Origin of the sequence: Pseudoalteromonas obscura (genome assembly GCF_030135505.1) — a bacterium.
GTDB lineage: Bacteria > Pseudomonadota > Gammaproteobacteria > Enterobacterales > Alteromonadaceae > Pseudoalteromonas > Pseudoalteromonas obscura.
Genome location: NZ_JASJUT010000017.1, coordinates 1 through 57,671, shown reverse-complemented (window position 1 = coordinate 57,671; position 57,671 = coordinate 1). Strand labels below are relative to the sequence as shown.

Here is a 57,671-nt window from a genome sequence, read left to right as displayed (position 1 = left end):
CTTGGTTTTATCAACACCTTAAAAGCGTTAGGGTATGAGGAGATATTTCATACATTCCGCATGTACAGAGGCACAGAGCCACAAGGTGAAAAGCACAAAATTCAAGCCATTGCATCATTGGAACTCGGCTGATCATAGCGCCTTATGCGCCATTGATTAGACATAATCACGCCCGAATAAAGAGAAAAATAATGACACAACAGCCGACATTATTTGAATGGATGGGGGGACGGGAAGCCGTGGCCACCCTATTAGAAAAATTTTATGAAAAAGTGAAGCAAGATGACTTGTTGCAGCCGCTTTTCCAACATATGGCAGATGACCATCACACTCATGTTGCAATGTGGTTTGAAGAGGTACTCGGCGGCACTTCGATTTATACCGAAGAGCGCGGTGGCTTTAAAACTATGATCCGAAGGCATCGAGGGAGAAAGATCCAGCCGGAGCAGCGAGAACGCTGGGTTGCACTGATGTTGCAAACAGCCGATGAAATTGAGCTGCCAGACGATCCCGAGTTTCGTTCCGCTTTTGTAGCATACATCGAATGGGGCTCTCGACGAGCACTGGCTAATTCGCAACCGGATGCGCCCCCCTCAAAACGAGAAACCGTGCCGCGGTGGGGATGGGGAGAAGCGCCTCCGGGGACCGAGTAAGTATTAACCTAAATTACACTAATTATTGGTAGAAAAAGATGGACGAACATAAAAAGAAAGCGCGTATCCTGATAGGCGTCTCTGGATCCGTGGATATCGTTTTACTTCCTAAGTATTTGCAAACAATTAAAGCCAACATAGACTGTACTTTAACGGTATTGATGACTAAATCAGCCGAGGTTTTTATTCCGGCGACCACCATCGCACTGTTCGCAGATCGGGTGATCAGTGGTGAAAAGCCTGAAGATTGGCCAACGGATAAACCTTCTAGGATCATTGCTGATCATGACATTGTGGCCGTGATGCCTGCGACTGCTAATACCTTAGCAGCTGTGGCAACGGGCAGTGCTCCTAATCGACTCGCCACCATTATTATGGCTGCAACTTATCCCGTGCTGTTTTTTCCAGTGATGGGGGCCAGTATGTGGGAAAAACCCGCTGTACGCAGAAATGTGCAGCAATTGCGAGAAGATGGTTATCAAGTGGTCGAGCCGGTTTGGCACGAAAACTTTGATGTATCGCTGGCACGTATGGTGGGACACCCTTCTTTTCCAAGCCCAGAGGATGTGATCGCCATTTTACGCGACAACATTGGAAGTTAACAAAGCGCGCCAAGGTATTAAAGCGAAAACAGGTCAACTGGGTGTTGCGTGTTTCTCCAGTTGGCTTTCACAACAACAATAATTAGAAGGTGTGAAGGTATGTACCAAGCGAGAAGAGATAAACGACAAAGCATATATGCGCATTGGCAGTGGTATTGCCTGCTGATGATGAGCCTGCTGTTCCCAACAACAGCGTTGAGTACACCCAACACCAATAAACCAGACTTTATCGGGTTTGAAAGTGGTCCGGTTCGACCTTTAGCGATATCCCCTGATGGCAAACGTTTGTTTGTGACTAACATTCCAGATAACCGTTTGGAAATTTTTGATATTACCTATACCACGCCCCGACTACTTGGCTCAGTCATGGTGGGGATGGAGCCCGTTGCCGTGGCGGTTTTAAGCAATGACATTGTGTTTGTTGCTAACCACCTTTCGGACAGTGTCAGTGTCGTGAACGTGCGAAACCCTGCAAGCGCGTTTGTTAGTAAGACACTTCTGGTCGGTGATGAACCTCGTGACATTGTCGTCACAGACCCTGACGGCAGTGGTCCCGCCAGTCCGAGGTTATTTGTTGCGACGGCACATCGAGGCCAACACCGAACCCACTCGAGCATTGCCAGTGTACCAGGTGCCGGCGATCCACAGTTGACAACACCGGGCGTCGGGCGCGCTGATGTTTGGGTGTTTGACAGTCATCAATTGGGTGCCGAACTGGGTGGTAAGCCACTAAAAATAATGTCTTTTTTCTCGGACTCTCCCCGTGCATTGGCGGTCAGTAATGATGGAAAACGCGTCTATATGGCTGCGCATTTTTCACACAATAGAACTGCCCTCGTGAATAATTTCACTATTTGTAATGGCTTTGAACATGCAGCACCCTGTGAAACACTGGATGGTCAAGCGTCACCAAATGGTCCCGTCAACGCTGCTGGCAAAGGCGTTTTACCCGGAGGGTTGCCTGCGCCTGCTGAAAACTTTGAAGGGTTCAAAGCACCAGAAACCAGTTTGATAGTACAGTTTGACCCTAATGCAGGACCGGCTGATAATGACCTCAATACTGGCCAGTTTGTCGATGCGCAGGGAAGAAACTGGAGCAATGGTGTACGTATGCATCTGCCGGACAAAGATGTTTTTGTCATAGATGCGCTGGATTTACAGGAGGTAGCATTCCATCAATCTGTGGGCACGACGTTATTCAATATGGCTGTGAACCCGCGTACGGATGTGCTTTACGTGAGCAATACCGAGGCGCAAAATATGAAACGCTATACTGGCGAGGGCTATAATGGCAAATCGCTGCGAGGACATATTGCAGAGTCGAGAATTACTGTGATCACATCGGCGGATGAACATGATCAAGGTGGCAATAATGTTATCCCTCGTCACCTCAATAAGCACATTGACTATAATCAGCCTGTCGCCCCCGCTGAGGTGAAGGCTAGTAGTCTGTCCACTCCTTTGGAAATGGTCGTTAGCCAAGATGGACAGATGTTATATGTGGCTGCATTTGGCTCTCAGGCGATTGGCACATTTAATACCACAGCGCTCGAAAATGATACTTTTGTTCCTAGCGAGGCGTCGCACATTCAGCTCTCGGCAGGTGGTCCAGGTGGGCTGGTGCTGGCTGATAACGATAAAACTCTATATGTCTATACGCGCTTTGATAATGGTGTTTCAGTGGTGGATACTAGAACCAAGCAAGAAGTTGATCACGTCACACTGTTTAATCCTGAGCCTGAGTCCATCGTAAAGGGGCGCCCCTATTTATATGATGCCAAACTGACCTCAAGTAATGGAGAGGCATCGTGTGCGAGTTGCCATATTTTTGGTGATCACGACTTTATAGCATGGGATTTAGGGGATCCAAATGAGCGCGTTAAAAACAGCTCATTGCCGATTAATTTACGTGAATTTTTTGAGTTTGCGTCCTCTTTTGATCCCGTGGGTGCGGAACGCTTAGCTGCACTCAACGGTGACGCGGAGGTCAACCAATTCCACCCACTTAAAGGACCTCTATTGACACAGACGTTAAGAGGGATCAGTACACATGGCGCCATGCATTGGCGAGGTGATAAACTCAATGGTGTATTCACCGCAGATCCCGACAATCCTACTTTGGATGATGCGTTTGACGAAGCGCTTTCATTTATAAATTTTGCCCCGAGTTATGCATCAGTCAATGGCATGGCCGAGCCGCTGTCAAAATCGCAAATGCTGGAGTTTTGGGCATTTACAAAGGCACTTTTTATGCCACCAAACCCGGTTAGAAACCTAGACAATAGCCTAACGCCATCACAACAAAATGGCAGAGACTTCTTTTTTGGCCTCAAAGAAGATGTCACCATGCCTGATGGTACAGAGATAACAGTCACACGACGCGCGGTATTTTTGTCCGAGTTAGATAATATTTTACTGAATCAATCTACTGGGATGGACTTTGTCGGTGGGTTTAGTTGTGAAGGATGTCACGCATTGGAACCAGAAAAAGGTTTTTTTGGCACCAATGGCAGGCAGAACATAGAGGATCCGCAAATATTGAAGATCCCCCACTTGCGCAACTTGGCAAATCGGGTAGGTGCATTTGGCATTGTGCCCAATGAAGATGTGAATATGCACACGGTACCCGACCCCAGTGTATTTGACTTCAAAGGCGATCAGATCAAAGGGTTTGGCTTTTTGAAAGACGGTGGTGTTGATACTATCGGGAACTTTTTTGGCTCCAGTCGTTTCTTTGATTCAGGCAAAGGCACTGGATTTCAAACGACACAACAGCGACTAGACACGGAACAATATATGTTCGTTTTTCCTGGGGACTTGGCACCGATTGTGGGGCAGCAGATCACACTCAACCACTATACAGATACAGGCTTTGAGCGGGTTAAGCTACTACTCAAACGAGCCAGAGAAAAGTTTGTCTCTAAAACACTCGGTGGTGAAACGGTCGAAGCTGATGTGGTGGCAAAGTGCTTAGTGCACGGCAAGCCGCGAGGTTTTTTGTATAATCAGTACGGCTTATTTACCTCTGACAGAGGGTTCCCACTACTGACACTTGGCCTAGTATTTAGATTGTGCCATGGGCCTGTGACTTTCACAGCAGTGCCGCCGGGATCGGGTTATCGGATCGGAATTGATAGAGATACCGATGGTCTACCAGATGGCTTCGATTGGTTTCGTTGGGGGCATTAAACAGATAGGGTCATAACGCATAGTCGTTATGGCCCTATCAACGGCTCAATTCTATGTGTGTATCGTTTTGCTCCGTGCGCAATGGTACGACATGTCTACACTGTATAGCGGGAGAAGAAAAGTCACCAGTTGTGCACTGGATGGCCAAAGCACCTTGATACTCTGTGTCCATTTGAAACTGCAAAAATTGATAATTTTCGCTTACCAAGGAGCTTGGTTTGGTATGACATACATGAATACGCTGTTTTAAGAATTGAAAATAAAACTGATTTAGGGGGAGCGACATCCCCTGCCCGCACGCTTTAATATATGCCTCTTTTAACGTCCATAGCTGATAAAAGTGATGGCGCTGCGTTACGGGGTCCATGGCTTGCAAGGTTTTAATTTCGTGTTGTGTAAAGTAACGCGTCGCGATATCAGTGATTTTCTCTCGCCTTTGTATCCACTCAATGTCTACCCCTACTTCACCTACATAATTTACAGCCAACACCACAGCCCCTTTGGTATGGGATAGGTTAAAGTAAAGCGGTGCATTGAGACGGTTCACAATGGCTGGTTTGCCAAAGCGACTCTTTTTGAACTGCCATTGATGTGGCGCAATATCTGGGCAGTATCGGGATAAAGTGCATCTAACGAGTGCGCGGGTAACTAAATATTGATGCCGATGGCCATCGTAGATGAACCGCAAGTAGTGTGCTCGCTCTTCATCACTGAGCATTAATTTATATTGGTCTAATAACTCAGGACACGTGATCTGCTCATCTTTTGCAATCCAAAGCGGTAGTACCGGATGATGTGGAGTCATACCGAGCCCATTAGCAGGAAACGGTTTCTATTTCACACGGGAGCTTGATATGTACTTCGTTGTTTTCGACCAAGATATCATAACTTGTGAGTGGACGCTTGGTGAGCGATCCCAAAGATGCGCCATCTGATAAGTTAAATTTCGCCCCATGCAACGGACAGATCAGTTTTCCAGCTTTGACTTTGGCATTTGTCATTGGCCGGCTTTGGTGGGGGCAGCTATTTTTAAACGCGTAATATTGACCTTCGAATTTGCACAATAGGACATTGTACCCATTGATTTTAAGTGCCATGCTCTTTCCTTCTTTGAGCTGGTCTTCTGTTGTGGCTATATGATAGCGTCCTTGAGCTAATGTCATGGTTTCATCCTTCCAATACTTAATGTCTGGTTCTTGTCAGAACAATCACTCATTGCAAAATACATGGCGCATGTATATTAGATGTCGTGAGAGCGGCCTGTTTAAAGCCTGACATCATACTTAGGGGGACTGCGAGCGATAGACTCCAGCATAGCGTAATCCCTTACCTAATGCTACATTCAAGTTGTTAAAATCATGAGAGATATTACTCATCAAAAGCGGTTTCTAGGCGCGATACAGATGTAAGCGAGCAATGACAGGGCCCGCTCTGGCATCTCTGATGCGCTTGCCTGTATAGGGTTTGAGTGGTGATAATTTAGGCCGATCATTTAAGACAATCACAGGTGAGTGGGCAATCATGGTGGTTTTGTTGAATTCCCCATTTTGACCTCGGTTGTATTTAAGATTGACAATTGGGGTGATGCGAAGTGGCCTTATTGTGCGAAAATATTCGCTGTCATTGGCGTTTGCCAATGCTTTCTTTTCTTGCTCTATCATTTTTACCCAATTACTTGCATTCACATCGGACAGTTTTGATTGCAAGGTCCTATCCAGTTTTTCATGCCAATACTGCCTTGGTTGTATCGCACTTCGGCTGGTTGAATGTGACCAGCTATAAGATAAGCTAAAAGTGTCTTGTGGTGCGAGCAATAAGTTTCTAGAAACGGCTTTGCGGATCAATAATGGTACTGCCTGTGATACAAGTTCAAATCTCTGATCGGGGTTTTTGCCGGCATGATGCTGAATGAACGTGTCGAATTCACTTTTTAGTTGATTTACGTGTGCAACTCGCTCCCTCAACTCCTGATCGTGAGGAGTACTAAAGCATAGACAGCCTGGTAAGCGACGTGCCATAACCCCAGGGTGATTACCTTTGAGTGTAAAGTCCAATGCATGATGGAGAAAACGTTGACGGGCTTGCTCATTAAACAGGGGGTTGGGCAAAATTGTGGGAGCATGCTCTGCAATGTTTTCTTGTGTTAATCTTGGCAGCTCATAAACAGCTGAGCATGGTTGTAGCTGGGCATCTTTTAAGAGTGTTAGCGCCTCTCCAATGTGCACTTGTAAATAGTGCAGATCAGCGCGAATTTTTCGTATAACGGCTACTTTTTGCATGCTTTCACTTATTTTTGTACTACATCATACCCTTTATTTATTCAATAGTATAACGCAGCAATGCAGCTAAATTTTAAACTGCTTAACTAAACATCAAAATGAACTAAATAAATTGGCATCGACGGCCTGATCGATATCATCCTGAGTATGCTTAATGTAAATTTCTGTGGTTTTGAGCGATGAATGGCCCAGCAAAACAGAAATTACTTTTAGATCAGCGCCATTGTTATACAACCAGGTAGCATATGACCTTCTCAATGAATGGGGTGGGATACGCTGTGCTGCCGAGATCAATCCATACTTCTTACATAAGTTATAGATTGCATGGCCTGATAGGCCCGGTGTATCGGACATTTTATAGTAAGGTTGGCCACTTTTGGTCAACCTGACAAACACAGGGCCGTTGCGATATGGATGAATATTTAGCCAGGCTTTTAGCGCAAGATAAGTAATATTATGTAGTTTTATTTCACGCTCTTTGTTACCTTTACCCACCACAATAAGATGCTGCGTCTCATGATTGATTTGTGCCAACTGTAACCCTGACAACTCAAAACGTCGCAAACCACATCCTATCAACAAATGAAAAATGGCCTTGTCCCGTAAACAAGTCGCAGTGGGCTGCTTTACCTCATCAACCTGCTGCAATAACTGTCGAAAGTTTTGTTCGCTGATCAACTGATGTTTTTTAATCCTTGATCCCATGGACCTCTTCACACTTTTGACCCGCTCATAGTGCAATGTGGTGATCTGACCAAGTAAAAAAGCTTCTTTCAAAACACTTTTAATTACCGACAAATAAAGTGATTTTGTATCTGGGGAAAGGCCTACTTTATCCAAAATAATCAGTAAGTTATTTATTGTATTTTTATCTATTTTTGACCATTTTATATGGTAAATATCATCGCACCCGAGGTGCATAGCGACAGCCATGAGCACTCGTCTAGCGGTCTCTTTGGACTTGTCAGAATTAAGCGACATAATATACGCATAGATCGGACACTCATTATCGCGGACAATCAAATTCTGCCCACCAGTATGTAAACTGCTCTCTTTACTTACCTCACTAGGTGCTATACCCAGTATATGTGACAAACGATAACTCATAATTTATGGCGCTTAAGGCTATTTAATACGACAACATTACTATAGCCGATCTGCATATCATTTACTAACGTAAATGTATATTTACGGCAGTAAATTAATTATGTTAAATCAAGTTGTTTTGTCATTTTCCCTATATAGGATAGATAAAAGTAAAATCTGAACACCGCTTTATTAATGCGTTACGCTTCCAATTTTTAAAAGTTGGCTATTTGTTCAACTGTGAACTTTGTAAACTTGGCGAATTCAAGTTGAATATAACGCCTCAGATCCGCTTTAAAGGAAAATGAGGAAAATCTTTCGTTTATTCATGACGTGTTTAACCTGCATGATCAAGTCTTCAAAAACCACATCATGTATTTTTTAAGCTATTTACTGGTCACCCTCAAGTACTTCAATTCATCATCCAGAACATGTTGTTTACCCTAATGGGATCTCGAGTAAAATACAAATCATGGAAAACGGCTCACTTGGCAAAAAATAAGTTTCATCCGAGTTCCTCACTTACTAAAGCATGGGTGTCAACCTACGGGATCAAGCGTTGAATGCTTTGATAAGCTCCGGCCAGTTTTGGGAAGTTGGAGAGTCCAATATCAATGTGTCTGCGAATATTGATAGTGAGATGAAAAGGTTATCAAGTGCCCTCACCATTGCGTTAGATCAGATTGAAGTTATGAAGGCCATCTCAAGATGAATTTGGCCAATATCGCCAGTAGGCTTAAATTAAGCCTTCAGCACTATAGACTCAATGCACTCGATCTCAGAGCCATTTGTAACAACAAGATGTCTTAGCAGCTAGAGTCTCGATATCAAAAAGCGAACCTTCTACTAAACTTTTTCATCGTTTTTCCCTATAGTCATACCTTGTTACTTCATCATAGATGCATGATAGCTACTTTTTATTGGTTCCCAGCGCTCTTTGCATAGTCTGCTTTGATGAAGAAACATCCCTCGCTTTTTATCTAAAATCATAAATAAATTAAGTAATCTCTTTTGCCCTAATCGTTAACCACATGTATGATGTGTTCTTAAAGTGTAATTTGCGACTAGGGCCCTTTATCTAATTACCTATCATTAGGCTACCGTTAGCTTGCATGTTCGTGACCGCTTTCTAGAGTAACTTTTGAATATACCTGGTTGCTCCCAGTCGCGGAGCAAATTTTTCCCTTCTGGTTGGCAAAGCCATTTATAGATGAGACTGATAATCACGCATTGTTAATGTACTAAATGCAGTTCGATGGGTATGTTTAAAAGCGTATTAAAACTTTCATCCTGTCAGAGTCACAAAAGTGGATACGCAATGAGCAGGCATCAAATACAGCATGCAATAGTGCTGAAATGATAAAAAGTCGTCACGGTTGTCATTGCCTGAATTTTCCTTGCAGCTTATAAGATGACCTTTGAGCCATGACTTTACCCTTTGTTATCAATTACATTGATAGAGAACCCACTGTGATATATAAAACAAGCCGGCTGTAAAACCCATTTATTGTCAAACAATCAAACCTATAAGGTTTGTTTTGATCCACTGAGTCAAAATAGTCACATGAAATAGATGATGAGGTGTTCTTTGGTACGATACCAAGTACCGAATGGTGCCTTAATCCGATTCGATACCCGCTAACTTTTCAGCTTTTGCCAAACGAGCTTTATATTGTTTATTTAAGCTCAAAATTTCTTCACAAAAACGTGCTGTTGGATATATTTCATACTTGTAGTCGACGATATTACCATCATCATCTTTTTCATTTTCAATTGTATAGCGGTTGATAATATCTGAATCAATCAAATCTTTCATGGTGCTGGTCATATCACGCCTTATTGCAGTCAGGCGACTTTTATCGACATCCTCTTGGGACGTGATCGAGCCAAACTTTAAAGACATATTTACCAGCATAAAGTGATATGTTTTTCCCACTGCAGCATATTTAAATACTTGGTAAAGGCGCAATGTTAACCAGCGGCTTAGCGATCGCTTAAAGCTTTGTACACGGTCAAAATAGTAGCTTCGATATGTCAGGCCTTCAATTTGTTGCGACATCACCTCATTTAAAAAGGCCACACATTTAACGGTGGACTTTCCGTTAGCGCCCGAAAAATGAATACTACTGATATAGTTCATTCTCGACTCGCTATAGGATTCCGACTCCCCGTTCACTTCTCGACACTGCATACTCAATTCAGCGCCCTTTAGAATTAGAAGGGATTCTTTAATCTCATTCACTGATAAGGTTTGTGATACCGACTTAAGTTCAGATTGAAGCTCGCGTAAGGTAAAAACAATTGCATAGCGCTCCCCTACCCGGCCTGAAATTTTCACAATACGCCCTTGAGATCCCAGTCTGACTAATGCGCGCTCTACCTTTTCTTCTCTGTCAGAAGGCCAGGCAAAAAAATCTGTATCCTTGCCTTTAATCAAAGCAGGGGATATATCGAGTACACCTTCATACAGAACGTTGTCCACTTTTTCAGAGACACGACGAGATATGATAACCTTATCACTGGCTGCATTGACGGGGATCTGCTCACGTTTATGCCTGATAAATCGAGACCAAAGATCATAGCCAACAAATGTATTGCTTAAGGAGCTTTTTAAGCCTGCACTGGATGTTTTACAATCAACAAATAAAGAAAGCTGCTCCACTTGGTGTGCACTTTCGATAGTTTCAATATCTCGTCTAATGGAAGCAGGTAGATTGCTCAAAGATACTTTCTTTACTGGTGTTTTCATTACCGACAGCTCCGTACTATTCCGTATAACGCTACAGCATACCACTAAAAATTTAAATGCGGATCTAAAACAAAACATATAGGAAATCTGATCTGATAAAATAAAACATATAGGAACTCTGATCTGAACAAACAAACCATAAAGGAAATCTGATCTGAATCTAGGACTAACTAAAAAGCCGGGCGACATACTCAGCCTTCTTTCCGTTCCCTCCCTTTCCTATCACTACTTTTTTCTAGGACAGCAACAAAAAGTAATTTGCCAGCCGCCAAAATAAACACATCGATGCATAATCTCTTGTTCCATTCAACCATAGAGGAAATATGATCTAAAAAGGAAAAGACGCCTACTCAATTAGGGTGAAGGAATAAAGTCATCAACTCATTTTTTTCATTGTTTCAATCTATCCGGTATGCACTAAACATAGAGGAAATGAGATCTGTGAGATTGAAAAAGTTATAACTTATTGAATATAAAGTTTTCTTCTTAATTTTGAAGCGACCAGAAACATGAAGGAATCTTGATCTGTATTGCACAACACCTTTCTTATATACGACTAAATAGCATAATGAAAGGGAGTTCATCGCTATCAAAAATGGGGGTAACATAGAGGAAATATGATCCCATTCTGCACAAGCACTCCATAATCAATTGAATTTATTGAAATAGTTAAACTCACGCAGCACTTCTCTCCCGCCCCTGAAACATAGAGGAATTACGTTCTGAATTTTTCCGATAAAAAGATTAACCAATTGATTTTAAATAGATATATTTAATTTAACGCTCTAACTTATAACCATATAAACATAGAGTAAATGTGATCTGAGAAGAGTAGTCTGCGTGATTAAGCAATTGAATAAAAAAGTATATTATCAATATCAGGCCTTTCAAAAGATCCACTTCATTCTTTCTCAAATGTAGGACATGTTTGTTGAACATAGAGGAATTGTGTTCTGTTACACAATAATTAACCAATTTTGAAAGAAAAATGATAATATTATCGTCTAAACATAGAGTAAATCTGATCTCGTTTATACTGGCGACGAATTTATTCGCTGATATAAATCAGTGGGAAAAGCATAGAGGAATCTTGATCTGTATTAGTACAGCGAGATAAAAAACGCAGCGTATACATGTGGATAAGGTGATCTACACTGGTAGTAGATCCGATCTGATCAACGAGGAGATCAGATCTTCGATATGAATTTACGGAAAATATCTACCTACATACAGATGCAATGTGGATAACCAAGCCTTCGAACTGCGAGTAATTCTGATCTCTAGGTCAAAAATGTGAATATATTTGTGATTAAGCTGTGTGTAAATTCTCGGATAGCTTTTTAACATAGAGTAATCATGATCCAAAACATAGAGTAAATTCGATCTATACATATAGGAAAGTAGATCTGGGAAAATTGATAAAGTTTAATGTAGTCAAATACTTATTAACTTAAATAAGCCACTAGCCTTTATACCTATATATTAACCAATATTAACCTTATAAATTACCCTTAGCTGTTATAACCATAAGTTTAATATTCTTTTCTATCAAATACAGAAGATCACATCGATAGAATAGGAAAAGGCGCTCTATTATTGTTCAATACATCATTTTTTTGTTTGTAAGCTCTTTTTTAAGGTGTATAGTATAATTTAAAATATCAAGGGAATTATTATGGATTCTGAACAAACCACCAATGCTTTTCTCGCACTTAAAGACAGTGCTGATGGACTTATCAAAAGACGAAACCAACGTTTGTTGATCAACAATAAAAAGGAACAGCGAAACTTCACTCGTGCTGAAGCATCGGCTTATTTGGCAATCAATAGTAAAACCTTGGATAAATATGTTTCCAAAACAAATATTGATCCACGTAGACATGACGATGCCGTATGGTCGGTAAACTTAGAAGAGATTTACTTGATCAGAGATCAACTACCAGAGGAGTTGCGCAAAGAAGCAAAGTTTGTTCGTTCTGAGCATCAAAAAGTGCAAGTTGTCGTGATCCAGAACCAAAAAGGGGGGGTTGGAAAAACAGTGTCTGCAGCAACAATTGCTTCAGGTATTGCAACCGAGTTTCCTCAAGAATATCGAGTAGGTCTGATCGACATGGATGGGCAATCCACATTATCTATGTATTATGCCACTGAAGCCATTCAACAGGGGTGCCTATCTGTTGGTGATTTGATGATGGAAAATTTTGAATTAGACCAAGGGGAAACATTACAAAGCGCGATCTCTGATGCGTTTTTACCAACCACTATTCCCAATTTAAGAATTCTGCCAGCTTCTCAATATGACAGAGCCTTAGAAGGCTGGTTTCACGAACAGGTGTTTAATAAAGCACTCTCTTCGCCATACACCTTATTAGATAACATCATACAAGCAGTTGAGAGCGAATTTGACATCATTATTGTCGATACCCCACCCTCTTTAGGCTATTCGACATATAATGCCTACTACGCGGCCTCAAGCGTGATATTTCCACTGTCGGTGACACAAAACGATATTGATGCAACATGTTCCTATTTTAGTTACATACCAAAAATTTGGTCACTACTTCTCAACGAAGGCCACAGTGGGTATGATTTCATGAAAATTTTGTTGACGAACCATCGAGACAGCGCAACCACGACTGAATTGATGAATCAGTTGACGCAATATTTTGAGCAGCGAATCTATTCGAAAGAATTTAAACACAGTGAAGCCATTCGACAATCATCCTCTTTACTCAGTACCGTGTTTGATATGTCTAAAAGTGAATATCCAAAAGCAAAGTCTTCATTCCAAAATGCACAGCAAAATGCGTTTGAGGTGACAAGCCAGATCATGCGAGATATTCATTTTGTTTGGTCACAACAACAAAGAGAGAATCAGTAGATGGCTAAAAGACGTGGTGAGATCAACCCTCTGGGCAATACATTCGGTTCGCACGAAGCTGAAAAACGAGATGCAAAATCTCGCATTCCTAATTTGTTTAAGCAGCTATCCTCGCAGATCGAAATATCCGGTGAAGATGTGACCGGGTATCTTAAGCAACACTTCGGGGTTGAATCGATCGGTAAAACAAGCCACTGGCAGCTAGCGTCAGGACAACAAGCAAGCTTCACGGAAATGGTGCTTGATCATACACAGTTAAAAAATGACACAGAAGTTAACTTCGATATTAATGGTCGTGAGCAAGCGTTGTTAAATGAAGAGTCTGTTGCAGATCTTGATTCACTTACCTATCAACAATTCCATCCCGCTGTTGCCAGATACAAAAACGGAAAGATTGAAATACTAGATGGTTCAAGAAGAAGAGCTTGGTTTTTATTTCACAAACATGATGGCTATCGCGTGCTGGTCACACGGGACGAATTAGCGTTAGACGATGCAAAAAATTTAGCAAAACAGTTACAGTCTGCAAAAGAGCATAATTTATTTGAGATTGGACAGCAGTGTTTGACGATGCAAAAGCACAACCCCACACTGAAGCAAGCGGATTTGGCTAAACTACACAACTGCAGTCAAGCAAAGATCTGTCGAGCATTGAAAGCGGCCAGTGTGGATATTCGACTGATCCAGCTCTACCCTATTGCAGGAGAGCTCTCCATCGCCGATTATGATCTGCTCTTTAAAGTGATGAGCAGATATCAGGATACCTTGAATGATGAGATAATTCGTATCCAGGAATTGTTGGCCGTACAACTTGATGGTGTCGAGGTGCATGAGCATAAAGAAATTATCAGCCAAACTCTTAAAGCAAGTTTGAGCTCTGAACGTCCCAATAAACCACCTGTGGTGACTTCTACACTGAGACATTTTGAGTCAAAAGACATGTTTGCGAGAAAAAAAGAGTCAAACCGAGCTGTGTCCTTTGAGTTTGGCAGGATCAAAAAAGACGTATTGAAAGAGATTGAATCTTCTGTGCAAGCGATTTTAGCGCAGCATTATCGAGATTAATATTCGTCTTGTATAACAAGGTAAGGAGTTTTTAACTCCTTGCTTTTAAAGTTAAAACCAGATTATTCAAGTTGAATTCGCCAACTTATTAGCAAATTATTCAAACTGAATTCGCCAAGAATTAAACGCAAGCTCTCTTTCACTGTGACCGCATTTGGGTTCTTTTGAAATGCGCTAAACCTCTAGTGTATACCCCACATGAACCAGTTTAAATATCGTCGCTTTGAACACCGTATTATTATCTCAGCGGCCCGTGGGTATTAAAATATTTACAGCACAGTTTGAGCAACAAATTGCTCTTCAAGCTCTCGGGTATACCTTCGTCTTTCTGCGTTTAGAGATCTGCTTTGGTTTTTTATCATCATATCTATGTTTACGTGAGGAGCTACAAGCGCTTCCCTCCTCCCCCTTAAGGATGGACGGCACTCAATAAGTAGGCCTATTCAACTCTTGTTGCTCTACAGCATTTTTTGAGCAAAGATGTGTAATGGTATTTCACCTGACCGAAACTGGCGCCTTGAAGCCAATAATCGCATTCTCTCCTTTACTGTTTTGTGTTCTCACGCGAGGGGTCATAATTCCCCCTTTTTTAAGTCATCACTAACTGAAATAAGGAAATACCATTGAGTGAATTAGCTCCTATTTTTAAGTTGATTGGGATTAATGTGAATACAGTGACCACGAGTTGGAAGCAATGTTTGAGAGCGGGAGCCTGCGCTGAACACACAACTATTTATCATTGGGTTCATCGGTATGCGCCAACAATAGGAAAGCGCCTATGGTGCTTTTGGAAATCCTAGTTTGGCGAGCGTTTTAAGGATAATGAGATCCATATTAAGGGTAAAGGTATCTTGGTTTTCTTGAACTGACCACAGACAAACGTCGTCAAATCAACGACGACGGCGTATGCTACCATCAAAGGGGGTAAAGTGACGCATATGGTTAAAAAGGCAGGTTTAAGATATGGCAATATGGCTCAGGGATCACAGATGAGAGCGATAAGGTGACTAATACCTTGTAGCTACACGTACAATAGGCTTGTCTACACAGTGTCGTTTGGCGATGTATCAAACCACAATGCGTGGTGATATCTGATATATCCGTATATATTGCAGCGATTTGTCTGGGCAGCAGCCAGAAACCAGAAACGTACGAAGAGCGTGTGATCCCAGCTGCCTTGGTCAAGTGAGGTCGAAAAAGTTACGACACTTCTAGTGCTGAGGTGTGTGATTCAACAAATGAGATCAGATCGTTGACTGTGGTGAAGTCATTAATGGTTTTATCGGCTGTGCCAAACTCAATACCTAAGTGCTCTGTGACTCGGGTCAGTAAAATGAGCTTGTTTAATGAATCGATATTAAGTTTATCTTTTAGCTCAAAGTCATTTTGGATCTCGTCTCCACGTAGTGATGAACGATTCATTTCTTCAATAAAGCTAATTACCAATGTTCTAGCTGTTGCTGCGTTACTCATGTTATTTCATGCTCCTTGTATCTTTTGTTAGTCTAGGTGTAACAACGTTAGTCTTCATCAACCAACCAATAGCGTTTCTTCTCAAATGGATAGTTGGGTAAAGTATGTTTTTCAAAAGCCTTGAGAGGATAGTAGTTTTGCCAGTTAATTTGCGCGCCTTTGTCGATAATCGTGGCAAGCAGGGACCACAGTTCGGTGGTAGTAAACTGTTCGCTGGCACAGACATACACATCATCTGTGAGGTTATGTAAAGGACGATTGCGATAAATTATCGGGCCTTCACTTGCGAGGTGTAGATCTTGCTCAATGGCCACTTCACCCATCTGAGAAAAGCTATGAGTTTGTGCGTGGTTTAAATTATCGTGATGTATATGTAGTTCTTTTTCCAGCGTACTGAGCCACTGTTGCGAGGGGACATTTTCCAACAACAGTTGCGCATATCGACCTATTCCCTCACCAAGAAATGATGCCATCTTTAATCCCCAGTGCTTTAACTGCTCATACAATGCCAGTTCAAATGCCAACAATTTCGCCACGTGCTGTGTAAAGGGGGCCGTGGAGTCACTTATGAGAGTGAGCGCTGCACTGTCCATCCAGCGTTGATAGGCATCTGTAAAACATTGGCAGCGCATGTCAGCGGCCAGTGTAGCTACTTGGCTGGCATGAACGAATTCTGTGGGGTTACATATATACTGGATTGGTTTATCAAATGTCGTTCCACGCCGCTCGCTGGACGCCGCGATCTTGGTCAAGGCTTGTTCGCGCCACTGTCCTATACTCATATCCCGGTCAATCACCACTGTATTACGTATTGGTAAATGTGCACGGCTGGTATTGATGTTGTAGGCGAGGGCACACAGTGGCAAAGGCCGTTCATCGTTTGCGATACACTCGATATATTCGACGAGCTGTGTTTTCGTTTTGGCTGACAGACACAACACATCTTGTGCAGGTTCAACTAGGTTGTTGTCATTGGATGCTGTCGCGTCGGTGGTGGGGAGATCGCTGAGAATGGCAAATACATTGGTGCCCCCCACACCCAAACAGTTCAGCCCGGCGTAGCACCGCTGTTGTTCGGGTTCCCACATTTCATAGTCGAGTGCCATTTTAAAGGGGGATTGTGGCAATTTTAATTTCGGGTTGGGTGCGCGAAAATTAATAGTGGGCACAAGCCGACGATGTTTTATCATCAGCGCAAGTTTGATGAGGCTGGCAAGTCCAGCCGCCTGCTCTAAATGACCTATATTCGGTTTGACGCTACCGATATGACAAAATTGTTTTTTATCGGTATCCAGTGAAAATGCTTTTTCGAGCGAGCGGATCTCCAGTGGGTCGCCTATTTTGGTCGCAGTGCCATGGCATTCAATATAGCTGAGCTGGTCCGCACTGATCCCCGCCAATGCGATAGCTTTAACCATGGCCTTGGCTTGACCTGGCACACTGGAAGCGGTAAACCCAAACTTTCCAGCCCCATCATTATTGACCGCGGTTGACTTGAGCAGTGCATAAATATGATCGCCATCGGCCAGTGCGTCTTGATAACGTTTGAGTACCACTGCGCCTGAGCCACTGCCAAAAATGGTGCCATCGGCGTCGTCTGAAAATGTTCTACAGCGACCGGTTGGTGAGTAGATCATACTTTCTGCGGCATTGTAGCCCCGTTCTTGTGGTAGTCTGATACAGCTGGCTGCGGCGATACCGATATCGATTTCTCCGCTCAGTAATGCGCTTCTTGCCAAGTGAACTGCAACCATGGAGCTTGAGCAGGCTGTTTGCACGGAGAGACTGGGGCCTTGTAAATTTAATTTGTAGGATACCCGTGTCGCAAGAAAATCTTTATCGTTGAGTAATTGTAACAAGCTGCCGGTATCACTATTGCCCTTAAAGTGCTTTGTCGCTTCTTGATAAAGATAGCTACGGGTGATCCCGCCACCAGTTGCATAGACACCAGTTTCTCTCTGCTGCGCTGTTTGCAAAGCGCCGCCATCTTCTAAAGCGTGATAGATAATTTCAAGCAAGGTCCGCTGTTGTGGGTCCATTAACTTTGCTTCTGCTGCTGGGATCCCAAAAAAGCGCGCATCAAACTTGTCGATATCGGCAAGGGGGGTATATGCTTTGACGTAACTGGGTTGCTCAAATTCGCTGTCGCTGACACCTGCGTTGCGTAATTGCGCGTCGGATAATCTTGCTATGGACTCCCGTCCCTGTGCTAAGTTTTGCCAAAACTGGGCCGGAGAACTTGCCTCTGGAAATCGGCAAGCGAGCCCGACAATTGCTATATCATCTGTAGCCATCATGTATTTTTACTTCTACGTTTATATCTCTGAGTCACGCTAGATATGAACAGCTGAAATACCATAGCGAGCACCAAAATGATGGCGCATATAGCCAATGTGTCGCTATGATCTTATATGTCAGTGTCTAGCTCGATTACCGTGTTTGATTCTTTATGGCTTTTAGCTCTTCGCTGAGGGCGTCATGTGTCCCCTCAGGTTGACCTGATAAGCCCAGCGTATAAGCCGCAGCGAGATCATCTATGGTAACGACACTGGTGATGGCAACCAATTCCTCGAATGGGTCAACTTCATAGCGCGCTTCTAGATTGCTGATCAGTTCGGCCAAATCCAGAGACGTTAATGACAATTCAGAAAATGCTGTAGCGCTTTCCAGTTGTGTGATCGGCAGCGACTTTTCAGACAGTATTGTGGCCACCTCTTGGATAATACTATCCAACACCTCATTTTTAACTTGTTGTGTGTCTAACATGTAAAACCTCCATCTATGACGATGTTTTGCCCGGTGATAAATTGCCCCTCAGTTGCTAAAAATAGCACCAACTTGGCAATCTCACTCTGTGTACCTAAGCGCCCTAGCGGTGTACGGCGCTCAATTTTACCTAAAATGTCATCTGACAGATCTTTCACCATGTCACTGGCAAAATAGCCCGGAGAGACAGAGTTGACACGGATCCCTTTTCTGCCTAGCTCTTTCGCTAAGCTTCTGGTCATGCCATCCATTGCCGCTTTTGTGGCACTGTAAATTGAAACACCAGGTAACCCTCTTACGCCCATGATGGAAGAGATATTAATGATAAACCCATCGCGGTTTTGCAAGAGCTTCTTCGAAACTAATTTTGATAGATAGATCTGTGCTTTGAGGTTCACATCCAACGCCCGGTCAATGTCAGATGTACGCATTGTGCTGAGCACCCCATCCGCACCAATGGCGGCATTGTTGACCAGGCCAACAATATTGCCGAGTCGCTGCTGAGCTTCTTTGAGAAATTCGGTTAGAGCCTGATAGTCACTGCCATCAACCGACTTCCAAAAAAAGCGTGGATCATCTGCAAGTGCTGTTACATGCTCAGTACTGCCTCTTGAAAATGTCGCAACGGTATATCCTTGCTGCAAAAATTGGGACGCGATTTCGAACCCCAACCCTCGGCTTCCACCGCTGATCACAATTGTACCCTTTTTATTTTCCACTGGTTTGTGTTCCTTGTATCTTATTGATTTTTTTAAACCTTTCGCTATGATACTGCTCATTTACAAATTCGAAGTGTCTTGGAATTTTGTAGGGGGCTAAGGTTCGCTTACAGATATCTAAAATATGTTTTTTTGCCTGCTTCGGATCGACTTCTTCATCAGTGTAAATTGTCGCTGCGACAATTTTTCCGGTGATCGGGTTCTTTTTCCCCCAGACTGATGAATTCTTTACAAATGGAATTTGTAATAGGAAGGCTTCAATTTCGGCCGGAAATACCTTTTCACCCGCGACATTTATCACTGTGCTCTGGCGCCCCAGAATGCGAATATAGTCCCCCTGTTGCTCCACCAAATCCCCAGTGCACAGCCACCCATCATTCAATGGCGCATGATCTTGGTTGAGGTAACCAAGCATGGCCGTTGGCGATTTGACCCACAACACGCCATCCTGCACTTTGTAGTCGGTTTTTTTTATTTTTAGCCACAGTGAGTTGCCTGCCTTCGACTCTGTGGGTAAAACCCCCAGCTCGCTCATACCATATGTTTGTTTTAGCGTGACATGCGGCAACGCTTGTTGCAGCAAGTCGAGTGTTGCTTGTGGCATGACTTCTGAGCCATATGCAATCACGGTAAGTGAACTTAGATCTACACGTTGATAGCTGCGGTTGATCAACACCATGTTGAGAAAAGTCGGCGTAGTGGGTAATACATTGATACGATGTTTTTCAATGGCCTGACACACATCTTCAGGGGTGCGTTTAGTCATGCTGACCAAGGTGCATCCTGTCATTAGGCACTGCATCAAGACATCAAAACCGCCAATGTGATCAAAAAACAAAAAGCCTGCGATGGTGGAGGTGGGGTGCTCTTTGTGAACTTGATAACGCTGCAAAAGCTTGTCTAAGCTGAGTAAAATGGCTTTGGGTGTACCTGTGCTGCCAGAGCTGTATAAGATCAGTCCAGATTCTCCCAATGTATTCAGTTGCTTTAATAATGCAGGCTTGGTGGTTGCAAAGGGGGCTATCGTGCTGCAGTACATGATGTCGTCGCGTGTGTCACACAGTAAATCTGGATGAACCGTGTCAATGATCGTGTCTACATGCGTTGCATCGCTATTAAATAATGGCACGATTGTGCATTGCTTGATATAGGCACAAAGCATCAACCCCAACGTCGTTGCGTTAAATAATCCATTGATGACAATGATACTGCGTTCTGTGATCGACTCATTGGTCAGCCAATTGTGAGCGCTTTGGGCAATTGCATCAAAGGTAATGCATTTATCTTCTTCAACAACCGCAAGGGTCTCATCGAACTGTTTTACGCGATCCAAAATCCATGTTCTATCCACTGGGTTAGCTTCCTTTTTTGGTTGCTCATATATTGTCAAATAGCTTGTCGCCACTGACATAAACAGGTGCTATTACGCCGATCGCCACGCGTGACGAAACACCTTTGATAGCATGGCGGCAAGCCTACAAGGTGATAGGGGATCAGCATCAAGTGACCTCAAAACACAGGCGATGCTTATGGAATTATAAGCGCAGAAATACCGCCCAGTTTAAAGGGATCTTAAATTATTATTTGTCTAGGCACTCAGGGTGTGGTTATTTTCTGATGTATGACAATCAGCACACCAACGGCGTATCTTCAGCCGTGTAATTGAATGATGAAAAACATTGTAAACATTGATAAATAACATGTAAAGCATGTATTGAGTCACAGAGTGAAAGGGGAGGGGTGGGCGATGTTTGCAGAAATTTGTCTATTTATTGGCCTAGTTAACAGTGTGCACAGGCACCTAAAAAGTGACTGTGCACAACTGGATAGTGTTAGGTTATGTCGCCTTACTCAACTTAAGCAATAGCGTATGGCCCTCTACATCATAACGCGCAACCGTGTCATCAGATGCGATATCGCGCTTTTCAAAGCTCAATGCCAATGTCTCCGATGAGATGGTGTCTGTATGTGCAGCGATAGCGGCGTCGAGTGCTTGATCACATGCATATTCGACATGAATACGGTCTTCGATCTTAAAATCAAGCTGCTTACGTGTTTTTTGAACACGATTAACGATTTCACGGGCCAGACCCTCAGCCAATAACTCCTCGTTGAGTTTACAGTCCAGTTCAATGGAAATATAGCTATCAGAAATGACTTCTGAGCCTTCTTTTGGTTCACGGAAAGTGAGGATTTCTTCTTTGTCGAAGCGCATGCCCTCAAGTTCAATGCTGCCGTCTTTCTCTAATTGACGTAACTGCTCACCAGTGAGTGCCTCAATAAGCGTTTTATATTGCTTAAATGATTTACCCAACTTTTTGCCCAGCAAAGGTGAATTTGGCTTGGCGTAGAAATTGATAAAGGAGTCTTCGTCTTCACGATAGACGACTGATTTTACATTCAGCTCTGTTTGTAAGTAAGACTCTAACTTCTTGATCTCTTGAAGGAGACCTGTATCGCGATGGATCACTGTTAGGCTCATTAGAGGGATTTTGGTCTTGATCCGCTCTTTATTACGCTTTTGACGACCTAGCAACACGACGTTTTGTAATAGCGCAAGTGCATCTTCAAGCTCTGGCTGAATGAGTGCTTCATCCACGGTTGGATATGCACACAAGTGCACTGACTCAGGTTGCTCCCCATGATCTTGTAAGGCTAGCATCTCTTGATAGATATGCTCTGACAAGAACGGCGCAAACGGTGCCATGGCCAAGCTCAATTCATAGATACAGGTGTACAGCGTCTGATATGCACATGCCTTGTCTTCAGTCAGTGTTTCAGCCCAAAAGCGCGAGCGATTGAGGCGGATATACCAGTTGGTCAATTGCTCAATAAACTCAAACAACACCGGGATCACGTTATATAACTGATAGTTTTCGATCTCCGTGGTGACCTTTAACTTCAATGTTTGCAGCTTGGACAGTATCCAATGATCCAACGGATTGGTGATTGTGTGCGCGGTATTTGAAGGTTTCCACCCGTCGATTTCTATATAGGTCTTCAGGAACTTAAAAGCATTCCACCAAGGCAGCAAGGCACGACGAACGGTCAGTTTCACACCTTCGTTTGAAAAGTGTTGTGGTTCGCCTTTTACCAAACCTGAGTTGATTAAATATAAGCGTAGAGCATCGGCACCAAACTCTTCCATGATGTCATCTGGCTGAGTGTAGTTGCGCAAGCGCTTCGACATTTTCTTGCCATCTTCTGCCATCACGATGCCATTAACAATGACGTTCTTAAATGCGGGCTTATCGTGTAAAGCCTGACTTAATACCAATAGGGTATAAAACCAACCGCGTGTTTGGTCTAGTCCCTCGGCAATGAATTCAGCTGGAAAGCTGGACTCGAAAAGAGACTGATTTTCGAACGGGTAGTGGAGCTGAGCATACGGCATCGCGCCTGACTCAAACCAACAATCGAGTACTTCCTCAATCCGCTGATAAGTGCCTTCTTCACCTGCCACACTGAAAGCAATATCATCGACGTAGTCACGGTGTAAGTCATCGACACGGATCCCTGAATAGCGCTCCAATTCCTCAATTGAACCAATACATAAATAGTTGCCAGTAACGTCGTTGCGCCACAGCGGAATCGGTGTTCCCCAGTATCTGTTTCGCGAGACTGCCCAGTCAATGGCGCCAGCCAACCAGTTCCCCATCCGGCCTTCTTTAATATATTCAGGTACCCAGTTGATCTGTTGATTCAATGCCACGAGCTTGTCGCGCATCTGCTCTACTTTGACATACCATGATGGAATAGAGCGGTAGATGATCGGCGTGTCAGAACGCGGGCAGAACGGGTAGCTGTGCACTATGGTGGTGTGGCTGTACAGGTGGCCTGTTTCTTTTAAGTGGCGAATGATTTTCTTATCCGCTTCTTTGACGTGCATTCCGCTAAAGTCCGTCACTTCTTCGGTAAACTCGCCAACCATATTCAAAGGGCACACAACGGCTTGAATATTTGCCTCTTTCATGACGCGGTTATCGTCTTCACCAAATGCTGGTGCGATATGTACGATACCCGTACCACTGTCCATGGTGACATAATCGTCAGCAAGGACAACAAATGCGCCTTCATTCTTTAGTTCTTTGAAATAATCAAAGAGCGGCTCATAGCGTTTTCCGACCAATTCCGCGCCTGTATATTCTTGCACTACAGTTAAGTTTTTCCCTTTACCTATGGCTTCAAGGCGCGCTTTGGCAATAATAAAGTGTATATCTTTATCTTCATCTAACACTTTTATGTAGTCGGCATCGGCTTTGACGCACAGTCCCAAGTTGGAAGGTAAAGTCCAAGGTGTGGTGGTCCACGCTGCGATATAGCAGTCTTCGTCTTCTAATTTGAACAACACTTCAAGTGCAGGATCTTGCACATCTTTGTAGTTAGAGCCCGCTTCGAAGTTAGATAAAACGGTGCCTAAAGTGGTAGAAAACGGCACAACTTTGACGCCTTGGGTGATAAGGTCTTTTTCCCAAAGTTGTTTGAACACCCACCATACAGACTCCATGTACCAAGGTTCCATGGTTCTGTAATCATTATCAAAATCGACCCAGCGGCCAATGCGTGTAACGGTAGAGCGCCACTCTTTAGTATAGCGTTGAACGATACCTCGACATTCATCATTGTATGCTTTGATCCCTAAGGTCTCAACGGCCTCTTTGGCTGACATACCCAAGGTTTTATCGGTTTCATGCTCAATAGGTAGGCCATGACAATCCCAGCCAAAACGGCGTTGGACGTAATAACCTTTCATCGTAAAGTAGCGAGGGATAATATCTTTAATGGTGGATGCCAGCAGATGCCCATGGTGTGGTTTACCAGTTGCAAATGGAGGACCATCGTAAAATGCATAGGGTGGATTGTTGGCTGTTTGACGAAGAGATTTCTGAAAAATATCCTGTTTTTCCCAAAAATCAAGGACTTTTCGTTCCGCATCAACAAAGGAAAATGTATTCTGATCTGTATCGAGAGTATTGCCGTTCATTCTGCCAAAGTAACCTTTAATTAGAGTTCATTATGCTGTAGCGATAAGCTGATATTTCATCATACCATAAATTCAACAACGTAAAAGGCTTACGGCACTTATGGGATTATTTTCCAAGAGAATTGTAGGTTCGGTGTATGTTTTCACTGGCACCGAGCACGGTTGGGTATTTACACACAGTAAAACCCTTGTATATCTCAGTCTAAATATGTTATCAATTTAACTGTTTAACCTATTGTATTTATTGTGTGTTTAAACTATCTGATGCGGTTGTGGCAGGGTGAGTGGTACGAACCATTGGTGATACTGTTATTGTTTCTTTAATTGCAATTAAAGGTTTGTCTCACGCATGAGACAAAATGAGATGAGCGAAACAAAAAGTGCGTGTAAAAATCCCTAAGGTGATTTTGCCAACGAACAATGGTTGGATTGTGTGGGAAAATTTTGCATAATCAAAAACGATTCAAATACGATTTCTACAACATCACTTTGTCAGTGCCAGAGTGTTTGCCGCATGCGCAACACTAAAAAATTATGTGTAACGATATACTGGGTGCTGAAGCGCAGTCGTTTTGGGCTGGAATAATTTAAGGATAAAATTATTGATGACAATACAAGCACTGTTAGGTTTAGATACTGACTTTTTACCTGTGAAGTCAGATCCCAAACCGGCTGGAGAAATGGCGTTCAGCATGATGTTTTTTTCAGACATCCGCAAAGACATTACCAGCTCAGAGAAATACGACTTTATCACCGCGTTGACTCAGTTTGCAGATCAAGCTAAGTTCACCGCGGTTTACTTGCCTGAACGTCACTTTCATGAATTTGGCGCGATTTTCCCAAACTCAGCGGTCATGGCGGCTTATCTTATCCCGCAAACAAAGCATATTCGCTTTCGCACTGCGGGCGTGAGCTTACCGCTGCACCACCCCGCAGAGGTGGTGGAATGGTGGGCTATGAATGATATTCTGTCCAATGGGCGTGTCGATCTGGGATTTGGCTCTGGGTGGAATAAACCTGACTTTATTTATGCCCCACATAACTATGATGACCGTCGAGAGAAAATGACGGAGCAGATCTCAATCGTTAAACGACTGTGGGCTGGGGAAAGTGTTGAGTTTGAGGGACCTGATAACACCTCTTATGCGACCAAAGTCTACCCAAGACCTATTCAAAAGTCGTTGAACGTGTGGATGTTAGTCGCTCAAAATGACAAGGGATTTGAGCAGGCTGGTGCGAGTGGTCACAACGTATTTACCATGCTTTACGGCGTCGATCTTGCCTCCATGGAGCGAAAGATCAACATTTATAGGGCGGCGAGAAAACGGGCCGGTTTTGACCCTGAGTCGGGGGTGGTCACACTGATGCTTCATACCTTGATTGGAGACTCTATCTCGCAAGTGAAGCGCGCAGTGGAAAGTCCATTCAAAGCATATATTCGCAGTTCAATGGAAGCCCACCTAGCCAGTGACTCGCTGCAGAAAAAGGGCGCTGCTGAATTTGGTGAGCAAGATAAAGACAGTATTTTGGAATATGCTTTTCAGCGATATTTTAAGACCGGTGCGTTGTTCGGCACAGTTGAAGATGGTAAGCGGATCGTCAAACAGGCACAGGACATCGGCGTGAATGAAATTGCGTGTTTAATGGACTTTGGCGTGGATTACGCATCAGTAAAGGACTCTTTACCCCATTTGGAGCAGCTCGTAGCAGCATATACAGGAGTGAAATAAGTTTTGGATATAGAAAAACAGCGACTGGCGATCAAGGATTTGATGCGTGAATACGCGACAAAACACACCGCTCAATCCGCCAACAAAGACAGTGCCGAAGAAAGTCATACCGACTCCTCAGAATTAGAACCCATCGCCATTGTGGGGTTAGAAGGGTATTTACCCGGTTGCCAATCAGTGGCTGAGTTTTGGCGGCATTTAGATAAAGATGAGTCTCTGATTGAGGAAATCCCTCAATCGCGTTTTGACTGGCATTTATATGCTGATGAAGTGCAAACCGAGGAAGCTCAGCCAGATAAAATGCGGTGTCGTTGGGGGGGATTTATTCCCGATATCCAAAGTTTTGATCCTCATTTTTTTAAGTTATTACCCGATGATGCAGAGCGTATGGATCCCCAGCAACGTTTGTTATTGATGTCGGTGTATAACACGTTGGAAAATGCAGGTTATCGTCCGCAAGCACTGAAAGGCTCAAATACAGGGGTCTTTGTTGGTTTTGAACGCAATGAATATTTATTGAACTTGATTGAGTCGGGTTATGATACTGGAGAGAGTCTACATCAATCGGACAGTATGATTGCCAATAATATTTCGTACTATTTTGATTTTTCAGGTCCCAGTGAAGTGGTTAACACAATGTGCTCTGGTGCTGCGGTGGCGATACACAGAGCTGTGGTTGCACTGCGCGCGGGGGAGATTGATCAGGCCATAGTCGGGGCGGCGAATCTATTGCTGCGACCAGATACCTTCGTTAAGTTGTCGCAATCGCAACAGATGAGTCCAACACCGACAGTGAAATCATTTGGCAGTGATGCTGATGGCTATTTACGAGCGGAAGGGGTGGCCAGTATTTTACTTAAACCCTATTCTCGTGCGCGCAAAGATGGGGATGCTATCTATGCCGTGATCAAAAATTCAGCGGTAAATTATAATGGCAATCGTTCTGCGTCGATTGCTGCGCCCAATACCAATGCACATGCATCTCTGATCCAAGCATGTTACGCCAAGGCCAACATAGATCCGCGAGAGGTCGACTATATAGAAGCTCAGGGCATGGGTAATCCGGTTGCCGATATTTGCGAGTGGGATGCATTTAACCTTGCACTTAATAACCTAGCGCAGCAACAGGGAGTCGCATTGCGCCCAGCTCAGTGCAAAGTGAGTACTTTAAAACCGATGATCGGCCATATGCACTCAGCGTCTTCATTGGGCGCTTTGTTTAAAGTCATTCATAGTTTGCAAAGCGAAAAAATACACAAGATACTCGGTATTGACCAGATCAGTGCGGATATTGATCCCAAGCACAGTGTCTGTCAATTGGCAACAGATACCATACCGTGGCCAAAGACGTCGCGCAATCGACTGGCGGGGATCCATGCGTATGGGGCAGGTGGCAATAATGCCCACGTGTTAATTGAAGGTCTAGATCGGGAGTCTGAGCCAAGTGTTAAGGGGGAGCCCGAAGGTGAGCAAGTTTGGGCGCTGCCGGTGTCAGCACTGAATAAAGCGTGTTTCACCGCCCAACTCACTGCGCTACGCGAGGTATTAAACCAGCGTGCATATCCACTTTCACATCTGGCATTCACATTGCGACACGGCCGAGACAGCCATGACTATCGTTGCATCTTTTTGGCATCATCGAGAGAGCAGCTATTGCAACAGATCGAAGATGTGTTGCAAGCGCGAGCGAATTCAAATGTTTTTGAACATGGACACAGTCAAGAGCTTGGCGAGCAGGCTCAACCGATTGCGGCACAATGGCTGGAAACCGGCCATTGTGAGTGGCCTGAAATGGTGCCCGAAGAGCGTCAGCGCGTGCATCTGCCAGGCACACAATTTAACCTAAAAAGCTATTGGATAGCACCCGATATAGCGCCACAGACACTCGATACCGCGATGGACATCACTATAGAGCCAGCACCGACAGGCGATGATGAGCATCGCATTGCAAAAATATTGATTGCAATACTTGCTGAACATTTGCGCGTTTCAGAGCGGGACATTGACCTTGAGCGGGAATTTAGCGATATGGGGTTTGACTCCTTATTGGTATCTAGGGTGTCAAAAGCATTGAGTGAGAAATTAGCCACCCAGATAGATCCTGCGGTGTTGTTTGAAGCAACAACCCCCGCCAAGTTGATTGACCATTGTAAACGGCATTTTCAGCAGTCAACGAGCGGTTCGGGTGCACGCCGGAAATTCACCGCGAGTAAGCCGTCGTTCACGAGACAACCCATTGCCATCATCGGGCTTGCTGGACAATATCCAGATGCGGACAATGTGTTTGAGTTTTGGCAAAACTTGGCTGCTGGTAAAAGCAGCATTCGAGAGATCCCCAATGAACGCTGGCCCATTGCAGCGTACTTTGACGCACAAGCTGATGGCGAAGGAGACAGTTTTAAAGCGGCGGCAAAGTGGGGCGGGTTTTTAGACGGGCTCAATTATTTCGACAATGAGTTTTTCAATTTACCGCCTTTTGAAGCTGCGTATATGAGTCCTAAAGAGCGGCTCTTTATGCAGTGCGCTTGGCATGTCGTTGAAGATGCTGGTTACACCACCAAGGCATTGGAGCGTGATACGGTCGGCGTCTTTGTCGGGATCTCTAAAGCTGGATTTGACAATTATAAGGACTCTTATTTTTCAGCGGCCAATCGGATCTCTTACCGCTTTAATTTTGGCGGCCCGAGTATGCCTGTCGATACCGCGTGTTCGTCGTCTTTGTCTGCCATCCATGAAGCTTGCCTGCATCTCTATGCCGGAGAGTGTGATGTGGCTGTTGCCGGCGGCGTGAATGCCTATACGCACCCCTCCACATTTGCTGAGTTCACTAGGCTTAATGTATTGTCCAAAGATGGTACGTTAAGTGCGTTCGGCGCGCAGGCAAATGGGTTTGTGCCCGGTGAAGGTGTGGGCGCGGTGTTATTAAAACCCTTGGCCAAAGCCATTGCTGATGGTGATCACATTTATGGGGTTATCCGCGGTACGGCAATAAACCACGGTGGTAAGGTCAACGGCTACACAGTACCGAGCCCATTAGCGCAGCAAAACCTTATTCGTACTGCCCTGTCGAGAGCCGGGCTCTGCGCTGCGGATATCAACTATGTTGAAGCGCATGGCACCGGCACTTTACTCGGGGATCCGGTAGAGTTTAAGGGCTTAGATGAGGCCTACAAAGCGGGTACATCGGCACAGCAATTTTGCGCGCTAGGCTCGGTAAAAACCAATATTGGCCACCTTGAAGCGGCTGCGGGCATTGCAGGGCTGACAAAAGTGTTATTGCAAATGCATCATAAAAAGCTTGCGCCGACCTTAAACGCCGAACAACCAAACCCACATATTGATTTTGCAGCCTCTGCGTTCAAATTGCAGCACTCGCTGACAGATTGGCAGCTGGATACGGCTTCGAGAAACGCGAAGCGACGCGCTGGGGTGTCGTCGTTTGGCGCTGGCGGCAGCAATGCACATATTGTGGTTGAGGAAGCGCCTACTGCTGCGCAAAGCACTGCGCTTGAGTCATCTTATTTATTTGTCTTGTCTGCAAAAAGCGAGTCGGGATTGGCGCGTTATGTGGACAAGTACATCAACTTTTTGACTGAGCAACCATCCATATCGCTGGCCAATATGACCTATACCTTGCAGGCGGGCAGAGAAGCCATGTCATACCGTATGGCGTGTGAAGTTGACTCGTTAGACGCCTTGCTTGAGATGCTCAAAGCCTATAAGCAGGGTACTGAGAGTGCACAGCTGTGGCAAGGCAAAGTAGATAAAAACCGAGGGGTTGAGGCGCTATTTCAGGAGTCTTCTGCACAACAGCTGGTAAGGCATTGGCTCGCAGAGAGAAAGTTTCAATATATCGCTGAGTTGTGGACCCAAGGGGGTGAAATCGATTGGCTTCCTAGCAAGCCCACACAATATCAGCGCGTTAGTTTACCCGGCTATCCTTTTGCACAGATTGACATTCCAAAAGCGCCGATGCTTGTGCCCGTAACGGCCCGAGATGATGGCCCGTTAGCAGCATCGGCAACAGACAGTGCTGCGGGGGTACTGCTGATGACACCGAGTTGGCGGGCACTGGATGAGATGCACAATGAGCCGCTGGACGAAGATATCGAGCAACATATTGTACTGTGTGATTACCCGGCCTTGTCGGCACGAGAGGGGATTGTCCACCTGTCCAGTTCGACGGCACATCCTGCTACCAGTTTTACGCAATTTTGTATTCAATTGACGGCGCGATTTGAAGCCATTATACGCGACAAGGGTAGGTCACATAAAATTTTGCAAGTTGTGGTTCCTCTAGAGCCGAGCTTACAGTCAACTTTACCCGCGATGTCGGCACTGTTGAAAACGTGCTCTTTGGAAAACGACAATGTTACAGGGCAACTCATTGAGTTGCCTGCGAACTTGCCACAAGAACAGGTATTTAACTTGCTTGATCAGGCGAAACAGCAAAGGCATTGTCACTGGTTCAAAGCTGAGGCATCGCAATTGATGGCATGCGATCTGGATGTGCTTGATACAGTGCCTGTGCCTCATCCGTGGCGCGATCAAGGGGTGTATTTGATCACGGGAGGACTGGGTCAGCTGGGGTATTTGTGTGCGTGCGATATTGCGCAAAAAGTGCAGGCACCTACCTTGATTTTAACGGGTCAGCGGCCTCTGGATGTAGACAGAGATAATCAACTCGCCCGTTTGAAAGAAATGGGCGCGACGGTGCGCTATGAGACAGTGGATCTGACCGCGCTCGATGCAGTGACAACCTTGGTTCAAAATACCGTGCGTGAGCATGGTGGGATCAATGCGGTGTTGCACTGTGCAGGAGTTATTCAAGACGGCCTATTACGCAATAAAGATGCACAAAGCATTCGACGAGTCCTCGCGCCAAAAACCTATGGTGCATGGCACTTGGGACAAGCGTGTGAAGAGATAAAGCTGGAGCACTTTGTGCTGTTCTCCTCAGCGGTTTCCATGGTTGGTAATGTTGGACAGGGAGATTATGCTGCCGCCAATGCCTTTATGGATCTGTATGCGCAGCAGCGACAACAGCGCGTTGAGCAGGGTCTGTGTTTTGGTCAAAGTTGTGCTATCGGCTGGGGGCTGTGGCGTGATGGCGGGATGCAAGTATCTGATGATATTCTCGCAGCACTATACGACATGTCAGGTATGCAGCCTATTGAGCGCGATGCGGGATTGTCGGTGTTGTATCAAGTGATGCGCCAAGCGCGTACTCGCACCATAGCAATTGCTGGCGATACGGCAAAACTTGAACAGCACTTCTCTCGTTCAATTGGTGCGGCAGCGCCTATCGCACTGCCAAGCAAAGCCACGCAACCGAATAATGGCCAAGTGCAGCGTGAACTGATGTCGCGATTTACCGCCGCGGCCGCGGTGGTTGTCGGTGTGGCACCGAGTGCAATTGACCTGCATGTTGGGCTGGATGAGCAAGGTTTCGGTATCGTAGAGTTACATGCCATTGTCAATGAGTTAAATCAGCATTGTGATCATGATTTCAGCTTAAATACCGCGAACGCCTATCGTACATTACATGACTTGCTCGAGGCGTACAGCGACTCCTTAACGGGCAAAACGCGGGTGCAAGGGCACTCTGGTGCCTTATCATCTGCCGATGAGGGTGTCTTACTGGCGTCAGTATGTGAACAGTTGACCGCGCTGATCTCACAAGTGACGGGGTATGCAAAGGAGAAGCTTGGGCAGGATACAGGTTTTGATGAGCTGGGAATTGACTCTTTGGTGGTGACCAAGCTGACCAATAAATTGGAATCTGTCTATGGGACACTGCCAAAAACCCTATTTTTTGAATATCACACAATCGCGCAATTGGCTGAATACATGTTGACTGCACACCGCAGTCAACTTGAGGCACACCTCATTCCCCCCACCAGTTCGAGTGATGCCCCTCGCACAACCAGCTCGTCTGAATCGATTGAACCGCAAAGAGAGTCCGTCGCTAGCGCTCGCCCAGAACAAAGTGGAGATGCACAAGATACGGATATTGCTATCATCGGTATATCAGGACGTTACCCTCAAGCAAATACACTGCAAGCGTTTTGGCAGGTGTTAGCTGGGGGCCAAGACTGCATCACGGAGGTGCCAATCAGCCGCTGGGCTCATAGTCATTATTATGATGCGGAAAAAGGCAAACCTGGCAAAACGTATGCAAAGTGGGGCGGTTTTATCGATGGCGTAGATAAGTTTGATCCGAGCTTCTTTAATATTTCACCTCGCGAAGCTGAAATCATCGAACCACAGGAAAGGCTGTTTTTACAAACGGCCTATGAAGCAATAGAAGACGCAGGCTATAGCAGGGCGTCTTTGGCACAAAACACTGCACTCGATGGGACACCCGGTGCGGTCGGTGTGTATGTTGGGGTGACTTATCAGGAATATCAACTGTATGGTGCGCAGGAAACCATGTTGGGCCGGCCTATGGTATTGTCAATGAGCCCGTCGTCTATTGCCAATCGTGTATCCTACTTTTGTGACTTTCACGGTCCGAGTTTGGCCATTGATACCATGTGTGCGTCATCACTGACCAGCATTCACCTAGCTTGTCAAAGCTTGCTCAGCGGTGAGTGCAAAGCGGCCATTGCTGGCGGCGTCAATGTGTCTATTCACCCTGCAAAATACTTGATGCTGGGATATGGCGGGTTTGCATCGCAAACTGGTCGCTGTAAAACCTTTAGCGCTGAGGCGGACGGATTTGTGCCCAGTGAAGGTGTAGGGGCGGTGCTACTCAAACCGTTGCGTGAAGCACTGCAAGATGGCGACAATATTTACGGCGTGATCAAAGGCAGTGCGGTCAATCATGGCGGCAGAACCTATGGGTACTCTGTTCCTAGCCCCACGGCTCAGCAGACGGTGATCGCTCGGGCATTGGCACAAGCCAAGGTTAGGCCTCAGGAGATCAGTTATCTGGAGGCACATGGTACGGGGACTTCGCTGGGAGATCCCATTGAAGTGGCCGCTTTAAATAAAGCGTTCTCAACCGATAAAAACAAAGACCATCTCTGCGCAATTGGTTCTGTGAAGTCCAATATTGGCCACTGTGAAAGTGCTGCGGGCATCGCGGGTCTGACCAAGGTGCTGTTGCAAATGAAACACCAGCAACTCGTGCCTTCATTGCACAGTGAACAGATAAACCCCAAAATTGAGTTTGCGCAGTCCCCATTTGTTGTGCAACAGCAGCTGGCGCCATGGCCAAGTCGTGATGATGCCCCGCGTATTGCTGGAGTGTCATCGTTTGGTGCTGGGGGCTCAAATGCCCACCTGATTGTACAAGAAGCGCCTAAACAGGTAGAGCAACACGGAAACAATAGATCGCACCTTCAAGTGATCACACTATCTGCCAGAAGTCACGAACAGCTCAAAGAGATGGCCAGTAATCTACTGCACCATTTAAGGCGTGAGCAGCTATCTCAAGACGATGTACAGCGCATTGCATATACCTTGCAAACGGGTCGCGAAACATTTGACTACCGATTGGCATGCATGGCTGGCGACTTGGCAGAGATACACACAGGGTTAGAGCGATTCTTAGCCGCTGACAGTGTGCCAGCGGAAGCTGAAAGTTGGTTGAATAGCCTGGTATGCACGGGAGTTGCTGACGAAAACCAAGCGCAGTCTACGCCACTAGACCCAAGCTTTTTAAGTACCATCAAGCGCACCGATGAAGCGCAAAGAGATGTGCGTTGTAAAGAGCTTGTCAGTGCCTGGTTGCGAGGGAGAGAGATTCAGTGGCATGCTTTATATGATCACCAGAGCCCGGTGAAAATCAGCTTGCCGACCTATCCATTTGTGGCAAAACGCTACTGGAAACCAGCCAGTGATGAAGCGTTACGTGCTCAGATGGTGAATGCACTATCGCGCAATACACCTGCTTTACCAGCACCACAGGAGCGCAAATCGGGTAAGATACAATTAGTCGATCCGCAGCTGTTTGCGGTGAAAAAAGTCGCGTTAACAGCGCCTGCTCGGCCGCTTGAAAAGGCGCAAACCCCTGCACCTCAGTTGGATTCGTCCGTAGAGATGGTGACAGTGAATGAAACGCCTAAGGCCCATGCTTGCGAAGGCACAGATACCTTCAGCAAGGACTTTTTACGAGCGAGTTTGGCCAAGGCGTTAATGATGAACGAAGATGAAATATCCGACAATACGCCGTTTTCAAATATTGGCTTAGACTCCATCGTTGGTGTAGAGTGGGTACGTGCCATCAATGCTCAGTATAATTTGGCGTTGGCAGTCGAGCGCGTACATGAATACCCTAGCATCAATCAGTTGCATGCGCACTTGCAGCAAAGTGGGGCTTGCGAGGCGTCGGCAGTGCAGCCTGAAATGACGGAAACAGCGCTGTCTACACCCGCGCAAGAAGAAGCGGCAGATGATGAGGCGGTGATCAATACCGTTATCGCCACCTTGGCAAATGCTTTGTTGCTCGATGCGGGGGATATTCGCGCGCAGTCTCGCTTTGTTGATTTGGGCTTAGACTCGATTGTTGGGGTTGAATGGATCCGCGCCATTAATAACCATTTTGGCACGCACATTGAGGCTAATGCGGTATATGAACACCCGACGCCAGCAGCGTTTTCTCAGTATCTGACTTCGCTGTTTGCTGAGCCACAGACATCGACAGGTGATGCTGCGCAGCTCGACTCATCGGTGTCATTGCAAGCGCCGAGTGAGTACACCTCGTTAGACTTTTTGCGCACGTCGTTGGCAACGGTTTTGATGATGGCTGAGCAGGAAATCAAAGCGGCGACTCGATTTGCGGATCTAGGGCTGGATTCAATTACCGGGATGGAGTGGATTAAGGTGATCAATCAGACCATGCAGCTCAGTTTGAACGCCGATATCGTCTATGAACACAACACGTTGGAAAGTTTTTCCGGGTATATCCAAAGCCAGTTAGAGAGCAAAGGGATGCAACAAGCGCAGGAAATAATCCGAGCCTTACAAGCTGCACAGCGCAGCGATGAGGCGACACAAGACGCACACTTAGGTGTGGCCGGTCAACATAAAGAACATAAACAGATGGAAGAAGTACTATGAATATCGCAGTCAATGTCGAAAGAAGTCAGGTACAAACAGTGGTGTTAGATTGTATTCGTCAGCTAGTCCCCTCTTTGCAAGATCATACGTTTAAGCAGGGCGATAGCTTAGCCGCTTTGGGTGTGAACTCGATGGAGCGGGTTGAAATTATCGTGGATATTTTGGCGGCATTGTCACTCAGAATACCGATGACTGACACCATGTCGGCGACCAATTTGGATGAACTGATAGATCTCTTGCATGACAGACTCAATCGCCGCTAATATGCGTAATGCGCCTGCGCTGATCACTGGCATGGGGGCCGTGACTGCGATCGGGCAGGACATTGCAGCCATCTCTCAGGCACTGAAAAAAGGCACTTCGGCGTTTTCATATATGGCCCGAGAAGGGCGCTGTTTTGACGACCCATTTATTGGCGCAGAGCTTGCGCCACTGGTGATGCCAAAACAGTTTGATGCACATAACCTGAGTACTTTTTCACTGAGTGCGAAAGCGGCAGTGGTGGCGCTGCAGCAGGCGTGGACTGATGCTAAACTAGATACCGTTGAGCCTGAAAAAATAGGCCTGATTGTCGGTGGCAGCAATGTACAGCAGCGACACTTAAATAATTTGCGTGACAAGCGTAAAAATGCACCGTATTTTATTCAGCCCAGCTATGCATTAAATTTCATGGATTCAGATATCTGTGGGATCTGTACTGAGCTATTTGACATACGCGGCAGTGCTTTTTCGCTCGGCGGAGCCTCCGCCAGTGGACAACTGGCGGTAATTGAAGCGGCAAAAGCGGTGACAAGTGGGGCACTGGATGTATGCGTTGTGGTTGGCGCTTTGATGGATTTATCCTACTGGGAATGTCATGCATTTTCCTCTTTAGGTGCCATGGGGAGCAGTCGATTTGCCAATGCGCCCACTCAGGCTTGTCGACCTTTTGACCAACAACGAGATGGCTTTATTTATGGTGAGGGCTGTGGCGTATTAGTACTTGAACGCCATCAGCACGCATTGCAAAGAGGGGTTCACCTACGCGGCGCTATACCTGGCTGCGCAGTGGTGATGGATGGTAATCGCAATCCAGATCCCTCTTTGGCTGGGGAAGTCGCAGTGATCCAACAGGCATTGCACTGTTCAGCGATGACGGCGTCAGACATTGATTATGTCAATCCGCATGGCAGTGGCTCGGTGTTAGGAGATGAGACCGAGTTGCAGGCATTGGCCAAAACAGGACTGCGTGGTGCGCCATTGAACGCGACCAAGTCCCTTTTTGGTCATGCTCTGAGTGCCGCTGGGTGCCTTGAAATCATCGCGACCTTGATCCAGATGGAACAGGGATTTTTACACCCCAGTTTAAATTTAGAAAACCCCATACAAACAGATTTTAATTGGGTGGCGACGACTAGGCATGAAACCAACATCAAGCAAGCGCTGAGTTTGAGTTACGGGTTTGGCGGGATAAACACCGCGGTGTGTATCACTAAACCTTGACAATACGTGAGTAGGAGTAAGTAATGGAATGCAGTGAAGTAGGGATTGAAGCGATGAATGTATATGCGGGCACAGCGTGTTTGGATGTACGTAAACTGATCGATCACCGCGAACTTGATATCGCACGCTTTAACAATTTATTGATGTCAGAAAAAACCGTGGCACTGGCCAGTGAAGATCCGGTCACGTTCGCCGTCAATGCTGCCAAGCCCATTTTGGATGCATTGAGTGAGGAAGAAAAAAACAGCATCGAAATGCTGATCACCTGTACTGAGTCAGGCATTGATTTTGGTAAATCCATTAGCACCTATGTTCATGATCACCTTGGCTTGAATAAAAATTGCCGGGTGTTTGAGGTAAAACAAGCGTGCTACTCAGGTACGGTTGGTTTACATAATGCAGCGAACTTCATTTTGTCTAACACCTCACCTGGTGCTAAAGCTTTAGTGATTGCGGTGGATCTCTGTCGATTTATGGTTTTAGGAGAAGAGGACGTCAATGAAAAAGATTGGGCGTTTTCAGAGCCTTCGGGTGGCGCTGGCGCAGTGGCTATGCTGATCAGCAATAAACCGGAAATTTTTAGGTTGGATGTTGGAGCCAGCGGTTATTACTCTTATGAGGTCATGGATACCTGCCGACCTCAGCCAGACAGTGAAGCGGGCAATGCAGATATCTCTTTGATGTCTTATTTAGATTGTTGTGAACAAACCTTTTTGCAGTACCAGCAACGTGTTGACGGGGCGAACTACGCACATACATTTGACTATTTGGCATTTCATACTCCATTTGGCGGCATGGTTAAAGGTGCGCACCGCTCGTTGATGAGAAAATTTGCGCAGCAACCTCCGGCGCAAATCGAAGCCGATTATAACCAGCGGGTGACGCCTGGACTGACCTATTGTCAGCGCATTGGTAACATTATGGGCGGGGCGTTGTATGTGTCTTTGGCGGGGGTGATAGAAGCGGGGGATTTCAGCACGCCCAGACGGATCGGGTGTTTTGCCTATGGTTCAGGATGCTGCTCTGAATTTTACAGTGGTATTGTCACCGAGCAGGGGCAAGCACGCTTAAAGTCACTGGATATCGCATCGCATTTGGATAGTCGCTATCAGCTCTCCATCGAAGAGTATGAAAGATCTTTACGACAAAACAAAGACGTGCGCTTTGGTACCCAAGATGTGGAGGTTGAATGCCCAATCACCGATAAGATCCAACAACAACAGCAGTTGAGTCCTCGTTTGTATTTGAAGCGGATCAATAATTTTCATCGAGAATATGAATTCCAATAAAGATGTGTGAGTGTCAATCGTGACGTATGAGATGATCAAGGTTAGTCATAATGCGGAGATATGTACGCTTCAATTTAACCGACCTAACCATAAGAATACTTTGAATAAGCAAATGATTGAAGAGTGCCTGCGGGTGATCGACGACTGCGAGTTGCGCAGCAACATATTGGTTATCAAAGGACTGCCGGACGTGTTTTGTTTCGGCGCTGACTTTTCTTGGATGGACAAACAAGAGTACACAGACAACCAGCAGGGTAGTGAACACGACCCAAGTATACTGTACACGCTGTGGAAGCGAATTGCGCTGGGACCATTTATCTCCATTGCCGTGGTTGAAGGTCGGGTCAATGCCGGCGGGATGGGATTTGTTGCAGCATGTGACATTGTATTGTCAGGTAGTCGCGCACAATATAGTTTGTCAGAACTCATCTTTGGAATTTTGCCCGCCTGTGTCATGCCATTTTTGATCAAAAAAGTTGGCTGGCAAAAAGCCAACTATATGACCTTGATGACCTCCCCTTTTAACGCCCACGATGTTGCCAATTGGGGACTGGCGGACGCCGTGTCCGATGACTTAGATGAGTTGCTAAGACGACATTTACTGCGTCTAAGACGCTTACCTCGTGATGGCATAATACGGCACAAACACTATATGAATACATTGAACCCACAATTACTTGAACACGAGCCGATCGCGGTACAGGAAAATCGAGCAACGTTTTCTTTGCCTTCTGTGGTAACCAATATTGGACGTTATGTGGACAGCGGCAAGCTGCCATGGGAAAGTTAAAACAATGACAAAAATAATCATCAACTCGGTTGTTTCCATCATCGAGCAGAATAACGGTGTTGTCCAGATCACCATGGAAGACCGTGACAATAAAAATATGTTTAGCCGTGATATTTTGTCAGGGTTGATGCAAGCGTATAAAAAAATAGAGGAAAATCGAACTTGCAAAGCGGTCATTATCACCGGCTTCGACAGCTATTTTTGTAGTGGTGGCACTCAGGATAGCCTGTTGTCGTTAAATGACACACAGGGCAACTTTAGCGACGTCAATATTTATAGCTTGCCATTAGAGTGTCGGGTGCCAGTGATATCTGCCATTCAGGGCCACGCCATCGGCGGCGGATTTGTGATGGGGTTATTCTCCGACATCGTGTTGCTCAGCAAAGAGAGCTATTACACCCTCAACTTTATGAAATATGGGTTTACCCCTGGGATGGGGTCGACCTTGATAGTGCCCACCAAGCTGGGCGTGGATCTGGGCAGTGAGATGTTATTGAGTGCCAATCAATATCGCGGTGATGAATTACAACAACGCGGGGTGGGGCTGCAAGTACTGCCGCGCAAAAGCGTGCTAAGTCGAGCTTACGAACTGGCTGACTTAATCGCCCAAAAGCCGCTGCGCTCAGTCTCTCTATTGAAAAAACACCTCTGTCAGCAGGTGCGCGACAAGCTGCCAACATTTATTGAGCAAGAGCTAGCTATGCATGCTCAGACCATGCATCAACCTGAGGTGACGGACAATATTAAGCGGCTATTCGGCCAGCCAAGCTCCGCACCAGCTCGCGCATCCAATGCAATGGATAGCGCCCCGAGTGAGACCAAAGCGCACAGCGAGCGCACTGAGAGTGCAGCGCATCGTGACACTACAGCAGCATCGGTGTCTGAGCAAGATATCGCGATCGTCAGTGTCGCGGGGCGTTTTCCAGAGGCTGAAAACGTTGCTAAATTTTGGCAAAACCTGCAACAAGGCATGGATTGTGTTATTGATATTCCCGAGGAGCGAGCGGCGTTATTTGGCTCTGAAAGTGCTGCGTTGGCATGTCGTTGGGGTGGGTTTATTCACGGAGTTGATAAGTTCGATCCACTATTTTTTAAGATCTCCCCGCGCGAAGCACAGTTGATGGACCCACAAGAGCGATTGCTCTTAGAAGAGGTTTGGAACCTACTGGAAAGTCGCGGCTACACCAAACAAAAATTGGCACAACAATACGATCACAAGGTGGCAGTCTACACCGCATCTATGTATCAGCAGTATCATGCTTTTGACACCGAGCAAGATAAAAAAGCGATGGTGGCCATGTCATCGCTCTCTAGCATGGCCAACCGTATTTCTCACTTTTTTGACCTGCATGGACCAAGCATGGCGGTGGACACCATGTGCTCGGGGGCTGCCAGTGCAATTTATCTTGCCTGTCAAAACCTACTCAGTGGGGCTTGTCGGCTAGCCATTGTGGGGGCCACTAATTTATCTATTCACGGCTACAAATATCAGGCGTTAAGTCAGTCTCAATTGCTGGCTGAGCAAAGTACTGTGCGAGGGTTTGGTGAATCAGGTGGGTTTATTCCCGCCGAGACGGTCGGTGCGGTGTTATTGAAGCCTTTGCGTGATGCGATACAAGATAATGATGAAGTACTGGCCGTGATCAAAGGCGTGCATACCGACCATAAAGGCACTACGGATGGATTTAATGTCTCTGATCCCGATGCTCTAACACGCTTAATGGCCGGGTGCCTGCAAACGGCCAAAGTGACGCCCCAGCAGATACACTATGTTGAAACTTCAGTTGCGGGCGCGACGGTGTCAGACAGCGCTGAAATTCAAGCGATGAAGCAGGTGTTTTGTGACGCCCTAGGTAATAGAAAACTGCCCATAGGCACCGTTAAATCGAGTATCGGCCATGCTGAAGCTGCATCAGGGTTGACGCAGCTAATCAAAGTCGCCATGCAGTTGAAGCACAGGGTATTGACCCCTTCGATCTTGCATACGCCACTTAATCCCAAACTCGATTTAGACAATGCTCCATTTACTATCCAAGACAAGTTTGCCCCGTGGACGACAGCAGCTGAGCAGCCCAGAAGTGCGATGATCAATACCTTGGGTGCAGGTGGTTCGGGTTGTTGTATGGTGCTAGAGGAGTGTCTAACTGCAAAATCAGCAACCAAAGTAGAAGGTGTACGCCGTGATCGAGTAATGGTGTTTTCAGCGCAAAATGAGACACGTCTCAAGGAGTTGGTGACACGTCATATGGAGCATTTCAGCACGGAGCAAGACATTCATCTCGACGATTTAGCGTATACGCTGATAGAAGGCAGAGAGGCCATGCCGACTCGGTTGAGTTGTGTGGTTAACACCATAGAACAGTTACGTGAATACCTCGCAGCGTGGCTAGATGGTAAGGCACAGGCGCAGGTCTTTTTTCATGATATTGAACACACGTCGCGCCATGCATCCATTGAGCTAGACGTTGAGAACGATACTGAATTGTTAAAACAGGCCAAGTTATGGGTGCAAGGAGGACAGCTGAGTTGGGCGTCTCTTTATGGTGAGCAACATAGTGTCCTGCCTCAGATCATTGCATTGCCGACTTATCCGTTTGCGCGTCGTCATTGTTGGCTACCCAAAGCGGCGCAAAAACCATCACTGAACAGTGCACAGCAGATAGATACACCGGCTCAACCAGCATTGTCTGAAACTGATATTGCGCAGGCCAGTGATGCCAATGCGGTGCAGCCATCACATCAAACGGAAGTGGCTGAGTTAGTGGTAGAGACGGTTGGACAAATCTTAGGTCTTAGCCGTGATGAGCTACATCTGACAACGCCACTCAAAGCCTTAGGTGTCACGTCAGTGACCAAAATGTTGATAGTGTCTGCGCTTTGCGATGGTATTGAACAACTCGACGAAGCTCAAGTGGGCAGTGAGTTACTTCAAGCCGACAGTGTGTCTGATCTGATTACAGTGATTGAACGCGTGCAACCAGCACCGGCTCAGACGGTAGGGGCCAAGCAAATGCCAAGTGACCTTCCGGGCTATATCTCTCAGGCCACGAGCAGTGGTTACCGCTTTGAATACGAGAACAGCGCCACACAGTTGTTAGACGAGATTGATGAACACAGTGTGGTGGTGATCGGTGCAGGTCCGGCAGGGATCATGGCAGCGTTGAGCGCCGTGCTCAATGGGGTGGAACGGGTTTACTTGTTTGATAAACGCAAGGCCGTTGACCGGATGCAAATGGTCACCATATATCAAAACGCACTGCCTTATTTACAACGCTTTGGTGTACTGACGCAGCTTATCGAGCGCGGCACGCCGATAGCACAGCACAACTTCTTTTATACCCGCAGTGACAATGAGTCTACGCGTTATTATCAAAAAGAGATAGATGAGGCACAGTTAGCGACGACCCAACTCACAGCGGCTGGTACCTCCCATAAGAGTGCCTATGATGAGTTTGTGGGCGAGTCTGTATTGGCTATCTCTTTGGCTGATCTGCAAGATGTACTGCTGATTGCTGCACGTGAACAGGGCGTGCGTATTTACTTTAATGTGGAAGCAAAAGTGGTGCCGACAGAGCTTGAGCAAGCCAGCGTAACATTGAATAATTTACAGTTGGAGTCAACTTCCACTGTCACGCCAGAATTGGTGATCTTAGCCGATGGCGAGTGCAGTTCAAATGCGCAGGCTGTGGGGATATGTTACGACATTGAAACGTCCAATAAGGGAGAGGAGTGCTGGTATATCTATCATTGCCGTGCCGTTGGAGATAGATCAACACTTAACTACAAATTCTCTTTTGATGCTGAACAACAGTTATCAGGTTGTGCATTCGGGCTCTTTTATCCAAATCGTGATGAACTAGGTGTAGCGGTGTACAGTGCTAATGGTGAACTGCCAAGCGCAGAGCAGCTTGCACAGCGTGCGCAATTCTTCAGTGACTCACAGCAAAATTCGGTAGGAGAGGTGTTGTGGATCAGCAAACCCATAGATGTGCAATATTCACGGGCGAGTACCTTTATCAGTAAAAACATCATGCTTACCGGGGATGCGTCGGGAACGGGTTCACCTGTAGCGGGTATGGGAGCTGTACTGGCCATATCCGCCTATGCCAGTGCGACGGATGAGTACTTTAAGCTCAGAGGGCGCGACAAGCTGGCGGCTGAGCAGGCGTATAATGAGCGCCAGAGTTCATTTGTGGATGCATGGCAAGATCGCAGTTGCGATATTTGGTCAAAGATAGATAACTTGCCGAGCTCACATCAATCGACCGCGCAATCTGCGCAGCAAAATTTGGAACTGGAAACACCTCTATGAAAGTACAAGCACATGACGGATTAATGCTGGACGTTAACCTCAATCAGTTTGATAACACCAAGCCTACAGTGGTCTTCATCAATGCGCTGGGTGTCGACAGCTGTATTACACAGGCGTTGTCAGATGCCATGGTGGCGCGCGGTCATAACTTTGTGACCTGGCGACGCCGGGGGTTTCCTGGTGTATACGATGAGCGTTTTCGCGAGTATTCCGTACAGGATCAAGTTCAAGACTTAACCAGTATTGTGACCGAGTTAGCCTTGCCCTCGTTCACCTTGGTTGCGTGGTGTACGGGAATCCAAATTGCGTTGGTTGCTGCGGCACAAGAGTCATGTTTAATCGAAAAAATGGTGCTATTCAATGCGCCAAATTTCTTTAATCAAGGCACGCCGGGGCTCACGGGCGATACCATAGGTCAGGTTTGCCGCATGTTGATCCACGATGAGAAGAAGCTTGATTTTCTCCATCAAAACATCGTGGCGTATAACACCAAAAGCATGCAAGACAAATTGGCGCGTATTGATAATAAGCACTACCAACAGATGATCCAAGCACCGTTCAATAGCGGTAAAGAGGCGTTTCTACGGTTTGCCCATCTGGTCAATACCACCCACGAATTTAAGATCAGTCGCACCTTAACGGAACAGATCAGCTGCCCAACCTTCATTGTCGGTGGAGGTAACGATGATATGGTCGCCTGGCAAGAGTCCGTGGCGCTTGCCGAAATTATTCCGGATGCCGAATATAAAATTTTTGCTAATTGGGGGCATTACAATCTGTTTACCGACACCGCAGAGGTCTGCGAAGACTTAATTTTAAACGGCCATTAAACACGCGAAGTACGCACAGAAAAGCATTTAATCGTCACCACGGTGCTTGGTAAAAGCTTGGGTTTGGGGCGGTGCAAAATATTGACAGAAGGGGATCGGAGTGAGCAACCAAAAAATAGCGATCATTGGGATATCAGGAAAATACCCAGGCGCAGACAACCTAGATGAATTGTGGGAAAACCTCAAACAAGGCAAAGATACCGTCACGGAAATACCCAAAACGCGTTGGGATCACGCTTTGTATCATCAGCCAGGTAACCGGGTGTATGGTAAAAGTTATAGTAAATGGGGTGGATTCATCAATGATGTAGATCAATTTGACCCCTTGTTCTTTAATATGGCGCCAAAAGTCGCCGAGCTGACCGATCCTCAAGAAAGGCAATTTCTCCAGTGTGCCTATCACACTGTTGAAGATGCTGGATACTCGTGTGAAGGGCTCTCAGAGAGAGGGCCTGTAGGGGTATTTTGCGCGGTAGAGTACAATGAATATTTGATGTACAGTCAGGCCAATACACCGGTTTCTGCACTCAATGCTTCTATTACTAATGGGGTGTCTTACTGTTGTAATTTTACCGGTCCTAGCATGACCATTGATACCATGTGCTCGGGCTCCATCAGCTCGGTACACTTAGCGTGTCAAAGTATTTTAAACGGCGAGTGCCGTGCCGCCATCGCAGGTGGCGTCAACCTAACACTGCACCCCAATAAGTTTATTTTACATAGTGCGGGGCGTTTTTCATCGAAAACTGGGCGCTGTCATAGTTTTGGGGATAAAGCGACAGGCTATGTGGCTTCAGAAGGCGTTGGGGCTGTGTTGCTCAAACCCCTCGCTGATGCCCTCGAAGATGGTGATCATATCTATGGGGTGGTCCTAGCGACGGCCATCAACCATGGCGGCGCGTCGAGAACGTATACCGTACCAAAAGCATCTTCGCAGGCAGAGGTAATAAGCCAAGCGTTGGCAAAAACGGCGTCTGATCCCATCAGTTATATTGAGGCGCACGGTTCAGGCACCGCAATTGGAGATGTGATTGAAGTCGATGGTTTACAAAGGGCATATAACGAGGGTTATCTGGCCAAGAATGCGCAGGGCGAAGCGGCGTGTTTGATAGGCTCTATCAAATCTAATATTGGTCACTGTGAAAGTGCATCAGGCATTGCCGGATTAACGAAGGTTTTGCTGCAAATGCGCTATAAAACCATTGCCCCCTCTATTCACTCACAAACACGCAACCCCTATATTGATTTTGATAACTCTCCGTTTGACGTGCCACGTGAAGCACAGCCGTGGCAAGTTGCTGAGGGGAAAAAGCGCGTAGCGGGTATCTCAGCATTTGGCGCTGGCGGTTCAAATGCACATATGGTGGTTGAGGAGTATGTCGCAGAGACCCCCGTTGAGCAACAATCCGCATCTGTGCCAAGTTATATCGTGTTGTCGGCTAAAAGTACTGAGCAGCTGCACAGAGCGGTAAGGCGATTGCACACCACGCTTGAACACACCGGTCAGAGTGTCCACGATGTGCAGGACCTTCGCAGTATCGCCAGTACTTTGCAAGTTGGTAGAGCGCATCATGAGCACCGACTTGCCCTCGCAGCAAATTCAATGGATGAGCTTACCCAGCAACTCGCCGATGTTCTAGAACATCAATTTGATGACATTAGCAAACCGACCCAGCGCTGGTATGGAGAAATTATCAAAGGCAAAGCGTTGGATGCATTTATTACTGCCAATAATCTAGTCTATGCTGATCTCTTGTCTGAGGTGGATTGGCCCGCCTTGGTAGGGTTGTGGATCCAAGGTTACCCAGTTGACTGGCGAGCCTTATATGATGGCGCACTGCCAAACAAAGTGAGCTTACCCGGATACCCCTTTGCAAAGCAGCGTTACTGGGTACCTGACACCGATGTTGAGCGTACTTATCCACCATTAGCGCAACTTGAAGCGCTGGCTGAAAATGCAGCGCCTGTGCGCGAGCAGACGGCGTCTTATTTAAAGCCTTTGCAATCGATTATACCTTTGACCGGCAGTGAGTATTTTATCGCACAACATGTGGTCAACCAAAACCCGATCCTGCCTGGTGTGGCATATCTGGAGCTAGTAAGGGAGGCGCTTAGCACCCTATTAGAGGAACATCAGCATTACTCAATAGACAATGTAACTTGGCGTCGCCCGATGATATTTGACGGTCAGAGCAAACAGGTTGTGATTGAATTGTCTTGCCTACCGCAAACAGGGCAGCGTACGCGGTTTAGAATTTACGACTTGCTCGACCCATCCAGTGGAGACTTTTGTCGTGGGGCTATCAATTTAGGTGAGCGCGAAGCCCCCAGCAAGGTGCCTGAGTTAGCGCAGTTGCGCGAGAAGGGTAAGACGATTGAGGTCGATAAGCAGACATTCTATGGTCAGTTTTTGCAGGCTGGGCTGGACTATGGATCGGCATTTCGTGGGGTTGAGTCACTACAGCGCAGTGGATCATACGTGGTGGGACGACTGAAAGCGCAGCAGCCACAGCCGCAGCCATCTCAAACGATGAAGTGGCGCCCGGAAATACTCGACTCAGCACTGCATTGTATTTTGGGCTTTTATCTTGGCGAACAGCCCTACGTAGAGCAAGCTGACTCTCAACAAGGGCCTATGGTCCCCTTTGTGCTCAATCAAGTGAAAGAATATGCCCCCTTGCCAGAAACTGTGTGGGTCATACTGGATGCCAAACAGTGTACGGTCAGCACTCAGGTTATTGATTTGTCACTGTGTGATGAACAGGGCAATGTGTGCTTGCAATTACTCGGTTATACTGCACGGGTGATGAAGTCGTCGACACCTGTGAAAAAGGAGCTGGTCAAGGAGCGCAGACCGTCAAAAACAGAGCAAGCAGAGCCTTGTGGGGAAATCAAACTCTTGTCACCGACGTGGCAGTCACAGCCTTTCGCCGCAGCAACAACGGATAACTTTAACGGCGATACAACTTGGGTTGTTTTACTGGGCGATGCAGCACAGTGGTCTGCTCAATTGCGCGCGCGTTTTACAGGTGCAGAGGTGGTGTGTATCGATGCACCTGCCGAAGCGTCGAAGGCCTCTCTGTGTAGCGCGGATCATTATCTGCATTATGCACAAGCACTGCTGTCGGTGTTACAACAAGTCATTCAGCATCAAGGGGCCAAGCCTCAGCGCATCCAATTGGTCGCGCCACCAGGTACAGACCAGCGTATGTATGCGGGGCTGTTGCCGATGCTCGAAGCGGCCATTCACGAGCATGTGATTAAATTTGCGGATGTGATCATGGCGGACTCTAGCGCAGAGGTTGAAAAGCAGATCATACACAATGCTCACACACACAAGCCCAGTTGCATTGAACTGAAGTCGCAACAATGTGACATCAGGCGCTGGCAGGCTTTGCCAGCAGTTGAAAAAGCCGTGTCGCCGTGGCAGGAGCAAGGGGTGTACCTGATCAGCGGTGGTTTTGGTGGTCTTGGTAAAATATTTACCCAGACTATTCTTGCCCAGACCCAAACCAGTAAGGTGATCCTATGGGGTCGTGGCGAGCTGGATTTAGCGCGCCAACAGTGGCTTTCACAGTGCAATGCGCAGGGCGATAGGGTGCATTATCAAGCGATTGATCTCTCGCGATTAAACGAGGTGGAAGATGCCATTGCACAGGTGTTGGAAGAGTTTGGTCAAATCACCGGGGTTTTGCATGCCGCGGGGGTATTACAAGATGGTATGATCGTCAGAAAATCGCCACAGCATATGGACCGAGTGCTATCGCCAAAAGTGCAAGGGCTCGTCAATTTGGACGCTGCGACGCGTACATGTGAATTAAAGTTTTTTGCCTTGTTCTCATCGATCAGCAGTGTATTGGGTGCGCCAGGTCAGGCCGATTATGCGGCGGCAAACGGGTTTATGGACTGGTTTGCCCACGATAGGGCGCTGCGTGTTAAACGCGGGGAGTGCTCCGGTCACAGTGTGTCCGTCAACTGGCCGCTTTGGCAAGATGGTGGGATGCGAATGCCCCGTCATGCGATGCGCGAATTGAAAGAAACATCTGGATTAATACCACTGCCAACCGAGGCTGGGCTTGACGCGTTTTCGAGCGCGTTGGCCGCAAAAGTATCACAGGTTCTGGTCTTGTATGGCACGGGGGAAGCGTTCCAAAACTTCGCGCACCAATTGCAGGCCGTGGATGCGTATTACACCGCTGAGCAGCCAGCGCAGCGTGGAGCCGCCGCGTCTTTCAACGTGCAAGATGTTATCCGTGAAGTCAGTGATTTACTGAAAGTGCCTCAGTCGAGCATTGATGGCACAACGGCACTGTTTGATATTGGCTTTGATTCGGTCTCTATCAGTGAATTGGCGAATGTGCTGACCCAAGCGACAGGGGTAGAGTTGCCCGTTAGTGTATTTTATGACTGCACTCAAATTGATGAGCTGACCCACTACTTACAATCGCATCTATCCCAAGGCGATGAGAGCGCAACCGCGCAAGAGAGAACGGCTGTTCCCCAGCATCCCAGCGCTGCGGCGGTGGCGCCATCGCTCAGTGAAGATACCGTGATCGCGATGATCAGTGAGTTACTCAAAGTGCCAGCTTCGAGTATTGATGGTAATACGGCGTTTTCGGACATTGGTTTCGATTCGGTTTCATTGGGAGAGCTTGCCAGCCACTTAAGTCAGGCGCTGGACGTAGAGCTCTCTGCTACGTTATTTTATGAGTGTACTGTAGTGGCTGAACTGGTTGCGTATTTACAAACGCAGCTCAGCCATGCGCCGACTCAATCTCCCGCGCAAATATCTAAAACAGCGCCAAGCGCACCGTGCAATGAAGGGGATATTATTGCTGAGATCAGCGAGTTGCTCAAAGTACCCGCTGAGAGCATTGATGCGGACACGACATTTGAGCAGATCGGCTTTGACTCGGTTTCTTTGACTGAGTTGGCAAGTGCGCTCAGTGCTCGCTACGAGGTTGAGTTGTCTACCACGGTTTTCTATCAGTGCACCTGTGTTGGTGAGTTGGTTCATCATATGAATGAGTTGCTAAGTGACACGCAGCATCAAGTGCGCAGTGCGGAGCCTATTCAGCCTTCAGCGACCGTTGTTGAGTCGCAAAAAGAGGCGCGCTCAGACATAACACAAGCATTGTTGGTGTTGATCAGTGACATGTTGAAAATCGCCAAGCATGACTTCGACGTCCATACGCCGCTGGATCAGTTGGGCTTTGACTCGGTGAGCTTTGCTGAGTTAGCTCAGGCGATCAATCATCGCTACCAAGCAGAGCTGGCGCCCACGATTTTTTACGACATCAACACCGTATCCGCTCTGGCGGCTCACCTGTCTGACTCACACAGCGATGATAAAGCGCCTGTAGAATACGTCGAGAAAGTAAAAACAGTGCATTCACAACAGCCTGTCGACCCTTCGGTTAGACCGTACGCGGAGGATATGCAAGAGACTGAACAGCAAGCTCGCCACTCGACTGTTGACCAAGATGATGATTGCATCGCTATTATCGGTATGGATGGACAATTTCCTGGCGCCAGTGATATTGCACAATTTTGGGATAATTTGAAACAAGGGAAAGACTGCGTCACTGAAATACCTAAGGAGCGCTGGGATTGGCGCGATGTGTACGGTGATACCAAACAAGATCCTCGTGCCACGCGCAGTAAGTGGGGCGGATTTTTAGCTCAAATTGACCAGTTTGATGCCGGGTTTTTTGGTATTTCCTCCCACGAAGCAAGGCAGATGGACCCCCAGCAAAGATTACTGTTGCAAAGTGCTTGGCACGCAATTGAAGATGCCGGGTATGCGCCGGAATCGCTGTCAGGGTCAAATACGGGAGTGTACATTGGTATTGCGCATACCAGCGGATATGGTTCTGAAAACAATGCCAGTGATCAAGGCGAGGGCGCATCGATGGAGTTGTCTGGGCCGATCAATGCACCTTCTTTGGGGCCAAACCGGATCAGCTATTTTTTGAATTTAAAAGGCCCAAGTGAACCTGTTGAGACTGCGTGTTCGAGTGCTCTGGTCGCTTTACACCGGGCTGTCACAGCGCTGCGCAGCGGTGACTGTCGCTTATGTTTAGTCGGGGGCGTTAACGTCATAGTGACTGCACAGGGCCACATTAATTTGAGCCGTGCAGGCCTACTTAGCGAAGCGGGCCAGTGCCGTGCTTTTGCAGCCAATGCAGATGGCTATGTGCGCAGTGAAGGCGTTGCTACTGTGTTATTGAAACGCTTATCTGAGGCAAAACGAGATGGAGATAATATCCTTGCTGTGATCCGCAATAGTAAAGTGGGCTATACCGGCAAAGGAAGCGGATTTGCCGCACCGAATACCAATTCACAAGCGACATTGATCAAAGCGTGTTATGAAGAGAAAAACATTGACCCCGCGCAAGTTAGTTACGTTGAAGCACAGGGAACCGGTACTGAAATCGGAGATGCCGTTGAGTTTCAAGCGCTAACGAAGGCATTTAAGGGGGCGCAACAAGGGGGTTGTGCGCTGGCCTCGGTTAAAACCCATGTTGGACACATGGAAATGGCATCGGGCATGGCTTCTTTACTTAAGGTTGTCTTGCAAATGCAACACAACCATCTGGTTGCAAACTTGCACAGTGATGAATTGAACCCGCACATTAACATTGCACAGTCGCCATTTTATATTCCTGCAACCGCCGAGCCATGGTCACGCGGTTCACAGCGCGACCCCAAAGTGGCGGGGATCAACGCTTTTGGATTTGGTGGCGTCAACGCACATGTCATTGTTGAGCAATACCGCGCACCTGATCCCCAAAGCGCACGTCAAACACATGGCCCTTATGTCATGCTGTTGTCTGCAAAAACACAGCCGCAAATTGCGATCCAAGCGCGCAATTTACTGACTTGGCTTGCCCGCGAACCTCAGCTTGATCTGTATCGTGTTGCCTACACACTGCAAGTGGGGCGCAGTGCGATGGAAGAGCGGGTAGCTATGGTGGTCAATTCGCAAGCCGAATTTGTTGAATGTCTAACCCAAATTGCGCAAGGTGAATACAATGCGCCTGGTGTATACCAAGGCACGAGTGCGAGTTGCCCACCGATTGTCTCTATGCTGCAAAGCGACACCACGTTACAGACGGTGGTAGATGGTTGGCTGAAATCTCGTGATCTGAGTATGTTAGCGTCACTTTGGTGTAACGGCTTATCTATCGCATGGCAAAATATGTATCGGGGTGAAGTGGTGCGACGGGTAAGTTTACCGGGATACCCATTTAAAGCGACGCGACATTGGATTGGTGAATTTGAACAGCAAATCAACCAGTCGGTGGATCGCTCTGAGCAGCTGATTGCGAACACTGAGCTTGAGGAGCAGCTTTTGAGATTGGCGCAGGATAGCATGGCCGAGCAGGCACACCTGACGCTCACTGGCGCGTTGGATCTGAGTGGTTGCAGTTCAGTGGAGTTGGTGCAATGGCAGCAAAAAATTCACCAGACACTCAACATTCAAGTTACCACGCATGATTTAATGGCTGCAAACAGTATCCGTGCACTTGCCGAGCAATTAAGTGCCACTCAGGCAGGTGAGGAGCTGCAAGTTGAGCATGGCATGGTGTCACTTTCTGGTTCTGAAGGCGCAGGGCCTGCCCTGATCTGCGTACCGGCGGCCGGCGCGATGTTGAGCAGTTTCTCCCCCTTGGTGAAGCTGTTACAAGGTCGTATGCGTCTTTATGGTTTTGGCCATCGAGGGTTTCATGATTCGAGCATTGCGCACGACAGCATCCAGGCCATGGCACAGGATTATGTGACTCAGCTGTCATCGCTACCCGAGCAACAAACTATCTATTTGCTAGGGCACTCCTTGGGGGCCAGTGTCGTGTATGAAATGGCTTGTTTATTGCGCAATGAGGGTCGCAAAGTACATATCTTTATGCTGGACAGCGAATTGTACGCGCAAGGTGACATATCCTTGTCTGCGTTTTTCCAATTTTTTGTTCGCGATACACAGGTAGCAAATACACTGGCTCACAAACAAGCCCAAGGTGACGACGTGGTTACCCCACTGGCTCAGGCCTTACTCGATGAAGCTGCGGTGTCTACTGAACACAGCAAGGCGTATCTGCAGCAGATAATGCACGCCTATGCGCAGCAGATATTGATGGGATTGCAGTATGTGCCGTCGCAAAAATACGACGGTGATATTACCTTGCTGTTGGCTAAGCAAAGCCATATGGGAGGCGAAAACCGCCAACAAACGCTGGCGAAATATCGCCGCTATTGCTTACAAAACATCCCCCTAGTTTCGGTCTCAGGTGGCCATTACAGCGTATTGGAAAAAGCCAATGTAGCGGATGTTGCGCAGATCCTACGCCAGACGATCACGCCACAATTCGCAGCACAGGCTGGGGAGATAAATGATGTTTAACAATCGAAAAATGGCCGCTATAGCGCATCATTGTTGCCCCCCTAACGTGTTGACTTCAGAGCAAGAGAGCAGCTTATGTCACTAGTATTTATGTTCGTAGGGCAGGGTTCCCAACACTACAAAATGGCCGAGACACTCTATAACAACAATGCGGCGTTTCGCAATAATATGCAACGCTTGGATAGGGTTGCCATTGAAGCAGGGGGGAGGTCAATTCTCGCCAAACTATACACGAGCACAGGGCAGCTAAATCCTGTCTTTGATGAGTTGCGTTATACTCACCCCGCTATCTACATGCTGGAATATGCATTGGCGGCAAGCTTGATACAACACGGGGTTAAGCCTGATTTTGTACTGGGCTCGAGCTTGGGTGAGGTTGTGGCGGCCACCATTGCTGGGTGTATTGAGCCAGAGCAAGGCATGCGTTTTGTGGTTGAGCAAGCCGATATTTTTGAACGCTATGCTGACACAGGCGGCATGACGGCCATTCTGGCAGATCCTCAACAGTGCGGCGAGCTTAAGTTGGCGGAGCGCGGCCTTGAAATTGCTGCGCTGAACTATGATGCGCACTTCGTGGTATCGGGGTCAAACGACGCATTGACGGAGCTTGAAGCACAATTGCCGCAGTACGGACACGCATTTATGCGTTTGCCCGTCACTCAAGCTTTCCACTCCTCAAAACTCAACCGGGCAAAATCTGCATTTCTCGAGTTGTGTCAAAAGTATCGATTTTATGAACCTTCCCTGCCGTTAATCTCCAGTACCACGGGGGCGTTGGTGAAGCGAGTGGATGGCGATTATTTTTGGCAGGTGGTCCGTCAAGTTATTCAATTTCCACAGGCTGTGGCCACCGCAGAAAAACTCGGTGCCCGCCATTTTTGTGATTTAGGCCCATCAGGCACGATGGCGAATTTTGCCAAAAGGTGCCTCTCGCACCAGAGCGGGTGTGAGATCACTGCGTTACTTAACCCTTTTGCAGCAACTTTGGATTTATTCAACGAGTTGATAGCAACATATTCGCATTCAGAACAAGGTAATAAAAATATGAGCATGACAAACACAGCAATCGACCCAGCCACCAAAGTGTATATGTTTCCAGGCCAAGGTGCTCAACAAGTGGGCATGGGCCGAGAGTTATTCGATAAATACCCTCAGTTAATTCGCGCTGCAGATGAGATTTTAGGTTATTCAATCAAAGCGCTATGTTTGAATGGGCCGGTCAGTAAGCTGGGCAACACACAATATACGCAGGCTGCATTGTATACGGTCAGTGCATTGAGCTATTTAGATAAAATCGCCAATGAAGCTGAACCCGACGTGGTTATGGGACACAGCTTAGGTGAATTCAACGCTCTCTTTGCCGCGGGGGTATTCAGCTTTGAAGATGGCTTGAGGTTGGTGAAAAAGCGGGGTGAGTTGATGGCGCAAATGTCCGATGGCGGGATGGTCGCGGTGATGAAATGTGCGCCAGAGGTGATCCAGAAAGTGATGGATACCGCACACATCAAAGATATTGACTTTGCCAATTACAACAGTCCTTCACAACTGGTATTAGCAGGGCCAAAAGACAGTTTGGCACGCTTAACCTTGGGCTTAGAAGAGGAAGGCGCTGCGGTTGTGCCGCTGAATGTCAGTGCGCCGTTTCACTCTCGTTATATGGCACAAGTACAGCGCCACTTTGCAGACTATTTAACACAATTTTCATTTGCCACTCCCAACAAGGTCATTATTTCAAATGTGCATGCTCAGCCATATGATGTAGCGCAGCTGAAACAGTGTCTGGCAATGCAGATCTCTTCTCCAGTGCGCTGGTGCGATAGCATAGAATATTTGTTACATAAAGGAGTGAGCAATTTTCATGAAGTGGGCCACGGCCAAGTACTGACAAATTTATTGGCAAAAATTCAAACTGCCTGGACAAGTACACATGGCACATCAGTAAAGAGCAAAGAGTCTACCTCTGTGCCAGCAAATGGAGCGCGCCCGATTCATACTGTGGCACCACTTACTTCACGACAGCTTGGCTCTGAACACTTTAAGAAAAAATATGGCTTGCAATATGCCTACGCAACGGGGGCGATGTACAAGGGCATTGCCTCAAAGGCGCTGGTGATCCGTATGGCGAAGGCTGGATTTTTATCTTTCTTTGGCACTGGTGGGCTAAGTGACGAAAACATTGCACAGAATATTGACGAGATCCAACAGGCCCTTGGCAGTGCTACGACGGTTGGGATGAATCTGGTGTGTAACTTGGCAAACCCGGACAAAGAAATGCGTACGGTTGAACTGTTTATGCGCAAGGGGATCACTGTGATTGAAGCCGCTGCGTTTCTCAGTGTTACCCCCGCTTTGGTACGTTATCGCCTACAAGGTCTGAGCCGAGATGCCCACGGCAATGTGCGTGCGACGAATCGCATTATGGCTAAGATCTCTAGACCAGAAGTCGCCGAGCAATTTTTGAAACCCGCTCCCGCTCATGTGGTTAAAAAATTACTCGAGCAGGGGTTGGTGAATCGTGAACAAGCCGAGCTGGCGAAAACCATTGCGATGGCGGACTCACTTTGCGTCGAGGCGGATTCAGGCGGACACACAGATATGGGTGTGTTGTCGGTAATTCTGCCTACCATCATTAGGCTGCGCGATCGGGTTGCCAACGAGTATAACTACCGAGCACAGATCGATGTCGGTGCAGCAGGCGGTATTGGTACGCCAGAGTCAGCCGCATCTGCGCTGATGCTTGGTGCAGACTTTATTTTAACTGGTTCAATTAATCAATGTTCGCCAGAGGCGGGCACCAGCGATGAAGTGAAAGCGCTGCTGCAAGACGCCAATATTCACGACACGCGATATGCCCCAGCAGGCGATATGTTTGAAATTGGTGCAAAAGTTCAGGTGTTGAGAAAAGGCGTCTTTTTTCCAGCCAGAGCAAACAAATTGTATGAGTTGTGGCAGCGTCACCAAGGGTGGCACGAGGTAGATGCAGCGACCCGAGATCTGATAGAGAAGAAATACTTTAAGCGTTCTTTTGATGCCGTGTATCAAGAAACGTGTGAGTATTACAACAAAGCGAAGCCGCAAGAGATAGTGCGCGCCGAAAAAGACAGCAAGCATAAAATGGCCTTAGTATTTCGCTGGTATTTCATTCATACCAATCGCATTGCCATCAGCGGTGCTGCCGATAAAGTGGACTATCAAATTCACTGTGGTCCGTCCCTTGGGGCGTTCAATCAATGGGTTAAAGGTACCCGATTTGAGGCGTGGCAAAACCGTCACGTTGATGAAATCGCACACTTGTTATTGGATGGTACCGCAGAGTATATGACGCAAAAATATGCGCAATTGATGACTCGCGCGGAGCTGCCTAAACAAGGTGCAGCAGTGCCTGAGGTGGCATTACAAGATTAGAAACTGGTTGCCTTAATTACGGCACACAACCCTGTAGTTTATAGATGAGACGAGTATTCAAGGATAATAAGAATGTCGACAATTTCACATAAAGATATCGCAATTATTGGTATGGCGTGCCGGTTTCCCAAAGCTGAAGATTATCATCAGTACTGGGAAAACCTTTTGGCTCAGAAAAGCTGTATTTCTGATATTCCACATACCAGATGGGATTGGAGACATTACGATGGCGATCCACTCGTCGAAGTCAATAAGAGCAATTCACGATGGGGTGGGTTCATCGACAAAGTGAACTGTTTTGACTACCGTTTTTTTGGTATTTCTCCTTCCACTGCACAGGCAATGGACCCGCAACAACGGATCATGCTAGAACTCTCATGGGCATGTATGGAAGATGCTGGGGTGGTACCGCAATCGCTGGCTGGTCAAAACGTGGGGGTGTATATTGGGGCGTTTAACTTTGATTATAAAGAGCTGTTAGAAAAACACGAGAGGCCCATAGAGGCCTATCAGTCTACTGGCACCGCCAATGCCATTATCGCCAATCGGATCTCACACTTTTATGATTTTAATGGGCCGAGTGTGACTGTGGATACCGCGTGTTCGGCGTCGATGAACGCGGTACACAGTGCTATGCAATCCCTGCAATTAGGGGAGACAGATTTGGCGCTGGCCGGTGGTATCAACTTGATCTTGACCCCCACGCGACACATTTCATTTTCAAAAACCGGGATGTTGTCTCCGAGCGGCCAGAGTAAATCATTTGATGCCGGCGCTGATGGTTATGTGCGCAGTGAAGGGGCCGGACTGATTTTGTTAAAACCCCTGGCGGCTGCATTGGCAGACAACGATCAGATCCACGGCGTGATAAAAGGGGGGGCGGTCAATCACTGTGGTAAAACCCATACGTTGACCTACCCAAGTTATCAAGCGCAAGCGCAGGTTATCTCACGTGCAATGCACAATGCGCAGGTGACTCCAGATTCGATGACCTACATCGAAGCTCATGGCACCGGGACACCAAAAGGTGATCCGATAGAGATCCAGGGACTTCAGCATGCATTTCAACACAGCACCGACACCCAGTACTGTGCCATTGGCTCGGCCAAGTCTAATATCGGTCACCTTGAAGCGGCTGCGGGCATTGCTGGGATCATCAAAGTCTTGCTTTCCATGCGAGCCGGTGTACTACCGGGATTGGCGAATTTTAAATCGCTCAATCCGCGGATCACATTGGATGACTCGCCGTTTTATGTACTGCAAAACGCTCAACCGTGGCAACAGCGCACCGACAGTCAAGGTTTTTTGCTGCCGCGGCGTGCAGGCGTCAGTGCATTTGGCTTTGGTGGTACCAATGGACATATTGTACTGGAAGAAGCCCCTGCACGGGCGCAGCCAGCACCGCCAAAAGCGGCACAATCCCCCTATATATTTGTGTTTTCGGCCAAAACCGAGGCCAGTTTGCAGGTGCAACTGACCAAGATGCACGCTTGGTTGTCAGGTCAAACTACCTTGGTGTTAGCGCAGCTTTGTGCCAACTTGTACAGGCATCGCACGCACTTTAGTAAACGGGTTGTGGTAATAGCCAGTTCACAAGCTGCGCTGTTAGCGAATTTACAAAATGCCATCGCGGCGGTTGCTGAGCAGTCATACGGTCAGCCCTTTCATAGTGAGCACCAGAAGGTTGAGCAAGTGTATGACCAAGCGGCGCAGTGGTTACAGGGTGTGGACATCGAACACCATCAGGTTATTCCGGAACTGACGCAGCATATCAGCTTGCCCAGTTATGCCTTCGAGCCATCAGAGTGCTGGTTTGAGTCGTTACCTGAGGCTGACGATCTAGTACGGCATGAGCCAAAAGCGGCGACATCAGAAATTACCGTGCAGCATGCAACGCAAGGAGAGAATATGGAAGGGGGA

Annotated in this window: 29 protein-coding genes (1 of these 29 running past the window's edge); 18 read left to right on the top strand and 11 right to left on the bottom strand. The window is 46.8% G+C overall.

The window, feature by feature from the left end; translation table 11 throughout:
- The 4 genes from QNM18_RS25405 to QNM18_RS25390 all read left to right on the top strand — a co-directional run.
- Positions 1-132: the final stretch of a GNAT family N-acetyltransferase gene (locus tag QNM18_RS25405; protein WP_211013234.1), read on the top strand. 753 nt of this gene lie to the left of the window's left edge; 132 of the gene's 885 nt are visible here — the last part of the coding sequence; its start codon lies off the left edge, out of view; it ends in the stop codon at positions 130-132.
- 59 nt (positions 133-191) lie between these two features.
- On the top strand, positions 192-653 hold the full coding sequence (locus tag QNM18_RS25400) for a group II truncated hemoglobin (RefSeq protein ID WP_247687571.1): 462 nt from the start codon (positions 192-194) through the stop codon (positions 651-653).
- 38 nt (positions 654-691) lie between these two features.
- On the top strand, positions 692-1,255 hold the full coding sequence (locus tag QNM18_RS25395) for a flavoprotein (RefSeq protein WP_211013233.1): 564 nt from the start codon (positions 692-694) through the stop codon (positions 1,253-1,255).
- Positions 1,256-1,354: 99 nt separating this feature from the next.
- Positions 1,355-4,444 (top strand): YncE family protein, encoded by a 3,090-nt coding sequence (locus tag QNM18_RS25390; protein ID WP_211013232.1) that lies wholly within the window; start codon positions 1,355-1,357, stop codon positions 4,442-4,444.
- A gap of 37 nt (positions 4,445-4,481) precedes the next feature.
- Here QNM18_RS25390 and QNM18_RS25385 read toward each other — a convergent pair whose 3' ends face one another.
- The 4 genes from QNM18_RS25385 to QNM18_RS25370 all read right to left on the bottom strand — a co-directional run bounded on the left by QNM18_RS25385 (position 4,482) and on the right by QNM18_RS25370 (position 7,830).
- Positions 4,482-5,249: a 4'-phosphopantetheinyl transferase family protein gene (locus tag QNM18_RS25385; protein ID WP_284138789.1), complete on the bottom strand. Its 768-nt coding sequence runs from the start codon at positions 5,247-5,249 to the stop codon at positions 4,482-4,484.
- Between the two features lie 10 nt (positions 5,250-5,259).
- Entirely contained in the window at positions 5,260-5,607 is a 348-nt protein-coding gene (locus QNM18_RS25380; RefSeq protein ID WP_211013230.1) for a Rieske (2Fe-2S) protein, read from the bottom strand.
- Positions 5,608-5,832: 225 nt separating this feature from the next.
- Positions 5,833-6,723, bottom strand: a complete 891-nt coding sequence (locus QNM18_RS25375; protein ID WP_211013229.1) for a DNA replication terminus site-binding protein — start codon at positions 6,721-6,723, stop codon at positions 5,833-5,835.
- A 93-nt stretch (positions 6,724-6,816) separates the two neighbouring features.
- On the bottom strand, positions 6,817-7,830 hold the full coding sequence (locus tag QNM18_RS25370; RefSeq protein WP_284138788.1) for a tyrosine-type recombinase/integrase: 1,014 nt from the start codon (positions 7,828-7,830) through the stop codon (positions 6,817-6,819).
- Positions 7,831-8,368: 538 nt separating this feature from the next.
- On the opposite strand from QNM18_RS25370, the gene QNM18_RS25365 reads away from it, so the two are divergent.
- On the top strand, positions 8,369-8,521 hold the full coding sequence (locus tag QNM18_RS25365) for a hypothetical protein (protein WP_284138787.1): 153 nt from the start codon (positions 8,369-8,371) through the stop codon (positions 8,519-8,521).
- Positions 8,522-9,427: 906 nt separating this feature from the next.
- On the opposite strand, the gene QNM18_RS25360 is transcribed toward QNM18_RS25365, so the two are convergent.
- Positions 9,428-10,558 carry a replication protein A gene (locus QNM18_RS25360; protein ID WP_211013226.1) on the bottom strand — a complete coding sequence of 377 codons (1,131 nt, stop codon included), beginning with the start codon at positions 10,556-10,558 and terminating at the stop codon, positions 9,428-9,430.
- A 1,675-nt stretch (positions 10,559-12,233) separates the two neighbouring features.
- Here QNM18_RS25360 and QNM18_RS25355 point away from each other — a divergent pair.
- Positions 12,234-13,439, top strand: a complete 1,206-nt coding sequence (locus tag QNM18_RS25355) for a ParA family protein (protein WP_211013264.1) — start codon at positions 12,234-12,236, stop codon at positions 13,437-13,439.
- Positions 13,440-14,504: a ParB family protein gene (locus QNM18_RS25350; RefSeq protein ID WP_284138786.1), complete on the top strand. Its 1,065-nt coding sequence runs from the start codon at positions 13,440-13,442 to the stop codon at positions 14,502-14,504.
- A gap of 1,200 nt (positions 14,505-15,704) precedes the next feature.
- Here the strand turns inward: QNM18_RS25350 and QNM18_RS25345 are convergent.
- From QNM18_RS25345 to ileS, 6 genes are all read right to left on the bottom strand, one after another.
- On the bottom strand, positions 15,705-15,977 hold the full coding sequence (locus tag QNM18_RS25345; protein ID WP_211013262.1) for an acyl carrier protein: 273 nt from the start codon (positions 15,975-15,977) through the stop codon (positions 15,705-15,707).
- Positions 15,978-16,024: 47 nt separating this feature from the next.
- Positions 16,025-18,274 (bottom strand): beta-ketoacyl synthase N-terminal-like domain-containing protein, encoded by a 2,250-nt coding sequence (locus QNM18_RS25340; protein ID WP_284138785.1) that lies wholly within the window; start codon positions 18,272-18,274, stop codon positions 16,025-16,027.
- Positions 18,275-18,407: 133 nt separating this feature from the next.
- Positions 18,408-18,743, bottom strand: coding sequence for a phosphopantetheine-binding protein (locus tag QNM18_RS25335; RefSeq protein WP_211013260.1), 336 nt, complete (start codon positions 18,741-18,743; stop codon positions 18,408-18,410).
- Positions 18,737-19,462 carry an SDR family NAD(P)-dependent oxidoreductase gene (locus QNM18_RS25330; protein ID WP_284138784.1) on the bottom strand — a complete coding sequence of 242 codons (726 nt, stop codon included), beginning with the start codon at positions 19,460-19,462 and terminating at the stop codon, positions 18,737-18,739. Before QNM18_RS25330 ends, QNM18_RS25335 begins: the two co-directional genes overlap by 7 nt.
- Positions 19,452-20,873 (bottom strand): ANL family adenylate-forming protein, encoded by a 1,422-nt coding sequence (locus QNM18_RS25325; protein WP_284138783.1) that lies wholly within the window; start codon positions 20,871-20,873, stop codon positions 19,452-19,454. Before QNM18_RS25325 ends, QNM18_RS25330 begins: the two co-directional genes overlap by 11 nt.
- Before the next feature lie 426 nt (positions 20,874-21,299).
- A complete protein-coding gene (gene ileS / locus QNM18_RS25320; protein ID WP_284138782.1) occupies positions 21,300-24,446 on the bottom strand; it encodes an isoleucine--tRNA ligase in 3,147 nt (1,048 codons plus the stop codon).
- 605 nt (positions 24,447-25,051) lie between these two features.
- Here ileS and QNM18_RS25315 point away from each other — a divergent pair.
- The 11 genes from QNM18_RS25315 to QNM18_RS25265 all read left to right on the top strand — a co-directional run.
- Entirely contained in the window at positions 25,052-26,176 is a 1,125-nt protein-coding gene (locus QNM18_RS25315; protein WP_211013257.1) for a MupA/Atu3671 family FMN-dependent luciferase-like monooxygenase, read from the top strand.
- A 3-nt stretch (positions 26,177-26,179) separates the two neighbouring features.
- Entirely contained in the window at positions 26,180-35,242 is a 9,063-nt protein-coding gene (locus QNM18_RS25310) for an SDR family NAD(P)-dependent oxidoreductase (protein WP_284138781.1), read from the top strand.
- A complete protein-coding gene (locus QNM18_RS25305; protein WP_023402314.1) occupies positions 35,239-35,505 on the top strand; it encodes a phosphopantetheine-binding protein in 267 nt (88 codons plus the stop codon). The genes QNM18_RS25310 and QNM18_RS25305 overlap by 4 nt, the downstream gene beginning before the upstream one ends.
- The gene (locus QNM18_RS25300; RefSeq protein WP_247687573.1) at positions 35,483-36,724 is read left to right on the top strand and encodes a beta-ketoacyl synthase N-terminal-like domain-containing protein; all 1,242 of its coding nucleotides are present in this window, start codon (positions 35,483-35,485) and stop codon (positions 36,722-36,724) included. Before QNM18_RS25305 ends, QNM18_RS25300 begins: the two co-directional genes overlap by 23 nt.
- Positions 36,725-36,747: 23 nt before the next feature.
- Complete coding sequence (locus QNM18_RS25295) at positions 36,748-38,013, top strand: hydroxymethylglutaryl-CoA synthase family protein (RefSeq protein ID WP_211013255.1); 1,266 nt, start codon at positions 36,748-36,750, stop codon at positions 38,011-38,013.
- A gap of 10 nt (positions 38,014-38,023) precedes the next feature.
- Positions 38,024-38,803, top strand: coding sequence for an enoyl-CoA hydratase/isomerase (locus QNM18_RS25290; protein WP_349774899.1), 780 nt, complete (start codon positions 38,024-38,026; stop codon positions 38,801-38,803).
- 4 nt (positions 38,804-38,807) lie between these two features.
- Entirely contained in the window at positions 38,808-43,115 is a 4,308-nt protein-coding gene (locus QNM18_RS25285) for a polyketide synthase (RefSeq protein ID WP_284138780.1), read from the top strand.
- Positions 43,112-43,945, top strand: coding sequence for an alpha/beta fold hydrolase (locus QNM18_RS25280; protein WP_211013252.1), 834 nt, complete (start codon positions 43,112-43,114; stop codon positions 43,943-43,945). The genes QNM18_RS25285 and QNM18_RS25280 overlap by 4 nt, the downstream gene beginning before the upstream one ends.
- 100 nt (positions 43,946-44,045) lie before the next feature.
- Positions 44,046-52,346, top strand: coding sequence for an SDR family NAD(P)-dependent oxidoreductase (locus tag QNM18_RS25275; RefSeq protein WP_284138779.1), 8,301 nt, complete (start codon positions 44,046-44,048; stop codon positions 52,344-52,346).
- Between the two features lie 75 nt (positions 52,347-52,421).
- Positions 52,422-55,751 (top strand): ACP S-malonyltransferase, encoded by a 3,330-nt coding sequence (gene fabD / locus QNM18_RS25270; RefSeq protein ID WP_284138778.1) that lies wholly within the window; start codon positions 52,422-52,424, stop codon positions 55,749-55,751.
- Between the two features lie 72 nt (positions 55,752-55,823).
- Positions 55,824-57,671: type I polyketide synthase (locus tag QNM18_RS25265; protein ID WP_284138777.1), on the top strand; the 1,848-nt coding region annotated here is incomplete at its 3' end.

Coding starts and splice junctions, on each gene's coding strand:
- QNM18_RS25400 (WP_247687571.1), top strand. CDS start 192: ATGACACAACAGCCGACATTATTTGAATGGATGGGGGGACGGGAAGCC.
- QNM18_RS25395 (WP_211013233.1), top strand. CDS start 692: ATGGACGAACATAAAAAGAAAGCGCGTATCCTGATAGGCGTCTCTGGA.
- QNM18_RS25390 (WP_211013232.1), top strand. CDS start 1,355: ATGTACCAAGCGAGAAGAGATAAACGACAAAGCATATATGCGCATTGG.
- QNM18_RS25385 (WP_284138789.1), bottom strand. CDS start 5,249: ATGACTCCACATCATCCGGTACTACCGCTTTGGATTGCAAAAGATGAG.
- QNM18_RS25380 (WP_211013230.1), bottom strand. CDS start 5,607: ATGACATTAGCTCAAGGACGCTATCATATAGCCACAACAGAAGACCAG.
- QNM18_RS25375 (WP_211013229.1), bottom strand. CDS start 6,723: ATGCAAAAAGTAGCCGTTATACGAAAAATTCGCGCTGATCTGCACTAT.
- QNM18_RS25370 (WP_284138788.1), bottom strand. CDS start 7,830: ATGAGTTATCGTTTGTCACATATACTGGGTATAGCACCTAGTGAGGTA.
- QNM18_RS25360 (WP_211013226.1), bottom strand. CDS start 10,558: ATGAAAACACCAGTAAAGAAAGTATCTTTGAGCAATCTACCTGCTTCC.
- QNM18_RS25355 (WP_211013264.1), top strand. CDS start 12,234: ATGGATTCTGAACAAACCACCAATGCTTTTCTCGCACTTAAAGACAGT.
- QNM18_RS25350 (WP_284138786.1), top strand. CDS start 13,440: ATGGCTAAAAGACGTGGTGAGATCAACCCTCTGGGCAATACATTCGGT.
- QNM18_RS25345 (WP_211013262.1), bottom strand. CDS start 15,977: ATGAGTAACGCAGCAACAGCTAGAACATTGGTAATTAGCTTTATTGAA.
- QNM18_RS25340 (WP_284138785.1), bottom strand. CDS start 18,274: ATGATGGCTACAGATGATATAGCAATTGTCGGGCTCGCTTGCCGATTT.
- QNM18_RS25335 (WP_211013260.1), bottom strand. CDS start 18,743: ATGTTAGACACACAACAAGTTAAAAATGAGGTGTTGGATAGTATTATC.
- QNM18_RS25325 (WP_284138783.1), bottom strand. CDS start 20,873: ATGTCAGTGGCGACAAGCTATTTGACAATATATGAGCAACCAAAAAAG.
- ileS (WP_284138782.1), bottom strand. CDS start 24,446: ATGAACGGCAATACTCTCGATACAGATCAGAATACATTTTCCTTTGTT.
- QNM18_RS25315 (WP_211013257.1), top strand. CDS start 25,052: ATGACAATACAAGCACTGTTAGGTTTAGATACTGACTTTTTACCTGTG.
- QNM18_RS25305 (WP_023402314.1), top strand. CDS start 35,239: ATGAATATCGCAGTCAATGTCGAAAGAAGTCAGGTACAAACAGTGGTG.
- QNM18_RS25300 (WP_247687573.1), top strand. CDS start 35,483: ATGACAGACTCAATCGCCGCTAATATGCGTAATGCGCCTGCGCTGATC.
- QNM18_RS25295 (WP_211013255.1), top strand. CDS start 36,748: ATGGAATGCAGTGAAGTAGGGATTGAAGCGATGAATGTATATGCGGGC.
- QNM18_RS25285 (WP_284138780.1), top strand. CDS start 38,808: ATGACAAAAATAATCATCAACTCGGTTGTTTCCATCATCGAGCAGAAT.
- QNM18_RS25280 (WP_211013252.1), top strand. CDS start 43,112: ATGAAAGTACAAGCACATGACGGATTAATGCTGGACGTTAACCTCAAT.
- fabD (WP_284138778.1), top strand. CDS start 52,422: ATGTCACTAGTATTTATGTTCGTAGGGCAGGGTTCCCAACACTACAAA.